A 56,382-nucleotide genomic window follows, 5' to 3' on the forward strand; every position below is an offset into this window, starting at 1 on the left:
GTCGCCGACGGCCATCTGTGCTGCGGCTCGGCCGGCACCTATTCGCTGACGCAGCCCGCACTCGCGACGACATTACGCGACAACAAGCTCGATGCGCTCGAAGCCGCGCAGCCGGACCTGATTGTCACCGCCAACGTCGGCTGCCAGACTCACCTGAACGGCGCGGGCCGCACGCCCGTGCGCCACTGGATCGAGCTCGTCGACAACCGGCTGGTCGACTGACCGCCTATTCCGGAGGAAAGCCATGCAAACGAAACCCGAACTCGAACTGGCCGATGCCGAGCGCATGCTCGCCGCGGCCCGCGCGGAAGCGGAACGCCACGGCTGGGCCGTGTCGATCGCCGTCGTCGACGATGGCGGCCACCTGCTCGCGTTCGCGCGGCTGAACGGCGCATCGCCGGCCAGCAGCGCCATCGCGCAGGACAAGGCGCGCGCGGCGGCGCTCGGCCGTCGCGAGACGAAGGCGTATGAGGATATGATCAACGGTGGCCGCACCGCGTTCCTGAGCGCGCCGCTGACGGGGTTGCTCGAAGGCGGCGTGCCGGTCACGGTCGACGGCCGGATTGCAGGCGCGATCGGTGTGTCTGGCGTAAAGTCCGAACAGGACGCGCAGATCGCCCGCGCCGGTACACAAAGCGTCGTGGCATAGGGCCTGTTCACGCTAATAACGGGCTTGCGAACGTGCCTTTCCGCCCGCAGGGCAAGGAGTAAGGAGCGCCGTTTGGCCGTGCCAAACAAGCGACGCACGACGCCGCCATGCGGGCGGAAAGGCACGTTCCCCATTTGGAAAAATGCATTCGTGGGGCCTGCGCAAGCCCGTTATTAGCGTGAACAGGCCCTACAGCCAACGCGCGCGCGTTTTTCAATTCCCCGGGAGGAATCACGATGATCGACCAAGCAGGACTGCAAGTCGCGCCAGCGCTGAGCCAGTTCATTGAAAACGAAGCGCTGCCGGGCACCGGCATCGACAAGGCCGCGTTCTGGAGCGGTTTCTCGGCGCTGGTGCACGACCTCGCGCCGCGCAACCGCGCACTGCTCGCCGAGCGCGACCGCCTGCAGCAGGAACTCGACGCGTGGCATCGCGCGCACCCGGGCCCGGTACGCGACCATGCCGCGTATCGCGCGTTCCTCGAACAGATCGGCTACCTCGTGCCGGTCCCGTCGAACGTCGCGGCAGCCACCGCGAACGTCGACAGCGAGATCGCCACGCAGGCCGGCCCGCAGCTCGTCGTGCCGCTGTCGAACGCGCGCTATGCGCTGAACGCCGCGAACGCCCGCTGGGGCAGCCTGTACGACGCGCTGTACGGCACCGACGCGCTGCCCGAAGACGGCGGCGCCGAACGCACCGCGGCCTACAACCCGACGCGCGGCCAACGCGTGATCGACTATGCGCGCAACGTGCTCGACAACGCGGCGCCGCTCGCGAGCGGCTCGCACCGCGACGTGCTGCGCTACCGCGTGCAGGACGGCCAGCTCGCGGTCGAAACCGCGAAGGGCAACGTCGCGCTCGCGCAGCCGGCGCAGTTCGTCGGCTACCAGGGCGCGGCCGATGCGCCGTCCGCGATCCTGCTGAAGCACAACGGCCTGCATCTCGAGATCCAGATCGACGCGTCGACGCCGATCGGCCGCGCCGATCTCGCGAACGTGAAGGATGTCGTGCTCGAAGCGGCGGTCAGCACGATCATCGACTGCGAGGATTCGGTCGCGGCGGTCGACGCCGACGACAAGGTCCAGCTCTACCGCAACTGGCTCGGCCTGATGCAGGGCACGCTCGTCGAGGAAGTCGCGAAGGGCGGCAAGACGTTTACGCGCCGCCTGAACGCCGATCGCGAGTACACGACGCCGGCCGGCGGCACGCTGTCGCTGCACGGCCGCTCGCTGCTGTTCGTGCGCAACGTCGGCCACCTGATGACCAACGGCGCGGTGCTCGATCGCGACGGCAACGAGATTCCGGAAGGGATCCTCGACGGCGTCGTCACGACGCTGTGCGCGCTGCACGACCTGAAGGCGAAGCGCAACTCGCGCACGGGCTCGATCTACATCGTGAAGCCGAAGATGCACGGCCCGGCCGAAGTCGCGTTCGCCGACACGCTGTTCGCGCGCATCGAGGATCTGTACGCGCTGCCGCGCAACACGCTGAAGATGGGCATCATGGACGAGGAGCGCCGCACCAGCGTGAACCTCGCCGCGTGCATCGCGGCAGCCGCCGCGCGCGTCGCGTTCATCAACACCGGCTTCCTCGACCGCACCGGCGACGAGATGCACACCGCGATGGAAGCGGGCCCGATGATCCGCAAGGGCGACATGAAATCGTCGGCGTGGATCCAGTCGTACGAGCGCAACAACGTGCTCGCGGGCCTGTCGGCCGGCCTGCGCGGCCGCGCGCAGATCGGCAAGGGCATGTGGGCGATGCCGGACCTGATGCATGCGATGCTCGAGCAGAAGATCGCGCATCCGCGCGCCGGCGCGAACACCGCCTGGGTGCCGTCGCCGACCGCCGCGACGCTGCACGCGCTGCACTACCACCTCGTCGACGTGCAGGCCGTCCAGCAGGAACTCGAAAAGACACCGTACGCGAGCGAGCGCGACGCGCTGCTCGAAGGGCTGCTGACCGTGCCGGTCGTCGAACGCGCCGCGTGGAGCGAGGCCGAGATCCTGAGCGAGGTCGAGAACAACGCGCAAGGCATCCTCGGTTACGTCGTGCGCTGGGTCGAACAGGGCGTCGGCTGCTCGAAGGTGCCGGACATTCACGACGTCGGCCTGATGGAAGATCGCGCGACGCTGCGCATTTCGAGCCAGCACATCGCGAACTGGCTGCGCCATGGCGTGATCACCGAGGCGCTCGTGCTCGACGTGTTCAAGCGCATGGCCCGCGTCGTCGACCAGCAGAACGCGGGCGACCCGAACTATCGCCCGATGGCGCCCGGCTACGACCAGTCGACCGCGTTCAAGGCCGCGTGCGCGCTCGCGCTGCAAGGCACGTCGCAGCCGAGCGGCTATACCGAGCCGCTGCTGCATCGGTTCCGGCTCGCGTTCAAGGCGCAACAGCAGGGCGCCTGAACCCGCGCATGCGGGCTCGCCCGCATGCCGGGCGCCGGTCGTACGCCGATCTTGCAAAACGGGCAGCCCGCGCGGCTGCCCGTTCTCATATTCGCGGGCACCCTGCCGTTGAAACCGATAATCGGTACATGTCGCACGCTTTCGCGTGCGGTGCTCGCCCGGCGTTAATCCCCGTGCGTCCGCGGCCGTACGCCGCGCGACGTTTTCCGCGCTGCCGCAAAGCCTTGCGCGGCAACGCTCCGCCCGATATTTGCAAGCCCGGGATTACGCTGAAATTTGATCCCGATCAATGGGTTGCAACATTTTCCGCGCGCGCAAACACGCGCGTTATACTCCGTTCAATTCACGTCGCGATTCGTCAGATGGTCGAATTGCAGCAGACGTTACCTGTGAATACCCGGTTTATCGGTTTCTCGGGCCGCGATTGTCGATAATCGGTGCCCGGTTTCTCCGCTGAACGGAAGGCTGGCACGGGAAGGGCGCGCACCGGATCGCCACCGGTAGTCATACGAACAATCGCATCGGCCCGCCGCCCGGCGACGATGCCCCCGATCCACGGACCATGGCAGAAACCGACTACGCAATGCCCAGCGAATCCGGCGTGACGAGCCGTGTCGCCGCTCATCTGCGCCGGTCCCTCCTGCCGCACCTGATCTTCTATACGGGGCTGCTGATCGCGCTGATCCTGCTGCTGCTGTGCGGGATCGTGCTGTACGAAGGCCGCATCGACGCGCGCGACCGCTCGCGCAGCATGCAGCAGAACCTCGCGCTGATGGCGTCGTGGGACATCGAGCGCAACATCGAGATCTATTCGCTGTCGCTGCAGGCGGTCGTCGAAGGCGCGAACGACCCGGCGGTGACCCGGCTGCCGATGGCGCTGCGCCGCCAGGTGCTGTTCGACCGCGCGACGACCGCCAAGTACCTCGGCGGCATCTACGTGCTCGACGCGAAAGGCGACATCGCGGTGGACGGCATGAGCGACGTGCCGCGCAAGGCCAACTTCGCCAACGAACCGTACTTCACCGTGCACCGCGACAACCCCGACGTCGGCCTGTACGTCAGCCCCCCGTATCACTCGCGGCTGCGCGGCGGCTCGCCGAGCATCGCGCTCAGCCGGCGGATCACGCGGCCCGACGGATCGTTCGGCGGCGTCGCGGTGATGTCGATCCGGCTCGAATATTTCCAGAACCTGTTCTCGCGCCTGTCGCTCGGCGATCGCGGCTCGGTCGCGCTGATCAACACGGATGGCAGGATGGTCGCGCGCGAGCCGTACGACCCCAAGATCGTCGGCCGCGACATCAGCCGCGCGAGCACGTTCCGGCACTTCATGACCGCCAACGAAGGCAGCTTCGCCGATACCGCGACGATCGACGGCGTGCGGCGCCTGTACGTGTTCCGGCACCTCGAGCACCTGCCGCTCATCGTCATGGTCGCGCGCTCGGAAGCGGACACCTACGCCGCGTGGTACGACCGTGCGATTCCGATCGGCTCCGCGATGGTCGCGCTCGCGATCGGCTTCGTCGGCCTGTCGCTGCTCCTCGACGTGCAACTGCGCAAACGCCATCGCGCGGAAACCGAGCTGCAGGCGCTCGCACGCACCGACGGCCTGACGGGTCTCGACAACCGCCGGATGCTCGACGTCACGCTCGCGCGCGAATGGCGCCGCGCCGCGCGCTCGCAACATGCGCTGTCGCTGCTGTTCATCGACGTCGACGACTTCAAGCGCTACAACGACACGCAGGGCCACCAGGCCGGCGACGACGCACTCGCCGCGGTCGGCCACTGCATCGCCGGCTGCCTGCGCCGCCCGGCCGACTATGCGGCGCGCTACGGCGGCGAGGAATTCGTCGTCGTGCTGCCGGACATCGATACGGACGGCGCGGTGACGATCGCCGAAACCATCCGCACGGGCATCCTCGATCTCGGCATCCGGCACGACGCAGGCACGGTCGGCCGCCTGACGGTGAGCATCGGCGTGACGACCAGCTATCCCGAACACGACGACAACATCCAGGCCGCGCTGAAGCGGGCCGACGATGCGCTGTATCGGGCGAAGGAAGGCGGGCGCAACCGCATCGCCGTGCAGGCGGCCACGTCGCCCGACACTCGCGAATCGCGGCGCGCCTGAGCGCACGGGCAGCGGCGGGACGGCCGCCGCCGCCCGCATGCAAAATCGCCGACAATACCGGCTCGATATGCCACCGCGCCGATGCGCCCGGCCTGCGCGCCTAGCCGGCCGCGCCTAGCCGCCCGCGCAGGCCGGCCGCTTCGCACCACCATGAGACTCAAGGCAAAGATCTTCCTTCTGGCCATCGTGCCGTTCCTGCTCGCGATCGCCGGCATCGGCTTCGGCGTGCGCCAGCAGGCGACGTCGCTCGCGCGCACGCAGCACGCGACGATCCAGGCCGCGTACCTGTCGAGCAAGGAAGTCGAGCTGAAGCACTACGTCGAGCTCGCGACGAGCGCGATCATGCCGCTCTACGACGCGAGCGGCCGCAATGCGCGCGACGACGCGCTGCTGCGCACGCAGGCCCTCGCGATGCTGCAGAAGATGGATTTCGGCCCCGACGGCTATTTCTTCGTCTACGACCTGCACGGCAATTCGCTGATGCATCCGCGCGAGCCCGAACGCGTCGGCCACAATTTCTGGTCGATGCGCGACCCGCAGGGCGCGCTCACGATCCAGAAGCTGATCGGCGCGGCGTCGCAGGGCGGCGGCTACGTACGTTACGCATGGCAGCGGCCGTCGACGGGCCGCGTCGCGCCGAAGCTCGGCTACGTCGTCGCGCTCGAGCGCTGGGGCTGGATGGTCGGCACCGGCATCTATCTCGACGACGTCGACACCGCGCTGCAGCGCATCGATGCGCGCGCGTCCGCGAACATCGAGCGCACGATGAGCTGGCTCACCGCGATCGCGCTCACCGGCGCGGCGGCGATCGCCGTGTGCGCGCTGGTACTGAACGTCAGCGAGTCGCGCAGCGCAGACGCGAAGCTCAAGCTGCTCGCGCAGCGCGTCGTCGAATCGCAGGAGCAGGAGCGCGCGCGGCTGTCGCGCGAACTGCACGACGGGATCAGCCAGATGATGGTGTCCGCGAAGCTGATGCTCGAATCCGCGCTTGCGCGCTTCGAGCGCGGCACGTCGCGCGTGCCCGAAGCCGAACAGGCGCTCGCGTCGGGCGTCGGGCGGCTCGGCGACACGCTGCGCGAAGTCCGACGCATCTCGCACGCGCTGCGCCCGTCGATGCTCGACGATCTCGGCCTCGCGGCCGCGCTCGAGCAACTCGTGCGCGAGCTGGGCGCGGAAAGCGGCATCGACATCGGTTACACGCAGGTCGCGCACGGCGGCACGCGGCCGCTGCCCGAAGCCGTCAACACCGCGCTGTTCCGGATCGCGCAGGAAGCGCTGAGCAACATCGTGCATCATGCACGGGCGTCGCGCGCGGCCGTCACGCTCGACGTCGGCGCACAATCCGTCACGCTGACCATCGCCGACAACGGCTGCGGCTTCGACGCCGAACGCTCGCAGGCCGACGCGCGCCGCGGCATCGGCCTGCGCAACATGCGCGAGCGCCTCGACGCGCTCGACGGCACGCTGACGATCACGTCGCAGGTCGGCCATACCGTCGTGGCCGCGCGCGTGCCGCTGCGGCGCGCCGCCGCCTGAGCACGCACACCCTACCCGGAGACCTTTGCCCATGAGCGCCCCCGATACCGCCCGGCCCGCCGCGCGACTGCTGCTCGTCGACGATCACCCGCTCGTGCGCGACGGCTTGCGGATGCGGCTCGAAGCGGCCGACCTGTCCGTGGTCGGCGAGGCCGGCAACGCGGACGAGGCGCTCGCGCTGGCCGCATCGCTCGAACCCGATCTCGCGCTGATGGACGTCGGCATGAACGGAATGAACGGCATCACGCTCGCGGGCGTGTTCCATGAGCGTTTTCCGGGCATTCGCGTGCTGATGCTGTCGATGCACGACAACATCGAGTACGTGACGCAGGCGGTGCGCGCCGGCGCGAGCGGCTACCTGCTGAAGGATTCGCCCGCGAGCGAGATCGTCCGCGCGATCGGCGTGGTGCTGGCCGGGCAGACCTTCTTCAGCGAAGGGCTGGCCGCGCGGATGATCCAGGCCAGCGCGACGGCATCGCCGCTGGACCGGCTGACGCCGCGCGAGCGCGACATCCTCGACGCGCTGGCCGAAGGGCTGTCGAGCAAGCAAATCGCGCAACAGACGGGGCTGTCGGTGCGCACGGTCGAGACGCACCGGCTCAACCTGAAACGCAAGCTGGAGATCGAAGGGCAGGCCGAGCTGATCAAGTTCGCGGTCGAGCATCGGCGGCGGTAGGCGCGAACTCGGATTGCTCGCGCGACGCGCAATTCACTTTCAAATTTCATACTTGTCCAATCGACCTCACCCTGGGGCGATGGAATTCTTTCGCTTGCCGAAACGAGCACCGTGCTCGTGATTCGCATGACACGCGTGAACTCGTCATGCGGCCCCCGGCATCACCGGCTGATATCGGTGACCTGGATCGAGGAGCGAAATCATGATGCGCCGTATCGCCGTTGTCGGTGACACGCTGGAAACCGGCGGACACATTTTCGCCTACGCAGGGCCGCCGTTCACGTTTGGCGACGCTGGCCATCAGGTTGCGCTGATCGGCGGCCTCGCGTTCTGCGAAGCGTGTGAAAGCACCGGCCGGATCGCCAAGATGGGCGGCCCCAAGCGCATTGAATTCATGGGTGAGACGGCGGCCGACGGCGACATCGTTCAATGTCGATGCTCGTCACCACCGCGCATCGTCGCGCTGCTCTCCGGCAATTCATGGTGCGACGACCAGGCGGAAGCGGCAGGCATCGTTACTTCCGGACTGAACCGGGCAGGCAATGCCACGAGCTTAGCCGCAGGTGCCTACGACGAATGCGTCCGCGCCGTCGGAAACGGCGCGTCACCAGACTATCCCTACATCATCGAAACATCGGACGGGCGCATTCATTCAGGCAGGCTCGACAGCACCGGGTGCCTGCCGCGCATCCATACGACCGACAGCGACGAGTACACGGTCTATTGGGGCGACGAAGCGCTCGCGAGATCGGACGGAGACGCTTAATGCCGAACGGAAAAACAGTCGTCAGGACGACCGCCGTGCAAAACTCGTACAAGGAAGTCGAGCTGAAGTCGGTGACGTTTTCCGAGCTGTGGAAGAACTACGCTCACGGCAACCCGTACGATGATCCGAACGGACAGTACAAGAACCAGTGTGCGATCCGGATGAGCATGACGCTGCACAAGGTCGGCATCGCAATGAAGTCGTTTTCGCAGAAGTGGGTTCGGCCGATGCCAGGCAAACCGGCGCTGGGCCGCCTTCTGATCGACGGCAAACCGACCGCGACTCGCGCATACGAGTTTGCGGAGTGGTTGAAGCTGCGGCCGATCGCGGGAGTACTGGCCCCCGAGAACATCACGGGCCCGAATTGGGCGAGTAGGGTATCCGGTCGGACCGGAATCATATTCTTCGACGGCTATTGGCTTCAGGATGGCGACTCACCGGACAACTTGAGCGGCGGTCACGTCGACCTCTGGAACGGGAGCAAACTCACCGGCTTCGGATCAGGCGTGCGGATCTCATGGAATATAGTCCTACCGGGCATCTGGTCGGATTTCCGAAATTCGAAAACCATCTTGTTTTTTCCCGTCAAATGAAACTCGTGACTGTGGTAGCAGGCGCACTTGTCGGTGGAGCGCTCGCGACAATGTTCTGCTGGGGAGCGCTCTACGTGTACGGGGCATTCGTCCTGCATGGCAAGGGAAGCCTCTTCGACACGGACCCGGAGATCGCGAATCTATTTTTCGTCACATGGGGCGGATTGATTTTAATTTTCGCAATGGCCGGCGCAATTGTCGTGACTCGCAGGAAATCCCGTTAGCCAACGGATTACCCCTACGATGCTGTTTTTTCTCGCTTCGTATGTGATTCGCTGAGTCAGCCTACTCGCCGTAGCCACCCTCGTTCGACCGACCTACGAATAGAAAAGGCGCCCGAAGGCGCCTTCCTTGCATCCGAACAACGCGCAACAGCCGTCAGTTCGTCCGCGAATTGTGCTTCTGCAGATACGCGATCAGCCCGTCGATCCCGCCCGCCGCGAGCTGGCTCTTGAACTGGCCCTGGTAGACCTGGATCAGCCACGCGCCCGACATGTCGATGTCGTAGATCTTCCAGTCGTTGCCGACCTTGCCGAGACGATAGCCGACCGACTGGCTGTCGCCCGGCGTCGTGACCGTCGACTGCACGAGCGCATCGGCGCCCGACGCGCCGCCGGCCTTGAACGAGAACTTCGCGTCCTGGTTGCCGAGCTGCGCGAGCGACGCGGCGTAGGTGCGCGTCATCAGCAACCGGAACTGCTTGTACAGCTCCTGCTGCTGTTGCGGCGTGGCCTGCTTCCACGCGTCGCCGACCGCGATGCGGGTCGTGCGCTCGAAGTTGGTCACGGGCAGGAAGCGCTGCTCGACGACCTGCGTGATCTTCGCCATGTCACCGCCGCGCGCGGCCGGATCGGCCTTCATCGCATTGACGGTGCCCTCGACCGCCGTGCGGACGATATCGACCGGCGCGCTCTGCGCGAAAGCGGAAACCGACACGGCGGCCGCCGCGACGAAAGCAAACAGATGACGTTTCATACGAATTTCGCACTCGATGGGAAAAAACGGCCGGCTCTTTGCATCGGCCGGTGGAGCAAAGTATACCGGGCCTGCCGCCGCGTTGCCGCGCGGTGACCGACTGTTACCTTTCAGCGTCGTTTGTCACAGGCGCTTGGCGGCGCGTCGACGCATCGCCGCGGCGATTATGTAAATATCTGCATACAAACAACCTGGCGGCGCGATCCGATTGCCACGCCGGGAGCAAATATCCTTCCCGCCCCGATTCTCCGCAACGTCACGACCGTCGCCGCGCTGCGCCGGTATACTTGGCTACTTTGCCCTAGCCAGCCGCTCCCCACCGCCACATGGTGACATCTCTCATCGTCCGACTCGTTGCGTGGTCGGTGCGCCGCCCCGTCTGGGTCGTCGTCCTGTCGCTCGTCATCGCCGCCTGCAGCGGCGTCTACGTCGCGCAGCATTTCAAGATCAACACCGACATCAGCAAGCTCGTCGATGCGGAACCGCAATGGGCCGCGCTCGGCCAGGCGGTCGACAAGGCGTTCCCGCAACGCAACGGCACGATCCTCGCGGTCGTCGAGGCGCCCGCGCCCGAATTCGCGACGGCCGCCGCGCATGCGCTGACCGAAGCGCTGCAGAAGGACGCCGACGCCGGCCGCATCGGCCCGGTCGCCGAACCGGGCGGCGGCCCGTTCTTCGAGCACAACGGGCTGCTGTTCCTGTCGCCGCAGGAGGTCTCGGATACGACCGCGCAGCTCGCGAGCGCGCGCCCGCTCGTCAACGAACTCGCGAAGAACCCGAGCCTCACCGGCCTCGCCACCACGCTGTCCACCACGCTCGGCCAGCCGCTCCTCACCGGCCAGGTGAAGCTGCCCGCGATGGCGAAGCTGCTCGCGCGCAGCGCGGCGACGGTCGACGACGTGCTGGCCGGCAAGCCGGCCGCGTTCTCGTGGCGCGCGCTGGTCGACAACGACGCCGCGCGGCAGCCCGCGCGCGCGTTCGTCACCGTGCAGCCGGTGGTCAACTACGGTGCGCTAAAGGCCGGCGCGGCAACGAGCCAGGTGATCCGCGACGCGGCCCGCTCGCTCGACCTCGAAAAGCGCTACGGCGCGGCCGTGCGCCTGACCGGCGAACAGCCGCTCGCCGACGACGAATTCGCGTCGGTCGAAGACGGCGCCGCGCTCAACGGCGTGCTCACGCTGCTCGCCGTGCTCGTCATCCTGTGGCTGGCGCTGCGCTCGAAGCGGATGATCGGCTCGGTGCTCGTCACGCTGTTCGTCGGCCTCGTCGTGACGGCCGCGCTCGGCCTTGCGATGGTCGGCTCGCTGAACATGATCTCGGTCGCGTTCATGGTGCTGTTCGTCGGCCTCGGCGTCGACTTCTCGATCCAGTACGGCGTGAAGTACCGCGAGGAACGCTTCCGCGACGAGCGCATCGACCACGCGCTGATCGGCGCCGCGCACTCGATGGGCATGCCGCTCGCGCTCGCCACCGCGGCCGTCGCCGCGAGCTTCTTCTCGTTCATCCCCACTGCGTATCGCGGCGTGTCCGAGCTCGGCCTGATCGCGGGCGTCGGCATGTTCGTCGCGCTGCTGACCACGCTCACGCTGCTGCCCGCGCTGCTGCGCCTGTTCGCGCCGCCGGGCGAATCGAGGACGCCGGGCTTCCCGTGGCTCGCGCCGGTCGACGATTACCTCGATCGCCATCGCAAGCCGATCCTGATCGGCACGCTGACGGTCGTGATCGGCGCGCTGCCGCTGCTCGCGTTCCTGCATTTCGACTTCAACCCGCTGCACCTGAAGGACCCGAACAGCGAATCGATGGCGACGCTGCTCGCGCTGAAGGATTCGCCGGAAGCCGCCGTCAACGACGTCACGCTGCTCGCGCCATCGCTCGCGCAAGCCGACGCGGCCGCGAAGCGCCTCGACGCGCTGCCCGAAGTCGGCCGCACGACCACGCTGTCGACCTTCATCCCCGCCGACCAGCCGGCCAAGCGCGCGGCGATCGCCGTGGCCGCGAGCGAACTGCTGCCCGCGCTGACGCAGCCGGCCGCGCCGCCCGCGACCGACGCGCAACGCGTGGCCGCGCTCAAGCGCGTGTCGGATCTGCTGAGCTATGCGGCCGAGGATCACCCCGGCCCGGGCGCCGCGGCCGCGCAGCACCTGTCCGCGTCGCTCGCGAAGCTCGCCGCCGCCGACAGCGCGACGCGCGACCGTGCCGAACGCGCGTTCTCCGATACGCTGCGCATCGCGCTCAACCAGCTCGCCGCGCTGCTGCAGCCGCAGGACATCACGCGCGAATCGCTGCCGCCGCAGATCGTGCGCGACTGGGTCGCGCCGGACGGCCACTCGCTCGTGCAGATCTCGCCGAAGGTGCCGAAGGGCGTCGACCCGGGCGACGACACGATGCTGCGCCGTTTCGCCAAGGCCGTGAAGGCGGCGGAACCGGGCGCGACCGGCGGGCCGATCTCGATCCTGCATTCGGCCGACACGATCATCAACGCGTTCCTGCACGCGGCGCTGTGGTCGATCATCTCGATCACGGTCCTGCTGTGGGTCACGCTGCGCCGCTTTGGCGACGTGCTGCGCACGCTGGTGCCGCTGCTCGTGTCGGGCATCGTGACGCTCGAGATGTGCGTCGTGCTCGGCATGTCGCTGAACTTCGCGAACATCATCGCGCTGCCGCTGATGCTCGGCGTCGGCGTCGCGTTCAAGGTGTATTTCGTGATGGCATGGCGCGCGGGGCAGACGGGGCTGCTGCATTCGAGCCTCACGCACGCCGTGCTGTTCAGCGCCGCGACGACGGCGACCGCCTTCGGCAGCCTGTGGCTGTCGCACCATCCGGGCACGTCGAGCATGGGCAAGCTGCTCGCGCTGGCCCTGACCTGTACGCTGATCGGCGCCGTGGTGTTCCAGCCCGTCCTGATGGGCAAACCGCGCGTCAAACGCGCCAAGAACCAATCGCAAGGAATCAATGAATAAGGTGCGAATCATTGCGGCGACCGTCGCCGCCAGCGCGATGCTGACCGGCTGCGCGACGGGACCGAACCGCAATCCCAACGACCCGCTCGAGCCGATGAACCGGGCGATGTACAAGTTCAACGACACGGTCGACACGAACATCGCCCAGCCGATCGCGAAGGGCTACCAGAAGGTCACGCCGACGCCGGTGCGCACTGCGATCAGCAACTTCTTCTCGAACCTCGGCGATCTCGGCAACATGGCGAACAACCTGCTGCAGTTGCGCATCACCGATGCGACGCAGGATCTGATGCGCGTGGCGATGAACTCGCTGTTCGGCGTCGCCGGCCTGATCGACATCGCGACGCCGGCCGGGCTGCCGAAGCATCACCAGGATTTCGGGCTGACGATGGCGCGCTGGGGCATGCCGTCCGGCCCGTACCTCGTGCTGCCCGTGTTCGGGCCGAGCACGATCCGCGACGGCGTCGGCCGCGCGGTGGACGTGCGCTTCAACCTGCTGAACTACATCGAGCCGGCCGCGCGCAATCCGATGTACATCGCGCAGTTCATCAGCGCGCGCTCGGACCTGCTCGGGGCGACCGACCTGTTGAAGCAGGCCGCGCTGGATCCGTATTCGTTCGTCCGCGATGCGTATCTGCAGCAGCGCAAGTCGCTGACGTATCGCGGCCAGTCGGCATCGGCCGCGGCACCGAACTACGCGGAGCCGGGTGAAGCGGGCGCGGTGCCGGCGGCCACGCCGACCACGCCGGGCGGCTTGCCGAACTATGAGGATCCGGGCGAGTCGGGCGGCGCATCGGGCGCGGCGCCGAACAACACGCCGGCCGCGCCGGGCCTGCCGCAGTACGACGATCCGGGTGCGGATAATGCGATGCCGGCGAGTGCGCCTGCTGCGGCACCGGTCCCGGCATCGTCGGGTGCCACGACGGCGCAGGCTGCTGATGGCGCGTCCATCGCGCCGGCCAAGCCGGCCAGCCAACCCGTCGCGCAATAACGTCACGCGACACGGAGCAGGACAAGTTGAGGAGCGCCGCAAAATACGCGGCGCTCTTTTTTTATGCGCCACCGTTGCGACGAGCGTCGCTCATTCATACGGTGCCGTAATCCAGGGGCCGACACCTCAGGGTGCCCACGCGGCCTCGTTATCTAGCATTCTCCAAAATCGCCAAGCCCATAAGTACAAGCAAACGGGTCGTGCCAGTTGTTATTTTTATAATAAAGCGTCACGGCATCGCCTCTCGTGAAGATAAATGTAGCAACGCCGCTTGAAGATAGATCCCACTTCCCCGAACTACCGTCATCGAATTTCAAAGTCCCAGATGCATAACACGAAGAATACCGTTCATGAGAAAACATATACCCCTCAACCGGATAAGCCCTTGAGAAGAAATTTCTCACCTGTTCAACAGTGGGTCGAAATTTTCTACAGACGTCCACTGCATCACCCTCTCTGCTCCTACCGGATTCGATTATCTCGATAGCTTTCACCCCTCTCGCCTGAGAGGAGGAACAGAACAAAAAAACACAACCAAGGAGGAACGATTTACACATCAATCCCATTTTGCAGTCCCCGCCTCAGTTTTCATCTTGTGCGACACCTCAGGATGTTTGTATATCTCGGAAAAAGACACTCCCAGAGTTTCGCAAAGCTCCTTCACAAGCCACCTCAATGAATCATTTTGCTCGGCATTTACTATTTCGTATACTTTCGTTTCCCTGTCCATGCGACCGACGATTTCTATACCAATAGAGTCCGTATTCCCCGGATATCTATCAGGAAAAGCCTTCCCGTACTCCACTCGTGATAATTTTGCATACTTCCCTGCCATATCAGACATCTTCTTAAATTCGGATGGACTACACTTCCTTTCCATAAGACACCGAGATTTAAGCAATCCAACATGGTTGGTTCTCTTGTACACTGAAGCAGTTTGATAAATGGCTCCGCTCTTGTCTATGAGGAAGTGCGCTCCGTTCGCCCCCGTTTCCGCATAGCTATTGAACGCACTATTCGCCGTGGTTCCGTCCGTTTGGTGAACAACGATTCCATTCACTTTAGCCATCTGACTGCGTTCAATTGTCGAAAAAATCTTGACCTTGACGCGCTCGGCATCAACGTGGCCTTGTTTTGAAATAAACAGCATCGCACCTCCGACCGTTAAATAGCCTTATTAGCCTTGATGTCATAACCCATGCTCACCGCTCCACCATTACCGCCCCGGGAATTCTGAATCACATATTCCTGCCTCACGCGAGAGAAGGACAGTCGAACTTCCTCGCGCGGAACCCTCATATTGGTTCGACTAACCGGCCTGACTTGGGTGACGAGTACATCCTCCATCGTGATCGTGAGGTATTCGAGCGATGTACCGCCAGCCTTGCGCATCACCAGTACGGCGCTCCCGATATGCGTTCCCGTCAGGCAGTACTGAACCAGATTCGGCGTAGCACGGTCGATATGGTGCTCGAAGGTCAGATCGTCAACGGCACATCTGCCTGCGCCGCCGCCACTTCCCATATGCATATTGGATTGCTGACTCACTGACCAATCCCACGTCAGCACCTCGATTTCGTTCGAGTGACTGGCATCCGTCGATTCGCCCGCTATGCCTGCGAGCCTCAAGAAAATGTCCTGCGCCATTTGCTCCTCTCGATCATTAAATAGGAAATCAAACCAACCAAACAATGAAAGATGAAGCTCGATGCGTCAATCAGACAGAATCGAAAAATGAAACCCGATGTGTGACGGCACCAAGAAATTTCGTGAATTTTTAAATAGTTAAAAATTGTTTCGAATTACTTATATTTATGTCGGAAGCAGGACGTGTAATGGTTCTTCGTACCGAAACAGGCCCGTACGGCACTCCGTCTTGCCGCAGGATGGTGTTGAAGTATCGAAGAAGCATTCGGGAGTTGACGAGCCCACATAGCCGACCGCATCCACACGCGATTTGTGGGAAACCCCGTCTGTCTCACCGTGCGTCTATGCGTGGTTCTGTTCCGTCGGAGGCGGATAGCTGGGGATGCTATCCAGATCAGGAGATGAATGAAGCTCGATCGGTTGCGAGCGCATCGCCGAACCATGGCGAGAGAAGGGCGGGAAATAGTGCCGAACAACGCGCCGGCTACGCGCGATCGAATGGGGAGGAAGAAGCGGACAAAGCGGCGTGTGCCCGCTCAAACTACGTGCATCGCCCCCGCACGCTCGAACGCATGCCGCGCCTGGATCAACGTCGTGCGCGCCGCGCGCGCATCGCCCGCGACCTGCAGCAACGGACCAAGCTGCGACGGCTGCTTCAGCAGTTCGCGCAGGATCGGCAGGATCGCCGTGCTGCCGTCGTCGCGCAGGCCGGCCGTCGCCGCGCGCGGCAGCGTGCGCCACGCCGGATCGACGATCGCGCGGCACACCGCGAACGGCACGCCGCGCGCGGCCGCGAAGGCCGCCGCGATGTGCGACTCCATGTCGACGGCCAGCGCGCCCTTCGCACGATGCAGCGACGTCTTTTCCTGTTCGCTGACCACCGGCGCGCCGACCGCCGCGATCGTGCCGCGCGTGACGCGCGCCCACACCGGCGTGTCATGCAACGCGGCGACGAGCCGCGCGCTCCAGCTTGCATCGGTCTGTACGCGGCCGAACGGCCCGTCGATCGCGTCCGCGATCACGAGCGCGCCCGGCGCGAGGTCGGGCGCGAGCCCGCCCGCGGTGCCGAAGCTGACGATGCCCGCGCAACCGCGCGCGGTCGCTTCGGCCAGTGCGCGCTCGAGCCGGTCGGCCCGCGCGGCGAACACGGCCTCGACGCCGTCGCCGCGCGCGATGCGCGCCTCGAATGCCATCCCTGTGACCGCGATGACGGGCAATGCGCCGTTGTGTTGCGTCGCCGGCACGCGTTACATCCCGACCGTCACGCGCGTCGCGTTCGCGCGCTTCAGGTTGCGGTAGCGCGCGAGCGCCCACAGCGGGAAGAACTTGCGATAGCCGTGGTAGCGCAGGTAGAACACGCGCGGGAAGCCCGTCGCCGTGAAGCGCGTCTCGTCCCACAAGCCTTCTTCGTTCTGCTGCGCGACCAGGTAGTCGACGCCGCGCGCCACGGCCGGGTTGTTCACCTCGCCCGCCGCCATCAGGCCGAGCAGCGCCCAGGCCGTCTGCGACGCCGTGCTCGGCGCCTGCTCGTAACCGCGGTAGTTCAGTTTGTAGCTGTCGCCGTCCTCGCCCCAGCCGCCGTCCTTGTTCTGGATCGACAGCAGCCATTGCGCCGCGCGCTTCATGCGCGGGTCGTCCGGCGTCAGGCCGGCCGCGTTCAGCGAGCACAGGGCCGTCCACGTGCCGTACACGTAGTTCATCCCCCAGCGGCCGTACCAGCTGCCATCCGGCTCCTGTTCCTTCAGCATGTAGTCGAGCGCGCGGCGGGCCGGCTCGCTGTTCAGCGGCGTCTCGCCGAGCTGCGACAGCATCGACAGGCAGCGGCCCGACACGTCGGCCGTCGGCGGATCGAGCAGCGCGCCGTGATCGGAGAACGGGATGTTGTTCAGGTAGTACTGCGTGTTTTCCGGTTCGAACGCGCCCCAGCCGCCGTCGCTGCTCTGCATGCCGACGACCCATTCGCGCGCACGCGCCATCGATTCGCGATACGTGTCCGACTGCGTGAGCTTCTGCGCACGATCCATCGCCATCACGACCACGGCCGTATCGTCGACATCCGGGTAGTGCGCGTTCGCGTACTGGAACGCCCAGCCGCCGGGCCGCACGTTCGGGCGGCGCGAGATCCAGTCGCCGCGCACGTCGAGGATCTGCAGCGGACGCAGCCATTCGAGACCGCGCAGCACGGCTTCCTGCGCACGCGCATCGCCAGTCTCGAGCAGCGCATGCGCAACGAGCGACGTGTCCCACACGGGCGACAGGCACGGCTGGCAATACGCTTCGTCGTCGTGCACGACGAGCAGCTTGTCGAGCGCCTTGCGCGCGATCGCGCGGTTCGGATGATCTTCCGCGTAGCCGAGCACGTCGTACATCATTACCGCGTTGGCCATCGCCGGATAAATCGCGCCGAGGCCGTCCTCGCCGTTCAGGCGCTCGTCGACGAACGACACGGCCTGGCGGATCGCGCGTTCGCGCGTGTAGCTCGGGAACAGGCCGTCGACCGCGCGCAGCGCATGGTCGACCACGCGGAAGAACGCGAACCAGCCGGCGCTCTGGTGCCCCTGGCGCGGCAGCAGCCCGGCGTTGACGGGCGGGTCGATGAACAGCTCGTCGATGCGCACGCCGCGCGGGTTCTTCGCGAGCGGACGCTTCGCGTTCAGCACCAGCAGCGGCACGATCACCGTGCGCGCCCAGTACGACACCTTCGACAAGTGGAACGGGAACCACTGCGGCAGCAGCATGATCTCGACCGGCATCATCGGCACCGCGCGCCACGGAATCGCACCGTACAGCGCGAGCTGGATACGCGTGAACACGTTCGACATCTCGGCGCCGCCCATCGCGTGGATGGCGCGGCGCGCGCGCTGCATGTGCTCGGCGTTCTCGTCGTCGCCGATCACCTTCAGCGCGAAATACGCCTTCACGCTCGCGCTGATGTTCGGTGCGCCGTCGGTGAACAGCGGCCAGCCGCCGTCGGCCTGCTGGATGCGGCGCAGATACTTGCCGATCTTCTGTTCGAGCTCGAGGTTCGGCGTCTCGCCCAGATAGTGGACGAGCAGCACGTATTCGGCGGGAATCGTCGAATCGGCTTCGAGTTCGTAGACCCAGTGTCCGTCCGCTTGCTGCGCGGCCAGCAGCGCATCGGTCGCGCGCGCGACAGCCGCGTCGACGTCGGCCGGCACGGCGCCGGCGGACAAGGTAGCCATTTCGGTGAGATCGTTCATCGGTCCCTCTCTTTATTGCGTCTGGAGCACGTCCGCGGCCAACTGGCCGGAACGGATCGCGCCCTCGATCGTGGCGGGCAGGCCGGTGGCAATCCAGTCGCCCGCGAGTACAAGATTGGTCCAGCGCGTACGCACGGCCGGACGTTTCATTTCCTGCGACGGCACCGCCGCAAAGCCCGCGCGCGGCTCGACGACGAGCTGCCACGCGGGGATGGTTTCCGGGTTCGCGCCGGTCACGCGCGCGACGTCTTCCCAGATGCGCCGCGCGAGCGTGTCGCGCGGCATGTCGAGCCAGCGGCCCGCATCGCGGATCGCCGCCGCGAGCAGGCCATCGCCGGTCCGCACCGCATCGACGACGCCGTTGACGACGGTCGTCTGCAGCGGAGGGCCGGCCGGCGATTCGACCGCGAAATACGCGGTCACGACCGCGCTGAACGTGTCGGGCGCGGTGAGTTCGGGCACGAGCGGCTGCGCGACCTCGGGCGGCACGGCCAGCACGACCGCGTCGCCCGGCGCGAGATCGATGCGTTCGCCGCCGACCGACACCGCATCGACCGCATTGCCGTGCGCGCCGAATTCGAACGCGTCGAGCCGCGAATTCAGGCGGATCTGCGCGCCGCCGTATTGCAGCATCCGCAGCGCGGGTTCGACGAACGCGCTACCGAGCCCGCGGCGCGCGACGAGCGGACGGCAGCCGGGGCCGCCCGCGGCAAACGTGCCGCACAGTGCGGCGCGCGCGAGTTCGGCGCTCGCGTGGCGCGGCTCGATATTCAGCACCCCGAGGAAATACGGTCGCAGCCAGCGATCCCACAGCACGCCGTCGCATCGCATCGTCTGCGCGAGCGAGCGGCCCGTGCGGGCGAACGCGAGCGGGGCCAGCGCGAGGTAGTCGAGCGGCGTCGTGCCCGGCGCGCGCGACGCGGCATCGAACAGCCACGACGGCCAGCGGCCGTTGCCGAAACGCAGCGTCCAGCGCTGCTGCGACGCGAGGTCCATGACCGGAAATTCAGCCAGCGCGGGCCCCGCGAGCTGATCGGCCGCGCCGATCGCGCGCAGGTAGCGCTGCGTCGCGGGCTGTCCCGCGAAAACCGTGTGCAGCCCGCTGTCGAGCGTCGTGTTCAGCGTCCCGTCGAACCAGGAGCGGCAGCGACCGCCCGCGTGCGCATGCGCGTCGTGCAGCACGATGCGCCGCCCGCGACGTTGCAGCTCGACCGCGGCCGACAGGCCCGCGAGTCCTGCGCCGATCACGTGGACGGTTCTGGGCATCGCGTCGGCCGACTCAGAACAGCGCGTAGCGCGCGGCGATCATCAGCATGCGCGCCTTCGGCTTGCGCAGCGGCGCGCGCGGCGCAGCAAAGCCGCGTGCGATCGCGGCCTCGAGAATGCAGCGATACGCGCCCGACATGATGCGCGGCGCCTTCACCTGCGCACGCGGGCAGGTATCCATCACCGCGTCGGCCTGGCGAAAGTGCTCGAGCGCGCGCTCGACGAGCGTCGCGCACACGCGCGGCAGCGCCGGATCGCGCACGATCGTCGCCGGATCGGCGATCGCGATGCCTTCGCGCGCGAGCAGCTCACGCGGCAGGTAGCACCGGTTGATCGCCGCGTCGTCGTCGATGTCGCGCAGGATGTTCGTCAGTTGCAGCGCGCGGCCGAGGTGGTGCGACAGCGTGATCCCTTCGGCTTCCGGCATCCCGAAAATCCTCACCGACAGCCGGCCGGCCGCGCTCGCCACGCGATCGCAGAAGAGGTCGAGCGTCGGCTCGTCGGGCGCGCAGATGTCTTCCACCGCGTCCATCGCCATCCCGTCGATCATCGCGTGGAAATCGTCGCGCTGCAGGTCGAACGCGCGGATCTCGCGATCGAGCGCGGCGAGGTGGCGCGGCGGGCGGCCGGCGAAGCACGCGTCGATGTCCGCGCGCCAGCGATTCAGGCCCGCGGTGCGCTCGGCGCGCGGCAGGTCGCTGTCGGCGATGTCGTCGACCGCGCGGCAAAACGCGTAGACCTGGAACATCGCATCGCGCTGCACGGCCGGTAGGATGCGCATCGCCAGATAGAAGGAGCTGCCCGATGTGACGGCAGCGGCGTCGGTTTCTTGTTCGTCCACGACGGAATGGGAAACGGCCAAGACGAAGCTCCACGGAGACACCCACGCGGGGCGATTGAAGAAGCCATGCCCGGCTGGGATGGTCGGGGCGTCGAATGCGTGCGAGATATGCGAACGATCGACGCAGACAGGCACAAATTACCGGCCGGAAGCCGGAATTGGGCGAAAGTATAGCAATCTTTGAAGTTCGATGGCGGACGCGCGCCATGTCCGGCGAGGTGGCGAGCGCCACCGGCGGGCCGGTGCGGCCGGCCTTTGCGACCGGCCGCCCGAAAGCACGTCAGCCGTAGACGATGTCGCGCTGCAGATCGAGCGCGATGAGCCCCATTTCGCGCGTGAGCTGCAGCATCGAGCGGCGCTCGAGGCGCGAGCCCATGAAGCTCGTCACGCGGCCGTCGGGCTCCGCGGTGAACTGGAAAACCGCGCCGCCCGTACCGAACCACGCGCCCGGCACGTCGGGCGATTCCTGCCAGTCGATCTGCTCGAACACGCGCGCGATCCCCTCACGCACCAAGGCCCCCGGGCCGATCGGCGGCGCGATGTCGCCCAGGTCGTCGAGCGAATAGGGGCCGGGCTTGTTCGGCTTCCGGTAGAAGAGATAGTCGACGTTCATGGGGCGCAATCGCAGGCAAAGCAACAAATTAGCGCGCTTCGGCACAAATTCAAATCGGATCCGAACGAAATGTGGCCTGCGCGACACAAAGGGACGGATCGTTGCCGGTCAAGAAACGCGCCGCGCGAGCGCATCTCGATGCCGGCCGGTTCGTCTAAGATGACACCTTTCTCGAAAAAATACGGACACCATGGAGACGAACGACCCCGCCACCCCGCAGTCCGATCATCCCGTCTTCGTGCTCGTGCACGGCGCGTGGCATGGCGCGTGGTGCTATGCCCACGTGGCGGCCGCGCTGGCCGCGCGCGGCTATCTGTCGATCGCCCGCGACCTGCCCGCGCACGGCATCCATGCACGCTTTCCCGCGTCGTATCTCGCCCGGCCGCTCGACAAGGACGCGTTCGGCGCCGAGCCGTCGCCGGTCGCGAACACGACGCTCGACGACTACGCGACGCAGGTGACGCAGGCCGTCGACGACGCGTACGCGCTCGGCCGCGGCAAGGTCGTGCTGGTCGGGCACAGCATGGGCGGCCTCGCGATCACGGCGGCCGCCGAACGCGCGCCCGACAAGATCGCGAAGATCGTCTATCTCGCGGCTTTCATGCCCGCCTCGGGCGTGCCGGGCCTCGACTACGTGCGCGCGCCGGAAAACAACGGGGAGCAGCTCGGCCCGCTGATGCTCGCGAGCCCGCGCGTGGCCGGCGCGCTGCGCGTCGATCCGCACAGCGGCGACGCCGCGTATCGCGAATCGATGAAGCGCGCGCTGTACGAAGACGTGCCGCAGGCCGATTTCGACGCGGTCGCGAACCTGATGAGCTGCGACGTGCCGGCCGCGCCGTTCGCGACCGCGATCCCGACGACCGCCGCACGCTGGGGCGCGATCGACCGTCACTACATCAAGTGCCTGGCCGATCGCGTGATCCTGCCCGCGCTGCAGCAGCGCTTCATCGACGAAGCCGACGCTTTCGCGCCCGGCAACCCGACCCACGTGCACCAGCTCGACAGCAGCCACTCGCCGTTCGTGTCGCAGCCGGCCGTGCTGGCCGGCGTGCTCGCCGACATCGCGAAAAGCTGAGCCGAGCGGGCGCGGTCAGTCGGCGTACGCGACCGACCGATCGCGCCCGAGCCGCTTCGCCCGATAGAGCGCGGCATCGGCCTCGTTGACGAGCACGTCGCAGCTCGGCGCGCCGGCTTTCGCGCACGCGCCGCCGACGCTCGCCGTGACCGGCACGCTGACGCCCTCGGCATCGACCGGCATGCTGCCGATCGCCTCGCGCACCTTGTCCGCCACCCGCATCGCCTCGTCGAGATTCGTGCACGGCAGCAGCAGCGCGAATTCCTCGCCGCCGAAACGGCCGAACGTGTCCTGCGCGCGCACGATCGACGCGACGCGGCGCGCCGTCTCGCGCAGCACCGCATCGCCCGCCGCATGCCCGAAGCGGTCGTTGATCGTCTTGAAGTGGTCGAGGTCGAACAGCAGCACCGACAGGTCGCCGCCGTAGCGCTGCCAGCGCGCGAATTCGTCGCCGAGCCGCGCCTCGAAGAAGCGCCGGTTCGCGATGCCGGTCAGCCCGTCGAGATTCGCGTGCTCGCGCAGCTTCGCGACCGCTTCCTCGCGCTCTCGCTGCATCACGCTCACATGCGTGACGTCCGAGATCGTCACGCACACGGCCTCGACGTCGCGGCCGCGCGTGAGCGGCATGAACGTGCAGTCCTGCTGCATGTAGTCGACGCCGCCCGTGATCGGCCGATCGTGCTCGAAGCGGAACAGGTAGGGCCGCTGCTCCCACGAGCTGAATGCGAAGCTGCCGAGCTGGAACACGCTCTCGAGCTTGCGCGACAGCCACGCGCGCGGCAGGTCGGGAAAGCGGTCGAAGATGTTGCGGCCGATCACGTCGGCGGCCGGGATCCCGCTGTGGTCCTGCATGAAGCGATTCCACATCAGGACCGTCATCGAACGGTCGAGCACGAACAGGCCGAAGCCGACCCGCTCGATCACGAGGTCGCTCAGCGACGGGGCGGCGGCCGTCATAGCGCGGACAGCAACGCGTCGAGCGCGTCGCCCATCAGCCGGATCGAATCCTCGGCCATCAACATCACGAAATGCGCGCGGAACATGTGGTTCTCGAGCCCGAAGTTCACCTCGAGCAGCAGCGCGACGCTCCATCCCAGTTCGTTCGGCTGGAAGACGTCGTCGAACGACACGTTCGCGCCGAGCAGCCCCGGCGGAAAGAACACCGGCTTGCGGCCGAGTTCGTCGAGGATCGACGCGACGCAGGCGCCCATCAGCACGTTCGCGACGTCGAACACGAGTTCGTCCGGCGTCGCCATCCCGCCGTACACGCCGTCGCCGAACGTGCGGTCGACGACCGACATCAGCCGCGCGACGCCCGCCGTGCGGCACAGCACGATCGCCTCGCCCTTGATGTCGGAACGGAAGCCCTGGCGCACGGCGGTCACGTTGTCGTGGATACCCGTCATCTCGCGCAGCGCGTCACTCGCGTCGGCCGCCTTCACGACGCGCACGCGCGGCACCGACAGCTCGATGAAGTGCCCGAGCAGCAACGCAAGCCGCGCGGCGGCGCGGCCCATTGCAAGGTTGGCGATTTCCTGCAACGCGTCGCGTTGCTCCGCCGTGAACACCGATTCAGGCATACAACCCATACTCCTTGAGAATGGGCAGCAATGCCTCCGACGTCACGGGCTTGGCAACGAATGCGATCGCGCCCAATTCGCGCACGCGTGCTTGCGCCTGCGGCTGAATATCGGCGGATACCACGATCACGAACGTGTTCAGATCTTCGTGGCGCAGTGTTTCCAGGACTTGATATCCGCTCATGTCGGGCATCGTCAGATCCAGAAACATCACGGAAGCTTTGCCGTCACGATAGAGCGCCAAGGCCTCACGACCATTCGCTGCATATGCGATGTCGACGTCCCAATCTCCCGGCAGCGCCTTTGTCAGCAGTTTGCGAGCGAGCAGCGAATCGTCGGCAATTACAATCGGCAAAGGCATGGGGCGATGCGGTATACGGAATGGTCTCTCTCGCGTTAACGACCGCGCGGCGCATTTCTTTAGTGCCATGCGTTTCGGCGCGGGCAACCGCCTTGCGGCCGCGCACGGGCGCCGCGACGCAGGTGCGCGCGACGCACCGCGCGGCAATCGCCGGCGGGCGCATGTATCTGTCATAGGGAAAGCAAGGCGCGATTCTCGGAGTAAACCGGAGGCGATGCAACTCGCCATTTTCGCCATTTCGAACGGAATTGGTCCGATCGCGCATCATTCCGAAAATAGCTACGACCATTTTCGAGATAAGTACGCAAAATTTTTCCTTGTGTACGTTTGCGCTGCCGGATTCGTCGCGTTTTCAATCTGACGGTTTACCGCTGTCATATACGGCAGGATTGCGCCCGGACGGCGCCGCGGCGGGCCGTCGCAACTCGTTTATGATGGCAGGCACCTCTGCCTCACCCGCTTTTTTCGATGACGTCCGAACGGCCTGCCGACTCCCACACCCCCGCGCCCCCTCCAGCCGACGACTGGCAGGACGACGGCAGCTACGTGGCCGGCGCACCCGAGCACGATTTCGCGGTGCGCCGCGTGACGCTGATCGTGCTGCTCGTCGCGGCGATCGTGCTGCCGTGCATCTACGTGGTGGTAATGGCGTACAGCGACCTGAAGGCGCGCGAGGCCGCCGCGAGCGACGTGACGATGCGCACGGTGCGCGTGGCCGAGGAGCACGCGCTCAAGGTGTTCGACCTGAGCGAAACGCTCGATGCGCGCATCGTCGACCTCGTGCAGGACATGGACGACGCGACCGTGCGCGGCAGGGAATCCGACATCCACGAGGCGCTGAACACGATCGGCGGCGGCTATCCGCAAGTGGCCGCCGTGTCGATCTTCGGCGCGAGCGGGATGCTGCTCGCCAACAGCCTCTACTATCCGGCGCCGTATGCGTCGATCGCGAACCGCGACGACTTCGCCGGCATCCGCGACGGCAAGGTCATCGAACACATCTCGCGACTGATGATGGGGCCGCTCAAGCTCGAGAACATTCCCGTGTTCAACACCGGCGTCGCGCGACGCCATAGCGACGGTTCGTTCGCCGGCATGGTGTCGATCGCGCTGAAGTCGTCGTATTTCAACGCGTTCTACCGCGACCTGCTCGGCGGCGCGAGCACGCCGATGACGATGGCGCTCGCGCGCTCGGACGGCGCGGTGATCGCATCGTATCCGCCGCCGCCGTCGCTGGCGCACACCGATCGCTCGGTCACGTTCGGCAACACGCACAACGATCCACGCGCGGGCGTCGTGCGCGTGGGCCACGACAGCGCAAGCAGCGAGATCGTCGCGTATCGCCAGGTCGGCAGCTACCCCGTTTATGTGACGTGCGCCTACCGCACGTCGGCGATCTGGCATGAATGGTACGAACACCTGAGCGTGCTGTTCATCTCGATGTTCGCGCCGTCGGTCGCGCTGTGGTCCGTGATCTGGCTGTCGCTGAAGCGGCTGAAGGCGGAAGAGGAGGCATGGGACCGCTGGCAGGCCGAAGCGTCGATGCGGCGCTCGATCGAATCGGCGTACCGGCAGTCGCGCAAGATGCAGGCGCTCGGCAATCTCGTCGGCAGCGTCGCGCACGACTTCAACAACCTGCTGATGATCATCTCGAGCAACGTGCAGATCGCGCGGCGGCGCGGCGTCCAGCATCTCGACAAGGAGCTCGACGCGATCGAACGCGCGCTGAAGAACGGGCAGTCGCTCACGCGCCAGTTGCTCGGCGTCGCGCGCAAGCAGCCGCTGCACAACGAGACGATCGACATCGGGCAATGGGTCGGCACGTGCCGCGAGCTGCTGAAGACGTCGCTCGGGTCGAAGTCGTCGCTGGTCGTCGCGATCGAGCCGGGCGTCTGGCCGATCCGCGTCGACGTTGCGGAACTCGAGCTCGCGGTGATCAATCTCGCGGTCAACGCGCGCGACGCGATGGCGACCGGCGGACGCTTCACGGTCGGCGCGCGCAACGTCACGCTGCGCCGCGAGGACGGCTTCCCGCTGACCGGCGATTTCGTGCAGATCTCGCTCGACGACACGGGTTCGGGCATGGCGCCCGACGTGCTCGCACGCGCCTTCGAACCGCTGTTCACGACGAAGGCGCAGGGGATGGGCACGGGGCTCGGCCTGCCGCAGGTATTCGCGTTCTGCGAACGCTCGGGCGGCCTCGCGACGATCGACAGCGCGGTCGGCGCGGGTACGTCGGTGCGTCTGTACCTGCCGCGCGCGCGTGCCGAGGATGTCGTCGCGCGGCCCGCGGCCGCCGCACACGATGCGGGTAACGGCGCGCTCGCCGGCCTGCACGTGCTGCTCGTCGAGGACAACGGCGAAGTCGCGGCCGGCACGGAAGCGCTGCTGTCGCTGCTCGGTCATCGCGTCACCTATGCGCCCACCGCCGACGATGCATTGCGCCTGATCGAAGGCGCCGCCGCGAACGACGCGTTCGACCTCGTGATCTCGGACATCCACATGCCGGGCCGCCTGAACGGCATCGACCTCGCCGAAGCGGTCGAAAAGCGGCCGGGGAAGCTGCCCGTGATTCTCGTCACGGGTTATGCGGAGGAGCTCGACCGCACGCGCACCGTCAACGTCCGCGTGCTGTCGAAGCCGTTCGACATCGCGCTGCTCGACGAGATCCTGCTGGGCATCCGCGAAGCGCGGGACGCGCGACACGCCGGCGCGTGACCCGCGGTGTGCGGGCGGCGCCGACGCGACCGCGTGAACGGGCGCGGCGATCAGGCCGACGACGTCACGCCGATTTCAGCAGGCGCACCCAGCTCGCGTAGCGATCGACGAAGCCCTGCAGGAACTTGCGGGTGTCCTCGCTGACGATCTGCCCCTGTTCGTCGATGCGCGCCGGGTCGTGCTTGATGAACATCTCGGGCTGACCGAGAGTCTTCACGTCGAGGTACGCGAGCACGTTGCGCAGGTGCTGCTGCGCGAGCGCGGTACCCACCGCGCCCGGCGACGTGCCGAGCACCGCGCCCGGCTTGCCCGACCACGAGTTCGAACCCCACGGGCGCGAGCCCCAGTCGAGCGCATTCTTCAGCACGCCCGGAATCGACCGGTTGTACTCGGGCGTGACGAACAGCAGCGCATCGGCGGCTTCGATCGACTGCTTGAAGCGCTTCGCGACTTCCGGGAAATCCGCGTCGTAGTCCTGGCTGTACAGCGGCAGCTCGCCGATCTCGACGAACTCGAACGAAAAATCGGCGGGGGCGAGCGAGATCACGGCGTGCGCGAGCGCGCGATTCGTCGAAGCGCGACGCAGGCTGCCGACGACGACCGCAATACGATAGGACATGGCATTCTCCTTCCGGTGAGTGAGGAATCGGATCGATTGCTTCCGAATGGGCGACAAAGGTCTGTTTATAGGCAAGCCAGCCCGCGAGCCGTCCCACGGGGCCGTCCGGCCGACTTTCCACAAGGTTTTCCACAGAAATTGTGGATAACTCGACCGTTATGCTCTGACGTTACAGATTGCCCGCCGCGCGGCGTGGTCGACGCGCGACACGGGGTTCGGCAAGCATAGCGCAGCGCGGCGGCCGGTTCCGTGAATTCGTGACGGAACATTGCGTTGCAGGCGCGGACCGCGCCCAGTAAGCTGCTCGCACCGCGACGCCCGCTCCCGTGGCGCTCGCGCGATTGCCATTGCTTCGAGACACTGCAACCAGACATGCCGTCCGCACACGACGATCCCGCCTATCTCGCGCAACTGCGGCGCGACCTGCTGCGCTTCGCACGACTCCAGCTCCGCGATGCCGACGCGGCCGAAGACGCCGTGCAGGAAGCGCTGGCCGCCGCGTGGTCGCATGCCGGCGAGTTCGCGGGGCTGTCGGCCCACAAGACCTGGGTGTTCGGGATCCTGCGCAACAAGCTGATCGACGTGCTGCGCGCGCGGCAGCGGATGGTGAGCCTGACCGCGCTCGATGCGGAGCTCGACGGCGAATCCGTACTCGATCGCGAACTGTTCAAGGACAACGGGCATTGGGCCGCGCATGCGAAACCGCGACCGTGGCCGAAGCCCGAAACGCTGTTGCAGCAACAGCAATTCTGGACGCTGTTCCAGGTCTGCCTCGACCATCTGCCGGAGCAGATCGGACGCGTATTCATGATGCGCGAATTCCTCGATGTCGAGATTGTGGATATCTGCAGCGAATTGACGCTGACGACGAATCATTGCAGCGTGCTGCTGTACCGTGCGCGCACGCGCCTGCGAACCTGCCTGAGCGAAAAAGGACTGACGACCGAAGATGCTGCCGGGGAAATGTACTGACGTGACACGACTGCTGTCGGATGCGCTCGATCGGCATCTGACGCTGCACGAGCGTCTGCAGGTGCGCGTGCATCTGCCGACCTGCAGCGGATGCCGCGCCTATCGCGGACAGATCGCGCTGTTGCGGACGGCCGCGAAAGCGGCGGCGGGGCGGGAGTCGGACGATGATGAGGGACCGTCGTCGGGCGGCGACTAGGCGCCGGGATGTCGACGTATCGTTCCGCCGGCCACTAGCGCGTGCGGCCTGGCGGTCGCGTCGGCCTGGATTGCCGTTGCGTGTGCCGGGCCGGACTCGGTGGCGCTGATGCAATAAGAAAAATACGCCCGCCAAGAATTATTCGAACAGCGCGTTCACCGATTCAGGCGGGCGACCGATCGCCGCCTTGCCGCGATATACGACGATAGGGCGTTGCAGCAGGATCGGATGAGCGGCGATTGCCGCGTAGGCTTCGGCGTCGCTCAGATCCGCGCGAGCCAGATTCAACGTCTTGTACGGCTCCTCGCCGTCGCGCAGCATGTCGCGAACCGGGCGGCCGAGCTGCCGATGCAGCGTTTCCACTTCCTCGACCGTTGGCGGCGTCTTCAGGTACTCGACGACGTTCAGCGGCGCGCCGGTGGTATTCAGCGACTCGACCAACGCGAGCGTCTCGCGGGACTTCGAGCATCGGGGATTGTGGTAGATCGTGATCATCATTCAAGCCTGGATAGTGGAGCCCTGTATTGTAGCTAGTCTGCATTGACGGGCTCGGTGGGGCAGTTCAACCGAGATCGAGTGGTTTTCCTTTCGACAGGTCGCTGAGGCGGTTCGGTTTAGCGATGTGCTGTGATCGGAGGACGGAGCGTCTGGTGTCTGGGAGACGCTTCAAAGATGCGGTTATGTTTATGCGCATAAAGTCCCGGCAACGGCTTCGCGGGACCGGCAACTGTGATCAGCCTGACCAATGCCCTGTGAGGGGCGGTCTCGGTGGCGAAAGGGCGTGATTGCGGGACACGTCGGGTGCGTTTATGCGCATAAAGCCTGCGATTGTGAGGCGCGGTGCAAGACGCACGCTGACGTAGATGGATGTCGAGACGAAACGGCGCCGGGCGATGACTGTATCGATAATCCATCGACCCGGCACGACATCATTGCGCGTCTGACGCGGGCGAGGCTCGTGCCTTCGGCCCTTCACCGCGGGCCATCCTTGCGTCTGGTTTATGCGCATAAACGCCGCGCGCCGAGACGGCGTTGCCTCGATGCACATCGGTTCCGCGATGGATATCGACGGCGCACATCCAGCTCAGCCTCGCAGACCGCTCATCCCGCTCGCGAATGCGCGGCGGGTTCCCCAACGAAGTTGATCGCCGCGACCTCTGCAGAGTTTATGCGCACAAACTCCGCGGCTCGCAGGCAACGCTGCCCATCCAGCGAAAGGGCAGTGTACCGAGACATATCTCTGCGACGAACAGCCCCGGCGATGTAGCCCATGAAGACGCACCCATCGAGCACCGCGACGACCGCTCGGCATCGGTCTCGTCGTATCCATCACACCGCCAACACGCGCCGCCCATCTCCGCCATCTCGTTTATGCGCATAAACCGATAGTCCGAATGGCCAACGCGTAGTTGTCGAACGACAATTTCATTGAAATTCAAATATCGTCCTGTAGAATTCCAACGACCAAAACAGGAGTGAAAATTGGCCGCGGAAATCATTGCAGTCACTCAACAAAAAGGTGGCGTCGGCAAAAGCACGATTGCCATGCATCTCGGCGCCGCGTTCCATGAAAAAGGGAAACGCGTCCTCGTCATCGACGCAGACCGTCAAAACACGCTGGTTCACTGGTCGAGTGCATCCGGCGACAGCGACAACGGCATCCCGTTTCCGGTCGTCAATCTGGCCGAAGCCGACGGCCAGATCCATCGCGAGATCAAGAAGTTCATCAACGACTACGACATCATCGTCGTGGACTGCCCGCCGTCGATCACCGAGAAAGTCTCCGGCGTCGTCCTGCTGGCCGCATCGATTGCCGTGATCCCGACATCGTCGTCGCCGGCCGATTACTGGTCGAGCGTCGGACTGGTCAAACTGATTCAGCAGGCGCAGGTGATGAACGAAGACCTCCGCGCGGTGTTCCTGCTGAACAAGACCGAAGAGAAGCGCATGCTGACCCGCGAGCTCAAGCGTGCGCTCGAGGAACTCGGCTTCCCGCTGCTGAAGACACAGATTCCGACTCGGGAAGCGTACAAGCAAGCGATGGCGCTCGGTCAGACCGTGCTGCAGATGAACGACCGCGGCGGCAAGCTGGCGGCCGCCGAAATTCGCGCATGTGCCGACGAAATCGTCGCCATGCTGCCCTGACTTTATGCGCATAAAGGAGTCACATGAAACCTTCCCAATTTGCCAAAGGATTCCAAGCGCGCCCGGATATCACGACGAGCGAGAAGCGCACGGCGCTTGATCGGCTCAATGCGATCGACGGCATCGTCAAGTCCGAGACGCCGCCCCCGGCATCGACCAAATCCGCGAAGAAGGACATCGCCCCGCCGCCTGCTCCGGAATTCACGATCGACCCGTCGATCGACGAATCGCCGCAATATCGCGCGTGGCGCCTCGAGAATCGCTATGCGCCGGGGCAAGTGATCGAGCTGCCGCTGAAGACGATCAAGCACAGCCCGTTCAACCCGCGGCACTTCTATCTGAAATCGTCGATTGCCGAACTCGCGGTCAACCTCGCGAAGCAGGGTCAGCAGCAGGCCATCCACGTGATTCCGGATTACGACAATCCGGGCACGTATTTCGTCAGCGACGGCGGCCGCCGCGTGCGGGCGCTGAAGGAAGCAAACAAGGAGTCGGTCAAGGCGATCGTGATCGACGTGCCGATCGGCATCCAGAGCTACAAGCTCGGCTACGACCTCAACGTTCAGCGCGATTCGCAAACGGTGTTCGACAACGCCGTCGTGTGGCGCCGCTTCCTCGACGACAAGCATTTCCAGAGCCAGAAAGAACTCTCCGAGCACCTCGGCCTCGACGAGTCGACGGTGGCCGTCGCGTTGTCGATCGGCAAGTTGCCGGAAGCGATCATGCAGGAAATGGTCGCGCGCCCCGATCGCTTCGGATCGAACATGGCGTATCAGGTCGGCCGTTATCACAATGCGCGCGGCACCGAGGCGACGCTGCGGCTGATCAACAAGATCGTGTCGGACGATCTCAGCACGCGCCAGGTGTCGGACATCGTCAAGGGCCGCGTCGCGGCGCAGGAAACGCCAAAGGCGGCCGGCCGTCAACGCTATGCGCAGCGTCTCGAGATCAAGCTCGGCGGCAAGTCGGTGGGCGATCTGAAGTCGTATGGCGAAGACCGCATCGAACTGCGCCTGCGCGGCCTCCCGAAGGACAAGCGCGACGCGATCCTCGAGCAGCTCGAACGGATGCTGTTGTCGGAGTGAGGGAGGCGGCCGGCAGGGCCTGGTGAGGACGCCGGCCCCACCCGACCAAGGGGTGGAGACCGGCGGCGGCCCGTCAGCGGGCCTGAGCGGGCGTCAAGCGGCCCGCGACTGGTTCAGCGTGAACGACAGCAGGTCGCCGTCCGTCGGCTCGCCCCAGGTCTTCTGGGCCAGCCAGTCGAAAAAGGCCGTCTCGGCCAGCTTGGAATCGAGGCCGCGCTTGCGCCAGTCGTCGCGCAGATGCGAGCCCATCGTCGGCAATGCCTCCGACTCGAACGACTCGCGCGCCACTTCGCGCTCCGCGTCGCCCTGCTCTTCGTACAGCACCTTCGCTTCCTTGCGGCGGAACGCCGCGAACTCGCTCAGTAGGCGTGCCTTCAGATCGTCCGGCTGGGCAGCCGCGACCTTCGCGGACGGCGTGCCCGCCGGCAGTGCGTCGACCGACTCGACCGGCGGCGCATAACCCTTCTTCAGCGCATCCTTGAACAGCGCCGGCGCGCTGCGCACCGGCGGCAGCGTCGTGCTGCGCATCCGCTGCTCGGTCATCTGCAGCGCAGCGCGAATCCGGTTTTCCTCGCTGTCCGCATAGAGCGTCTGCGCTTCCTTCAACGGGATCCCGAGCTTCACCATCCGGTCGACCAGCGTGCTGTCGAACACATTCGGGTGTTCGTCGAGCGCGAGCATCGGCTGCTTGCGCTCGGTCACGCGGAACTGGATCTCGGCCACCCGACGCCCTTCACGGTGCTCGATCAGCTCGACGAAGATGTTGGTGACCGCGTTGACTTCCGCTATCGCCGGGCGCAGGTAGTCGCGCTTGAAGTACTTGTACTCGCGCTTCGCTTCGTCGCCGGCTTCCGTGTCGGGCGTACCCGACAGGATCGGCCGCCACCATTCCCACGGCTCGCGCATCGTCAGGTGGCTCGGGTTCGTCAGGTAGCGCACGCAGATTTCGTACAGCGCGAGACCGGCGCTGCTGCGCAGCTGGCTCTGGAACTGCAGGCTCAGGCGCGCATACTGGACGGGGTCGAGCAGCTTCTTCTTGATCTTCGGTGCGAACGAGAATTCGACCCACACGCGGCGGGTGGCCGGATCCTCGAGAATTTCCGCATCGGCGATCAGCGTGGAGATCCCCCACTTGCGGCCGGGCTTCTGGCTCGACGTCCCCGTGCTCCATTCGACCTGCACCGACACCATGCGGCGCAGGTGCTCCTTCACCAACGCGGTGTCGTTCGAATCGAAAGCGGAGTTGGCGACGATGTCCGACAGCAGCGCGCGATACGTGTCGCCCGAGTCGTCGGCCTGCTGCGCGACGGCCAGCAGGACATTGAACAGCTTGCGAGTGAGGAGCGTGATCTTGCCGCTCTTCGGCTGAATGGCGATCGCCTCGACGGCCTTTCGCAATTCGGCTGAACTGGCACTCACCACATCCACATCGGTTTTCTTGGCGCGCTTCGTCGTGGCCATACGTCGGGTCGGAGGAGAAGTTTCCCGGAAGGATAGCGCCTGCGGTGATGTGCGTCCAGAACGACATGCTCACCATAGCCGGTGAAGCGCGCCGGCAAAACGGCACTCACCCGAACCGCTCCCGAAAACGCTCACCGGTCCGCCCGTACGGCGTTCCGGACTCGTCCAGACGTGCCGCGGCATGCGCCGATTCACAGAATTTCACCTGTGCAGGACACGTGCGAAATTGGTTCCCGTATCGGCTCACCTTTCGATTTGTCGTAATTTTGCGACTGCGCAACCGTGAGTTCGACACAGGGTCGCGATTGCACCTCACCGTTCGTCCCGGACCCCCGCCCATCGGCCTGTATGCATGTACAGGCGCGGCCCGCCGGAACATCGGTTCGGCTTTGACACGTGGAAAATCGCGATCGATACCGGCACGCGCGGCCCGATTGGCGGCGGCTTGACCCGCCCGGGCGCGCATTGTACAGCGCGCGAATCGTATCCGGTCCCGAAAATTCTCACCTTAAGCACAGCATGTGGATTCGTCCGAATGTCGACGAACGTCCGACACACGCGGGACTGGCAGCCAATGACTCCCGAAAACGCTCACCTTACAGAAGAAGTGCGGCACCGCAGCGGGTCCGGAAACGACTCCCGAAAAACCTCACCGTAACCGGCACGGTATCAAAAATCTCAATCTCTTCCGATACTTATACACAGAAGGCATTTGGCTGTGCATCGCGCAGACCTCCCGAAAAACCTCACCTTTCGACGGGAATCCGTCATATGACAACCGGATGTCGGCCCCTGAAAAGTCTCACCTGTGCCAAAAAGTGGCACAGCAAAAATGAGATATCCGCCAGTCCTGGCGGGCTTTTCGACGAATCAGGCCCGTCAAGAGTCCCGAAAAGCCTCACCTTTGACCATTTTTTAAGCAAATACGGCTCCCGGAAAGCCTCACCTGTGGCGGAGATCGCGGCCTGTGATCGATGCCCCGAAAAAGCTCACCTTAAGGGGATTGGAGCAGGAAAACCCGGATTTCCCTCCCGAAAAGCCTCACCTTTGGGGCATCACAGGTGCCCCAAAGCACTTTTGCTGTGCAAAATGGCGTTCGCTTCCCGGAAATCCTCACAGCAAATTCCCGTCGAGTCCCGTGAAACCTCACCTTTCGCCCAATCTGCCCAAAAGATGGGGAGAATCAGGGCGCGAAGCACGTCCTGCAAATTCTCACCTATGTCTGCACAGGCAGAAAACTGTGCAGTCAGGCACAGTGCGGGTTCCGCGGCTGTGCAGCCCCGAAAACCCTCACCTGTGGGAAAACGCTTGTTTTACTGTGATCCCGAATCCGCTCACGACCCTTCCTGCATCGGCTCACGCAGCTCCCTGAACCCCATCACGTCAGCTCCCGCAGAAGATCACCTTGGCTCCCGTAAAACTTCACCTTGTCGGCCGGAAAGCCTTGCACCATAAGGCTGTGCCGTGGCGTTAACGTTTTTAACTAAGGGTTCAAGGGTGTTTACTTCTAATACTCTCAAACCATCGGCTGACGAGTTTTCCACAGACACCCCAACCCCTGAACACCCACAGGCAATCGGATCTGCCGTCATGTGAAACAAATGCTCGAATTCGGGGTTGGCGGAAAATCACTTGCAGCACAAGGACTTGGCGGACTTTCTTCGCTTTGTTTCACGGAATTCCAGGCCACCTTCAGCGGGATGGGCCCACAGATCCTGTTTCTGTGCAAAACGACGTAAATTCACAACGGACCCTCGAAAGAAGTATCAAAAAACACGTATTTCGTTATGATTGCCACACTTCATTGTCTACGAGTATGGCCATGACCCTGGACGAAATGCGTCAAGTCATTCGGGAAGAACTGGAATCGCTGCGCGCGAGCGGTGCACGACGTCAGGAATTGTCGCTGCATGCGTGCAAGCGCCTGTTCTTCGATCTCGGCATCCGGCCGTCGGCCGCCAACGTCCGTGATCTCACCCAGACCGGCAGCGCCAGCGACATCCCGAAAGACATCGACCATTTCTGGGAGCGCATCCGTTCAGCCTCGAAGATCCGGCTCGACGGCGCGGCGATCCCGAAGGCTGTCGAGGAAAAGGCCGGCGCGTTGCTCGGCGCACTCTATGAAGAGGCATTGAAAATCGCGCGCGACAGCCTCGATGCGGATCGCGAGCAAGTGCGTGCCGACATGGCCGACGCGGAACAACGGTTGCGCGACGCCGCCGTCCGTCAGGAAACGCTTGAGAGCGCGCTCGCGCGCGGTGAAGCGAGAAACGAGCAATTACAGGCGCGGGTAACGGAACTCGAGGTTCAGCTTGCGTCGCAGACCACCCACGGCTCGGCAAGCGAAGCGACGCTGCTCACCACAGTCGCTCGGCTGGAAAAGGAACTGGCCACGGCTGCCGGCCGGATCGATGCCGAACAGGCTCAGAACGCCGCACTACGCGACCGCATCGATGCGCTGCAAGCCGAATTGCAGCAGCGCACCGAGCATTACGCGCAGCAAATCAAGGATGCGGTGGCTGAAGCCGAACGCCGCGTCAAGCCGATGCTGGTCGAACTGGATTCGTTGCGCAGCATGGCGTCGACCTACCAGAGCGGGTTGCGCGACGTCCAGCGCAAGGAATTCGATTTCCTGCAGCAGTTGAGTTCGGCCAAGGCGCGTGCCGACCGGCTCGAAGAACAGTTGCGTGCCCAGAGCGACGAACTGGAGCGCGCCACGCGCGACATGAATTCGTTGCGCGCGAACCGCGGAATGAGTCCGGAAATCGCCGCACTGATCCGGCGCCTGGCCGACGCGGGACGACTCGATGCGGACGCGTATGCCGCGATCGGCACCTCCCTGGATCACGAGATTCCGGCGCCGACCCGGTGCCCGCATTGCGACGGCGAACCGGAACTGTCACACGGGAACGAGGGTTTTGAAGTCGCATGCCCCGAGTGCGAGCACGCGTCGGGCGCATGGCCGTCCCGCTTCGAAGCCGTCGCGCGTTTTGCGCAGACCTGACCCGGACGCCGGCGCCGCCGCACAGGTGAGAGGATCCGGGAAGCTTGAGGTGAGGTTTTTCGGGAGCCATGAAACGGTGAGCCTGTGCCACGCAAGGCTGCTCACGGATCGTTTCGTGTGAGCAGCCGTTTCCCGATCAGTGAGTTTCGTCGCCGTCGGACGCGTCACCGTCACCGTTGTTGTCGGCCAGCCCGTCACGCCAGTTTTTCCATGCACGATGCAGGCGATTCGACGAGATCGGCCGCATGAAGCCCAGCCATTTGCCGACGCGCTCTGGCGGCACGTCGTGCTCGAACAGTTCGGCCGCGTAGGTATTGCGCAATGTTTGCGGGCTGGCGCGCGCCGTGCGTGACGACGTGAGCCCGGCCGATTCGACGATCGCGTCGATCGCGCGCAGCATCGTCGCCTTGTGCATCGGCCGCCCGGCATGCGATGCGGGGAAGAGGAGCTCTCCCGGAATCTCCTGGCGTTTGCGTTCGGTGAGCCAGGCTTCGAGCAACGCAATGGCGAACGAGGCCAGATGGGTGTCGCGCGAGTAGTCCGGATGCGTCGACTCGATCCGCAGCGACGTGCCGCTCGTATTGATGCAACTAATCGTAAGTGCGCGCGCTTCGCCGGTTTTGATGCCGGCACCGAGAAACGCGGCGACGAGCGCGCGGTCGCGGCGCTCCTTCCAGTACGCGGAACCCGATACGCCGATCGGCGAAAACAGATACGCGAGCAACGTCGCACGTTCCGCAGGCGTGAGGAAACCGGTCGGTTCGTTGTCGCGCGCCTTGCGCCAATTCGCTTCGCCATCCTGAGCAATGAAGCGGGCCGGATTGGTCGACGCGTACTCGGTGCGGCGGACATGATCGAGCACACGCTCGATGAGCCGGAGATAGCGCATTCGCTGCGTTTTCTTGATCGGCAGTTCGCCGACGAAATTCGCGATGGTCGGCGTATCGACCGTCGCCAGATTCTTTTGATGTGCACGCATCCACGCGAGAAACGCGCCCCATTGTGCGCGATAGACGTCGGCCGACGAGCGGCGATAGTCCTGCATCGCCAGCCACGCGTCGAACGCGGCTTCGGGCGAGGCGACCCAGTCGGACGCATCGCGGTCGAACAGATCCTTTTCTTCCGGCGAGGTCGTGTGGGGAGAGGCGGGAAGAGACATGGTAGTAATTCCGTTAGTTGCGTATATGGTAGCCCTTTTCCGCAACGTATCGGGCAGCAAGCGGGTGAACCGGCCGCCATGCGCGGCGGCCGGGCTGGGCCGTCAGTCGCCCCACGCCTTGGACTGGCGGTGCGGACGCGCGGGACGCGCGGTGTCCTGCGCGTTTGCCGCGGCTTCGTACGCGAGAACGGCGAACGAAAAGACCGCGGGCAGCGCATTCGAGCGCCCGAAGTCGATCGGATCGTCCGTTTCGGGAAACGTCATGTCCGACGGCCGTTCGAACAGTTGACGCATGCCCGCGTCGTGCCGGCTGGCAAAGCCGAGATCGGCGAGCGCTTCGGCTTCGATCGCATGCAGCAGGCGCCACGTCAGCGGCACGCGCTGACGGATGTAGCGCCCGGCGATATGGCGAACGATCAATTCGAGGTCATGCGCGGCAGCCTTGAAGCTGAGCGCGGCCAAATCTTGTTCTTCTGTCATTGCAGGCTCCTGTCGACCGGGACGGGCGCCTCGGTGCGCCGGCTCCGGCCCATGCATGGCGGAATGTCCGTATACTGTACAAACATACAGTATTTTCCGCAACAGGCCTGCGACTGACCTTTTGGCCAGCTATACGCGCCGTCAGCGATGGATCACGATCAGCAGTGCCCGCGCTTCGGCCTTGCCGGGATTGCGGATCGCATGCGGCTCGTCGGCGGGGTAGCGCGCGGTGTCGCCCGCCTTCAATCGGCGGCTGGCCGCGGCGGCCTCGATTTCCATCGCGCCCTGCAGCACGGTGAGGTGCTCGCGCGTGCCCGGTTCGTGCGCGTTCGATATCAGGGCGCCGCCGCCCGGTAGCGTCAACTCGTACCACTCGAACTTGCCGGCGAGTTCGATCGGGCCCCATACGCGCAACTGGTACCGGCCGTCGTGGCCGGCGAGCGTCGGAATGTCGTGCGGGCCGTCCACGCGGATCGTCTCGGGCGCCTTCGGCTGCGAGAACAGTTCGTCGAGCGTGATGCCGAGCGCGTTCGTCAGCCGCCATGCGACGGCGATCGTCGGGTTGGCCTTGTCGCGCTCGATCTCGGAGAGCATGGATTTCGATACGCCGGCTGCGCGCGACAGGTCGTCGAGCGTCAGCTTGCGCTCGTTGCGCAGCCGCTGGATCTGCTCGCCGACGCGCGGCGGGGTCGCGGCCGGCGGCTGCGGGGCGGCGTCGGCAGGCATGCGCCGCGATCCGGAGGAACTTGCCATTTGGATTCCGTTCGCTTAGAGTTGTTCGATATTTCGAATTCTAGTTCGGAATATCGGATAAATGCGGTCAACCGAACGACCGACTATAACAGTAGCAGGCCGTTGCGCCGCCACGAGCCGTGCGCCGCGGAATGCGAAACCCTGTCAGGAGCTTTGCGATGCGTGATGCCTTTCTCGCCCAGGTGCGCGGGACGCTCGACCAGATCCGCGCGGACGGTTTTTACAAGACCGAGCGCGAGATCGCGAGTCCCCAGGCGGCAGCCGTGCGGCTCGCCGGCGGCGCCGGCGTGCTCAATTTCTGCGCGAACAACTATCTGGGTCTGGCGAACGATCCTCGCCTGATCGACGCGGCGAAGGCCGGCCTCGACCAGGACGGCTTCGGCATGGCATCGGTGCGCTTCATCTGCGGCACGCAAACCGTCCACAAGCAACTGGAAAGCGCGCTGGCCGCGTTTCTCGGCACCGAGGACAGCATCCTCTATTCGAGCTGCTTCGACGCGAACGGCGGGCTGTTCGAGACACTGCTCGACGAGAACGACGCGGTGATCAGCGACGAGCTGAATCACGCGAGCATCATCGACGGCATTCGCCTGTGCAAGGCGAAGCGTTTGCGCTACAAGAACAACGATCTGTCCGACCTCGAGGCGAAGCTCAAGGAAGCCGACGCCGCGGGCGCGCGCCACAAGCTGATCGCAACCGACGGCGTGTTCTCGATGGACGGCATCATCGCCGATCTGAAAGGCATCTGCGATCTCGCCGATCGCTACGGCGCGCTCGTGATGGTCGACGATTCGCATGCAGTCGGCTTCATCGGCACGCATGGCCGCGGCACGCCCGAGCACTGCGGCGTCGAAGGCCGCGTCGACATCATCACCGGCACGCTCGGTAAGGCGCTCGGCGGCGCGTCGGGCGGCTATGTCGCCGCGCGTCGCGAGGTGATCGAGCTGCTGCGCCAGCGCTCGCGTCCGTATCTGTTCTCGAATACGCTCACGCCGAGCATCGCCGCGGCATCGCTGAAGGTGCTCGAGCTGCTCGGCAGCGACGAAGGCGCGAAGCTGCGCGAGCGCGTGCGCGAGAACGGCGCGCGGTTCCGCAAGCAGATGACCGAGGCCGGCTTCACGCTCGTGCCCGGCGCGCATCCGATCATCCCGGTGATGCTCGGCGACGCGCAGCTCGCGACGAACATGGCCGACAAGCTGCTCGGCGAAGGCGTCTATGTGATCGGCTTCTCGTTCCCCGTGGTGCCGCGCGGCCGTGCGCGCATCCGCACGCAGATGAGCGCCGCGCATACGCCCGAACAGATCGACCAGACGGTCGCCGCGTTCGTGCGCGTCGGCAAGTCGCTCGGCATCATCTGACGGAGGCGCGACCATGAAAGCACTGGCAAAGCTCGAACGTGGCCCCGGCCTCACGCTCACGCGCGTGAAGCGCCCCGAAGTCGGCCACAACGACGTGCTGATCAAGATCCGCCGCACGGCGATCTGCGGCACCGACATCCATATCTGGAAGTGGGACGACTGGGCGCAGAAGACGATTCCGGTGCCGATGCACGTCGGTCACGAATATGTCGGCGAGATCGTCGAGATGGGGCAGGAAGTGCGCGGCTTCGCGATCGGCGATCGCGTGTCCGGCGAAGGCCACATCACCTGTGGTTTCTGCCGCAACTGTCGCGCCGGGCGCCGGCATCTGTGCCGCAACACGGTGGGCGTCGGCGTGAACCGCGAAGGCGCGTTCGCCGAATACCTGGCGATTCCGGCGTTCAACGCGTTCAAGATTCCGCCGGAGATCTCCGACGATCTCGCGTCGATCTTCGATCCGTTCGGCAACGCGACGCACACGGCGCTGTCGTTCAACCTCGTCGGCGAAGACGTGCTGATCACCGGCGCGGGCCCGATCGGCATCATGGCCGTCGCGATCGCGAAGCATGTCGGCGCGCGCAACGTCGTCATCACCGACATCAACGACTATCGGCTGGAGCTCGCGCGCAAGATGGGCGCGACGCGCGCGGTCAACGTCGCACGCGAGTCGCTGCGTGACGTGATGGCCGACCTGCACATGACCGAAGGCTTCGACGTCGGTCTGGAGATGTCGGGCGTGCCGAGCGCGTTCACGAGCCTGCTGGAGGCGATGAACCACGGCGGCAAGGTTGCGCTGCTCGGCATCCCGCCCGCGCAGACGGCCATCGACTGGAACCAGGTGATCTTCAAGGGGCTCGAGATCAAGGGCATCTACGGTCGCGAGATGTTCGAGACCTGGTACAAGATGGTCGCGATGCTGCAAAGCGGCCTCGACCTGTCGCCGATCATCACGCATCGCTTCGCGGCCGACGATTACGAGCAAGGCTTCGCCGCGATGCTGTCCGGCGAAAGCGGCAAGGTGATTCTCGACTGGACGGCCTGAGCCGGGTGTCGACAGAGACGGGGCGGCGCGGCACGTTGGCCGGCCGCCCCGTTTTCATTTGCGCGTGCACCGTCGCGCGTCGACACACGTGATTCAGCGCTTGAGGTGAGATTATTCGGGAGGTGTGTTCGCGCGCCGAATCGCAGCGCGATTTCGCATCGGTGAAGGGCAATCGCACGTTTGCTTCACCCGTCTGCCTCTGCTTCGCTTTGTCCCTTCCGCACCCTTCCACATGCCGGGCGATCGTTCGCGACGCACCGCACGCGACGCCGAATGGAATCGGAACCTCAACCGTGAGCCCGCGAATATCGTTGCGACTCACTCATGCACTCGGCGCACGGCACCCAATGGTGCGCCGATCGTTACTTGCTCCGTTCACCCTTCGTCCATCGCGGTTCGAGCTGAAGATACAACACGACGAGCCAGCGCTTCGGGCATTGCGGCGCAATGTCGACCGGATCGCCATGCGTGCCGGGAATCGTGATGAACCCGTGCTGCGCCGCGTACTGATACGCATGCAATGCATCGGCCTGCAGCCAGAAGCTGACGAGCGCATACGTCACGAAGCGAAACAGCAGCACCGTCGCGGCGTCCGGCGCGAATCCGGCCGCGGCCAGCAGGCTTTCGAACGCGAACGTCAGCGCCTGCGCAACCGCGATCGTGACGATCGTCAGCTTCATCACGCCGCGCAGTCGCAGCGCGGCACGCACACGTGCCTGCCTGGCGTTGAGCCGGGCGTGATCGTCGCCGTGGTCGCGCTTCGGCGCCTCGCGTCTCATGACACCGCACCGGCTTGCCGCGCCACCTCGATCTGCGTCGTGCCGACCGCACACATGCGGGCGTTCGCGATACTGACCGCCTTGCACAGGATCGCGCTGTCGTAGTTGTGTCCTGGAAAACGCATCACGTCGACCAGTTGAAATCCTTCGCGGCGATAGAAGTCGACGAGCCGGACCGCCGCATGCGGCGCGTCGAGTGCGAGGTGTGTCGCGCCGCGCGCGGCGGCCCGATGTTGCGCAAACGCGAGCAGTGAACGGCCGATACCGCGGCCGTGCCAGACGGGATCGACGGCCAGCTGGCCGAGCGTCGCGACGCGCCGGCTGCGAAACGAATCGCAGCGGGAATCGGGATCGTACGATTGCATCGTCATCGTCGCGACCAGATGCGCGTTGCCGAGCGCGACGAAGCACTCGCCGGCGAGCATGCGTTCGCGCGTCGCCGACGCCGGCTGATCGACGCCTGGGCAATTGAAGCCCAGTGTGCCGAGCGGCGCGAACGCGCGATGTAGCAGCGCGGTCAGTACGTCGTACGAATCGCTGCGCGGATCGAAGCGCCGCACGACGACGCGGCCATCGAGTCGCTTCGCATAAGCCGCATAGGCGCGCGCGGGGCGCGCGGATTCCGGTCGCTGCATGATGTCCTTGTGCGTAGACAGGGTGACCGAAGTGTAGTGAGCGTCCCCTATCGGCCTCAAGAAAAAATGTCGTAAACGCGCGCCGTCCGATCGCGCTTCAGCCCTTCCACCGACAGGGCCTTTTCATCCGGGTATTGACGACGGAGAACGATCGTTCTACCGTAAACCCATGAATACACCTCTCGACTCCTCCGGCGAACCGGGCGTTCGCGACCGGCTGCTCGACGCGGCCGAAGCGCTGATCTATTCGGGCGGCATCCATGCGACCGGCGTCGATGCGATCGTCAAGCGATCCGGCGCGGCACGAAAGAGCTTTTATTCGCATTTCGAATCGAAGGAGGCGCTGGTCGTCGCCGCGCTTGAACGCCGCGACGAGCGCTGGATGCGCTGGTTCGTCGATGCCACGCTGGCGCGCGGCCACGCGCCGCGCGCGCAACTGCTCGGCATGTTCGACGTGCTGCGCGACTGGTTCGGGCAGCCCGACTTTCACGGCTGCGCGTTCCTGAATGCGTCGGGCGAGATACCCGACGCCGACGATCCCGTGCGCGTCGTCGCCCGCATGCACAAGGCACGCCTGCTGGCGTTCGTGCGCGAACGCTTCGACGCCTATGCCGACGAAACCGGCGTCGCGCGCCGCGGGCTCGCGCGCATCGCGCGTCAGTGGCTCGTGTTGATCGACGGCGCGATCGGCGTGGCGCTCGTCAGTGGCGATGCAAACGCCGCGCGCGATGCGCGCGCGACGGCTGAACTGCTGCTCGATACCGTATCGCGGTAGCCGACGCAGCGAATCCGAACCGGCTGCGTGCGTTCGCAGCCAGAACCCTGAACAGGAGCAATCCATGTCCGCTTCCCCCGAAGTTCGTCCGCCCGTTCCGCCCTTCACGCTTGAAACGGCGCGCCAGAAAGTGCGTGCCGCCGAGGACGGATGGAACACGCGCGACCCGCAACGCGTGTCGCTCGCCTATACGCCGCAAAGCCGCTGGCGCAACCGCGCGGAATTCGTGACGGGCCGCGACGAGATCGTCGCGCTGCTGCAGCGGAAGTGGGCGCGCGAACTCGACTACCGGCTGATCAAGGAGCTGTGGGCGTTCGACGGCAATCGCATCGCGGTGCGCTTTGCGTACGAGTGGCATGACGATGCCGGCAACTGGTTCCGTTCGTACGGCAACGAGAACTGGGAGTTCGACGAAAACGGCCTGATGGCGCATCGTCACGCGAGCATCAACGATCTGCCGATTCGCGAGGCGGACCGTCTTTATCACTGGCCGCTCGGCCGTCGTCCGGACGATCATCCAGGGCTGTCCGACCTCGGGCTGTGAAGCTCGCGCCCGTTCAAAGGATTGGCGAACGCATCATCGGAGGTTCAACGGTGAGGAAATTCGGGAGCCTGCCGCTGAAGGTGAGATTTTTCGGGACGAGGTGAAATGTCGCGTCGGACTGTGTGCGTTGAACAGGTCGACGCGACATCGCACGGTAAAGCGGTGCATACGTCGAAGTGCAGCGGTGCGCGTCACCGCGCGATGCATTTCACCGACCGTGTCGAAGCGATCGTGCATTGACGATCGGTGTGCGCGAGCGACACGTGCAACTCACCGATCGGATCATCCTTCGGCTTGCGATGAAAAACCGCGCAAGCAGTGCGCGTTGCGATGTGTCGTCGCTCACCGCTCGACTTCACGCCGGCGCATCGGCGGCGTTCGCACACGTGGGCAACCGCATCGTGCGTCGCTCGGCGCAGACCGATTGACGAAGCGCCGCCCGGCATGCGCGCCGGGCATGACCCTCGACCTCAGCCCGCGATCCGCGCGGCGATCGCCTCGCCCACTTCCTGCGTGCCCGCGTTGCCGCCGAGATCGCGCGTCCGCGGTCCCGTGCGCAGCACGTCCTCGATCGCGGCGACGATCGCATCGTGCGCGTCGCGTTCACGGCCCGTGCCGTTCCCGAGGAAGTCGAGCATCATCGCCGCCGACCAGATCATCGCGACCGGATTCGCGATGTATTGCCCCGCGATGTCGGGCGCCGAACCGTGCACGGGTTCGAACAGCGACGGGAACGTGCGGTCGGGGTTCAGGTTCGCCGACGGCGCGATGCCGATCGTGCCCGTGCAGGCCGGCCCGAGATCCGACAGGATGTCGCCGAACAGGTTCGACGCGACGACGACGTCGAAGCGGTCTGGCTGCAGCACGAAGCGCGCGCACAGGATGTCGATGTGCTGCTTGTCGACCGCGATCTCCGGATAGCGTTCGGCCATCTCGGCCGCGCGTGCATCCCACCACGGCATGCTGATTGCGATGCCGTTGCTTTTGGTCGCGACGGTGACGCGCTTCGCGCGCCGCTGCGCGAGCTCGAACGCGAATTTCAGCACGCGTTCGGTGCCGTGCCGCGTGAAGATCGACTGCTGCATCACGACTTCGCGCTCGGTGCCTTCGAACATCGTGCCGCCGACCGACGAATATTCGCCCTCGGTGTTCTCGCGCACGATCATGAAATCGATGTCGCCCGGCCGGCGGCCGGCGAGCGGCGACGGCACGCCGTCGAACAGGCGCGCGGGCCGCAGGTTGATGTACTGGTCGAATTCACGGCGGAATTTCAGCAGCGAGCCCCACAGCGAAATGTGATCGGGCACCGTCGCCGGCCAGCCGACCGCGCCGAACAGGATCGCGTCCATGCCCGACAGCTGCGCTTTCCAGTCGTCCGGCATCATCGTGCCGTGCTGCGCGTAGTAGTCGCAGCTCGCCCAGTCGATCTCGACGAAGTCGAAGCGGATGCCGAAGCGCGCGGTCACGGCGTCGAGCGCGCGCAGGCCCTCGGGCATCACTTCGCGGCCGATGCCGTCGCCGGGGATCACGGCAATCCTGTAAGTCCTGTCGGTCATGCAAATCTCCTTGGCTGGTTGGCCGGCTGCCGGGAAGGCAACGGCCCGTCACGTCATTCTATTTATTTCCATCTGGATTAAAATCGCTTAAAAGTTAATCGACTTTCCACGAATCGTGAATAAATCGCCGAACCTCGACGACTTGCGCGTGTTCAGCCTGGTCGTCCGCCTCGCGAGCTTCAGCGCGGCTGCCGAGCAGCTCGCGGTGTCGCCCGCGTATGTCAGCAAGCGCGTCGCGATGCTCGAGGCGCAGCTCGGCACGCGCCTGCTGCATCGCTCGACGCGCCGGATGACGGTCACCGAAGCCGGCGAACGCGTGTTCGCGCGCGCCGAAAAGATTCTGGACGACGTCGATCATCTCGTCGAGGACGTGTCGACCACGCGCACGGTGCCGCGCGGCACGCTGCGCATGTCGAGCAGCTTCGGCTTCGGCCGGCACGTCGTCGCGCCGGCGCTGCTCGACTTCAGCGCGCGTTATCCGCAACTGAACGTGCGGCTTGATCTGTTCGACCGGCTCGTCGATGTGGCCGGCGAAGGCTACGACCTCGACGTTCGCATCGGCGACGACATCGCCGATCACCTGATCGCGCGCCGCCTTGCCGCGAACCATCGCGTGCTGTGCGCATCGCCCGACTATCTCGCCCGCCGCGGGACGCCGCGCTCGCTCGCGGATCTGGCGTCGCACGACTGTCTCGCGATCAAGGAGCGCGATCATCCGTTCGGCGTATGGCGGCTGACCGTGCGCGGCGAAACGACGACGGTGAAGGTCGGCGGCGCGCTGTCCACGAACCACGGCGAGGTGGCCGTGCAATGGGCGCTGGCCGGGCGCGGGATCGTGCTGCGCTCGATCTGGGAGGCCGGGCCGCTGATCGAGAGCGGCGCGTTGTGCCGCGTGCTGCCGGAAGCGGTCCAGCCCGCGAACATCTGGGCCGTGTATCCGGAGCGCGTCGCAGCGTCGGCGAAGGTGCGCGTGTGCGTGGATTTTCTGGTGGAGACGCTGGCCGGCCTGAATGCCGCCGCGGGTGACGATACGGCCTGAAACCGCCTAAAGGTGAGCTTTTACGGGGGCATGCGCAGGCACCGTCGACGATGCCTGCGGGCGCGTCATGCCGCGTGTCGCGCACCGAGCATCAAGTCGAGATTCTGCACGGCGGCGCCGGATGCCCCTTTGCCGAGATTGTCGAACACGGCGGACAGCAGCACCTGACCGCCGTCTGCGTTGACGAACACACCGAGCCGCAGGTCGTTGGTGCCGTTCAGCGCTTGCGGATCGAGATGCGTTGCCGCGCGTGTGTCCGCGAGCGGCGTCACGTCGACGTGACGCGCGTTCGCGTAATGGTGCGCGAGACACGCATGCAGCCGCTCACCGGTCACCCCGGCCGGCAGCAGGCGCAGCTCGATCGGGATGGTGAGCACGATGCCTTGCCGATACGCACCGTAGGCCGGCACGAAGAACGGGCGGTGCGCGAGCCCCGCATGCTGCCGGATCTCGGGCACGTGCTTGTGCTCGAGCGCGAGGCCGTAGACCTGCAGCGGCAACGCGTGTGCGGCGGCGTCGCCCGATTCGAACGCGTCGACGGCGGCCCTTCCGCCGCCCGAGTAACCGGACACCGCGTGGATGCTCACCGGGTAGTCGCGCGGCAGCAGCCCGGCCTGCAGCAGTGGGCGCAGCAGGCCGATCGCGCCCGTCGGGTAGCAGCCCGGATTGGTCACGCGCTTCGCATGCGCGATGTGTTGCGCCTGTCCGTCGGCCATCTCGGGAAAGCCGTAGACCCAGTCGGGCTGCGTGCGATGGGCCGAACTTGCGTCGATCACGCGAACGGCCGGGTTCCGGATGAAGCCGACCGCTTCGCGCGCGGCCGCGTCGGGCAGGCACAGGATCGCGATATCGCACGCGTTGAGTGCGTCGGTGCGCCGCGCAGGGTCCTTGCGTTCCGCGGCGGGAAGCGTGAGCAACTGCACGTCGGGGCGGTCGCGCAGACGCGCGTGAATCTGCAACCCGGTCGTGCCCTGGTCGCCGTCGATGAAGACAGTGGGGAAGCTCATGATGGTCGTGTGCGTCGCGTTCGGTCGTCGGGGAAGCCGTATCGTCCACCGAACGCCTAGAATAGGAAAAGTTGAATTTGCTGACCGTCCGATTCAGCTTTTCTGAACGAGAGGTGTGTGATGCGCGAGATCAGTCTGGACCGCCTGCGTACGCTGGTCGCGATCGCGGACCACGGATCCTTCGTGGCGGCGGCGCAATGGCTTCATCTCGCCCCGCCGACCGTCAGTCTGCACGTCGCCGAGCTGGAAAGCCGCATCGGCGCGCCGTTGCTGTCCCGCACGCGCGGCAACGTGCGCCCTTCGGCGATCGGCGAAGTGCTGGTGGAGCGGGCGCGGCGTCTGCTGGCGGAAGTCGAATCCACGCTGGACGACGTGCAGCGACAGGTGCAGGGGTTGACCGGGCGCGTCCGCCTCGGCGCATCGACCGGCGCGATCGCACACCTGTTGCCGCAGGCGGTGGCCGGATTGCGTGCGCAGCATCCGGATATCGACGTGCAGATCGCGGTGCTCACGTCGCAGGACACGCTGGCGCGCATTGCGCAAGGCACGCTCGATGTCGGGCTGGTCGCGCTGCCGCAAGCGCCGGTCGCGGGGCTGTCGATCCGGCCGTGGCGCCGCGATCCGGTGATGGCCTTCCTGCCGGCGGACTGGCCGCTTCCGGCCCGTGTGACGCCCGCGTATCTGGCCGCGCGGCCGCTGATTCTCAACGATGCGACGACGCGCCTGTCGCGGCTCACGACCGAATGGTTCGCGCTCGGCGGCCACCGGCCCGAGCCGCGAATCGAACTCAACTACAACGACGCGATCAAGAGCCTGGTCGCCGCAGGGTACGGCGCGACGTTGCTGCCGCATGAGGCGGGCGCCCCGCTGCCGGATGCGCGCATCGTCATGCGGCCGCTACGCCCGGCGTTGTGGCGCGAGCTGGGGATTGCGCATCGAGCCGGCCCGATCGAACGGGCGACGCAGCACGTGCTCGATGCGCTGCGGGCGCTCCGTGCGCGATAGCGGGCCGTCGTGCGGCTGACGCGCGCAAGCCGTGCGGCCCGGACGCGCGTTCAGAGCCGGTTGTCCTTCGCGAGCGTGAGCACGCGCGCCCAGCGCTGCGCATCGCGCTTGTCCATCATCGGCAGCTTCCATTCGCCGCGCACGGCGTCGCGCACGCGCACGACGAGATGCCAGCGGCCGTCGATCGGCGCGGCCTCGCAGCCGTCGAGCTGCGACAGCGTATAGCGGCCGTCCGCGCCGTCGTGCGACAGCCACAGCAGCCCTTGCGTCGCGGACACGCGCAACTCGCCCCACGCGCGATGCACGATGTGGGTCCAGCCTTCTTCCTTCGTGTTCGGTGCGATGTCGCGACGGCGCTTCAGCCACCACGCGATCAGCGCGATCAGGAGCGCGGCGGCCAGCACGGCGGTCACGATCGCGACCGGCTGGCCGAACTGTGCGGCGATGACGTGAAACAGATGAACGGCGCCCCAGCCCAGGGCGATGAGCGCGAATAGCGCAATGAAAATCGGCATGTCGGATCGGAAAGAAGGACGGGCCGGCGCATGCGGCGCGGCGGCCCGTTGCACACGGCATTACCGGCGGCGGTGAATGTCGTGCGTGACGAAGCCCGCGTCGTTGACGGGCAGCGCGAGGCCGTCCTTCACCGCGAGCGTCTTGCGGATGTCGTCGAGACCCGCGGACCAGTGGTCGCGCATCGTCGACAGACCGAACTGATAGTCCTTGTAGTGATGCTCGTACGCTTTCTGCTGATAGATCAGGTGCTGGATGTTGTACTTCTTGCCGCTCGACATCGCTTCGGCCTCGACGCACCACGGGTCGTTCTTGCGCTGTTCTTCCGGCACCTGTTCGAGCACGTGGCGCAGCACGTTGCGGTAGCGCTGTTCGCGCTGCAGCGTGTCGGTGACGAACCGCGTGCGGCTCGAATACTGCACGTCCTTCGTGCGCTCGGCGACGTCGGCCATCGTGCGCGGCAACGGCCCGCGCGCGCTCCACAGATCGACCTGGAACGCGAGCGTGTCGCTGCGCGGCCGGGCGCGCAGCACTTCCATCAGCGGCGTGTTCGACACGACGCCGCCGTCCCAGTAGTACTCGCCGTCGATCTCGACGGGCGGGAACGCGGGCGGCAATGCGCCGGACGCCATGAAATGCTCGGGCTCGAGACGGATGCGCGAGTTGTCGAAGTACACGAAGTTGCCGGTGCCGACGTTGACCGCGCCGACCGACACGCGCGTCTCGCCCGAATTGATCCGGTCGAAATCGCACAGGTTCAGCAGCGTCGTGCGCAGCGCCGACGTGTCGTACCAGCTGATTTTTTCCGGATGGTCGGACACGCCCGGCAGCGGCGGCGGAAAGCGCGGCACGAAGAAGCCCTGCTGGCCCTGCATCATCGCGCTGGCGGCCTGCGACGCGGTGAAGAACGTGCGGATCTGATCGATGCTGTTGAACAGCGCGAATTCGAACGCGGCCGGAATCGTCGGGAAGAACGCAGGCTGGCAGATCGTTTCCCAGAATTCGCGCAGGCGCTCGACGCGATGCTCCGGCGCATTGCCGGCGATCAGCGCGGTGTTGAGCGCGCCGATCGAGATGCCCGCGATCCAGTCGAGCGGAATGCCTGCTTCATGCAGCCCTTCGAATACGCCGGCCTGATATGCGCCGAGCGCGCCGCCGCCTTGCAGGACGAGCGCGATCGTTTCGTACGGCAGCGACCGCGCAGCGGCCGGCGCACCGGCTTCGTGGCGCAGGTCCGCCGCATCGACGGCCTGCTTTTCTGTACGCGCGTGCGGTTTCATCAGTTGCTCCGAGAAATCCCGCCGTGGACGGCGGTGATGGATGGCGTGACGTCGATCGACGGCACGCCATCTCGAGAAGGGCGGTGGCGCGGAAGTCGCCTACCGTCGGGGAAACGCCGGCGTTACTGCATGAACCAGCCGTGGCTGACGACGAACGATTGGCCGGTGAGCGCGGCGCTCGGGAATGCCGACAGGAACAGCACCGTCTGCGCGACGTCCTGCACCGTCGTGAACACGCCGTCGACCGTGTTGCCGAGCATCACCTTCTTGATCACGTCCTCTTCGCTGATGCCGAGCTCCTTCGCCTGCTCCGGAATCTGCTTGTCGACCAGCGGCGTGCGCACGAAGCCCGGACACACGACGTGCGAGCGCACGTTGTGCTTCGCGCCTTCCTTCGCCAGCACGCGCGCGAGACCCAGCAACCCGTGCTTGGCCGTCACATACGCGGACTTCAGCGGCGACGCCTCGTGCGAGTGCACCGAGCCCATGTAGATCACGACGCCGCCGCGATCGTCCTTGTACATGTGCTTGAGCGCGGCCTTCGTCGTCAGGAACGCGCCGTCCACATGGATCGCCTGCATCTTCTTCCAGTCGGAGAACGAATAGTTCTCGATCGGGTTGACGATCTGGATGCCCGCGTTCGACACGAGGATGTCGACCGAGCCGAACGCCTCGGCCACCTTGTCGATGCCGCTGTTCACGGCGTCCTCGTTGGTCACGTCCATCGCGACGCCGATCGCCTTGCCGCCTGCCTTGTTGATCTCGTCGGCGACCGCGTTCGCGCCGTCCTGGTTCAGGTCGGCGATCGCGACGGCCGCGCCTGCCTTGGCCAGCTCCAGCGCGATTTCCTTGCCGATGCCGCTCGCGGCGCCCGTGACGACTGCGGTCTTGCCATTCAGGTTGCTCATGTTCGAATTCCCGTGGTGAAAGGATTGACAGGGAGAAAGGACTGCGGACGTATTACTGGGCCAGGTAATCGTAGACGACTTCGCCGAGGCCCAATGTCAAATCTGCGACGATGTGCCGGGCTTCGACGATCTCGAGCACGGGCAGGTCGGCCACCGGCGCGAGCGCGTGCGGCGCCAGCTCGAGCGATGCGGGGCCCGTCCATGCGCCCTTCATCTTGATGTCCTGCATGTAATAGCGCACCAGTTCGCACACGCGCGCGGTGCCGTCGACGTGCGGGATGATCTTCAGCAGGAAATTGGGGCCGGCGAGCCGTTTCGTCTGCTCGTCGATGTCGAGTTCCTTGTGCTTGTAGCCCATCGTGCCGGTCGCGACGCGCACCTTGCCGTAGTCGAGCGTGCCGAGGAGGTGATCGGTGTTCACGTGCAGGGTGGGCGACGCGAGCTTCTTCGGGAAGCCCCACAGCTCGCGGCCGCCGGCGATCGGCGGGTGATCGTCGAGATACATCGCGAGCGTATAGCCGCCCGGCTGCCCGTCGTACTCGACGGGGATCACCTGGCCGCTTTCGGTGTAATCGCCGAAGCCGGTCGAATCGGCCATGCGGATGAATTCGTAATGCACGAGCGGCTCGGTGATTTGCAGCGGCTCGGGGACAATTTCACGAAGGCGGTCCGGATCGGTGCGGTACGTGATGATCAGAAACTCACGATCGACGAAACGGTACGGGCCCATCGGGAACGCAGGGCTGGTCAACGGCATCGCAAACGCTTTCGATCGGACATCGCTGGGTTTCATGCGGACTCCTTGTTGTTGATCGCTTCGTGGATGAGTGGTCGTAATCGTATGCCTGTGCGTTGCCGTTGTGCGATGCCGCATATGGAATTAATTGTTGCCGATTTCGAATTATTTGACGCGTAAATATTGAGACGAACGGTGTAAAACGGCGCTGTCGGCCCCCGGCAGCACCAGCGTCGCACGTGTCGATGACGCCATCATGTGAAAAAGGTGAGTCTTTACGGGAGGCATGGTGAGCTTTTGCGGGAGGCGCGGGCGCGGGAATATGACAATTGCGTGAACTTGTGTTGCAGTGCAGGTTCTAAGTGCGTTCGCCGCGCGGGCCTTGTCCGGTCGGCTGTCGTCTTTAAAGCACCGCCTAAGCGGTCACGTCCTAGCATCGTTCGTCTCCGGCCGGGCAACCGGCCGATCGTTTATGCCTCACGCAACCGGATTCATGCAGAACCTCAATCTCGCCCTCTTTTCCACCATCAACGCCGGGGTTGCGCCGCACCCGGGCGTTGCCCGCCTCGCGATCTTCGCCGCCGACTGGCTCGTCTATGCGCTGCCCGCGATGTTGCTGCTGACCTGGGCCTTCGGTGCACGCTCCGCGCGGCGCCAGGCGATCGAAGCCGGCGTCGGCGTCTGTGTGGCGCTCGGGGTCGCGCAAGCGCTCGGGCATGTCTGGTTCTCGCCGCGCCCGTTCATGGCCGGCGTCGGTACGCAGTTGATTCCGCACGCGCCGGACAGCTCGTTTCCAAGCGATCACATGACGTTCGCATGGAGCATGGCGGTCGGCCTGCTGCTCGGCGGCACGACGCGGGTCACCGGCTTCGTGATGGCTGCAATGGCCGTGGCGATCGCATGGGGACGCGTCTATGCGGGTGTGCACTGGCCGTTCGACATGGCGGGCGGCGTGCTGGTCGGCACGGTCGGCGCGCTGGCCGCGCACCTGTACGGGCAACGCGTGACCGCGCTGCTCGAACGGCTCGGCGATTCGGTGCACGCGGTCGTGATGGGGCGCCGGCAGGCGCCGTAAGCGGAAGGAAGCGGCAGGCCGCCGTCAGCCGGACGAGCCGGGTGTGCGGGCCGATTCGGCCGACGCGGACGGGCCGCCGGCCGCGTCGCGCAGTTCGGGTGTATCGGCCGGATGCCGCGCGGTATCGCGGTCGAGGGCGCTTTCCGTCAGGATCGCGCACATCGCGACGAACAGCGCGACGACTACCGCGGCGAGGCCGCAATAGCCGGCGATCTTCAGGTGGCGAAGGAAAGGCGAAGCGTGGCTTTCTTTTGTCATGACCGGGCGCTCCTGGGCGGGCTGCGGCGGCTGTCGCCCGACAGCGGCGCGCAGACACAGATATATACCAGCCGCGATGCCGGTGCCAAGCCTGCTGCTGCGTGGGCGCCACGATTGTGTCATTCGCCCGGCAACCGGGCGCCTCCGCTCAGTCTTCCAGCGTTTCGTGCACGGCCGCCGCGCCGCGCTTCCAGTAGGCCGCCGCGCGGATGCGCGACTTGTCGATGCCGCGTTCGCCGGTCAGGTGCTGGCGCACCGCGCGCATCGACAGCGCTTCGCCGGCCGCCCACACGTAACCGTCGCCGGACGACGGCAGCGGCAGATCGCGGACGGCATTCACCAGCGCGTCGCCGTTCGCCGTGTCGGCTTCGGCGCGGAAGCGCCAGATTTCATGCACGTCGGCGCGCGTCTCGAACGAGATCTGCGCGGTGCGATCCGCGACTTCCAGCACGACCGCCGCGCGCGCACCGGCCGGCAGTTCCTCGAGGCGTCGCGCGATGGCCGGCAGTGCCGTATCGTCGCCGATCAGCAGATGCCAGTCGAAATCGGTCGGGACCACGAATGATCCGCGCGGGCCGCCGATGCCGAGCCATTGGCCGACACGCGCTTGCGCGGCCCATTGCGATGCGGGGCCAGGGTGGTTCAGCACGAATTCCAGATCGAGCTCGCAGGCGGCGCGATCGAAGCGGCGCGGCGTGAAGTCGCGCGCGGCCGGCTTCGCTTCGCCTTCCGGAAACTCGGGGCCGTTCGCGCCGAGCGTCGGCAGTGCGGGCCGCTCCGCGCCCGGCGGCGGGAAAAAGACCTTCACGTGATCGTCGAACGACGCGGATTCGAAATCCGCGAGATCGGCGCCGCCGAGCGTGACGCGCAGCAGATGCGGCGTCACGGTATGCACGCGCAGCACCTGCAGCAGCCGGAACTTGAGGGTGTGGCGCACGCGGGTGACGGTGCGTTCGGACGTGTTCTGCATCGATCCGTTCTCCTTGGGTTGTGACGGGGCGGCGCGGATCACGCGCCGGCGCCGCCTTCGATTTCAGCCGTCGCGCGGCGCATGATGGCCGCGATGCGGCGCTGTTCGTCGGCATCGGCGGCGCTCTTGTGCAGCAGCGCGCGCTTGAGCGCGAGACGCGCCTCGACGAATTCCGGCAGCCAGCCGGCCTGCGATTCGTCCTGCGCGTCGGCGCCCGCCGATTCCCCGGCGAACGCGCGGCGCATGAATTCCATCTTGCGAGCGAGGTGCGTGAGGCGTGCGAACAGCGTGTCGACGCGTTCGCGCTGGGCATCGAGATGCACGCGGCCGGCGTCGGTCAGCGCATAGCGCTTGCGGTTGCCTTCCGCCTGCGACGCGACGAAGCCGACTTCGTCGAGATACGTGAGCGCCGGATACACCATGCCGGGGCTCGGGCTGTAGAAACCGTTCGAGCGCGTGTCGAGCGCCTTGATCAGTTCGTAGCCGTGGCTCGGTTGCTCGGCCACCAGCGCGAGCAGGAGCAACTGAAGATCGTCGGAGCTGAACTGGCGGCCGCGCGGCATCGCGTCGTCGCCGAAATCGCCAAAGCCGCCGCGCCCGCCCCGGCCGCCGAACGGGCCGCCACCGAATGCATCGTGGCCGCCGCGACGGTGGCGGCCGATCGCGTGCCAGAGACCGGCGAACCAGTCCGGGCGGGCATGCGCACCATGACCGTCGCATCGGGCATGGCCGCGGAAGTGGTTGTGTCGCATGATCGTATCCTGTGTGTCGTAAAACATATCTAAAGATATATTTCGGAAGATAGGGCGTCAAGGGGATTATTTGGGGGCGGGATGGGGAGGCGTTGTGACCGACGGCTTGCGACTGTAGGGTCTCAATGATTGTGAGCTTTTTCTCACATATTGATTCATCGAATCATTAGTCAACAGCTATTAAAGCGTCGACATCGCGTGCTATCCCGATTCGTTCGGTTTTCGACAACGAGACGGTCCATGGCCACGGCTGTATTAGATTCGCGGCTGGTTCATAACGCGGTAAGAGTGATGCAGCGGGGAGGTATGGCTTTGGGGACCCTTGTTCCGTAGGACTGGGTCCCCTAGACCATGCTGCTGATGTGCCTGTCCCATGAGGGAATTCAAGCCACTGTTTGGATCTGCCAGCCCTTTTTAGCAAGGGCATCGCATACCTTGTGCGGGACACGACTCTCGTTTGCCGCAAGACATAGCAGGCTCGTTGGACGTGACATTGCCACGTAGAGGTTCCGCATCTGCGCCTGCTGCGTCTCGGGAAGCTTTGCTAGCGCCTTGGATGGAATGCTGAACCGCACCGGGAATCGTGGAGGCCGGTTGGTTTAAGTTAATGCAGGCACGTCGGCAGCATTTCTGAGTTGCCTGTAGTAGTTTGCCTCAGCTCCAGCGAGCGGTTCGACACCGTCGAAGTCGAGGGGCGTTCGGTCGTGTCGGACGAACGCGAGGGGCATGGTTCACGCATGGTGGCAGTTGCTCGGGATGAGGGGAATTGGAGAGTGTCGGAATACTTCGCCTGAACGGGGGCCGTCCGTGATCGGCCGGCTAGTCATTGGCGTCGGCCGCGAGCCACACGACCTGATCGCTCCAGGTCTGGTCGCGCGTAAAGCGGAACAGTGTGTCCTTGAGCAAACGGATCCACGCGTCGACGAGGCGCGACGGACGATTTTCGCGCAACGTGCTGATCGATACCGTCGAGCGAATCGCCGGGCGCTCGATCGCGATTGCTTTCAGTTCGCCGCGCGCCAGTTCTTCCTGGATCGCGACATACGTGAGCAGCGAATAGCCGACGCCCGCGCGAACGAGCTGCTTGGTCAGCGCGACGCTGTCGATTTCGAATTCGACGCGCAGCCGGACCCCGTGCTGAACGGCGGCCTGATCGATCAGCCGCCGGTTGCTGTGCGGCAGCCCGGGCAGGATCAGCGGCACGTTCGCGAGATCGCGAATCTGCATATTTCGGGTCGCCAGCACCGAATCGGGCGGCGCGACGAGGAT

Annotated in this window: 54 protein-coding genes (2 of these 54 only partly in view); 25 read left to right on the top strand and 29 right to left on the bottom strand. The window is 65.5% G+C overall.

The annotated features are described in order from the left end of the window. The 8 genes from glcF to CFB81_RS28200 all read left to right on the top strand — a co-directional run. On the top strand, positions 1-222 hold the 3' portion of the coding sequence (gene glcF / locus CFB81_RS28165) for a glycolate oxidase subunit GlcF (protein ID WP_089437330.1). 999 nt of this gene lie to the left of the window's left edge; only the last 222 of its 1,221 coding nucleotides appear in the window; its start codon lies off the left edge, out of view; the stop codon is at positions 220-222. A 22-nt stretch (positions 223-244) separates the two neighbouring features. After that, positions 245-649 (top strand): heme-binding protein, encoded by a 405-nt coding sequence (locus tag CFB81_RS28170; RefSeq protein ID WP_089437331.1) that lies wholly within the window; start codon positions 245-247, stop codon positions 647-649. A gap of 236 nt (positions 650-885) precedes the next feature. Next, entirely contained in the window at positions 886-3,060 is a 2,175-nt protein-coding gene (locus tag CFB81_RS28175; protein ID WP_089437332.1) for a malate synthase G, read from the top strand. A gap of 562 nt (positions 3,061-3,622) precedes the next feature. Then, on the top strand, positions 3,623-5,188 hold the full coding sequence (locus CFB81_RS28180; protein ID WP_069621732.1) for a sensor domain-containing diguanylate cyclase: 1,566 nt from the start codon (positions 3,623-3,625) through the stop codon (positions 5,186-5,188). A 150-nt stretch (positions 5,189-5,338) separates the two neighbouring features. Then, entirely contained in the window at positions 5,339-6,724 is a 1,386-nt protein-coding gene (locus CFB81_RS28185) for a cache domain-containing protein (protein WP_069621733.1), read from the top strand. Between the two features lie 31 nt (positions 6,725-6,755). Next, on the top strand, positions 6,756-7,400 hold the full coding sequence (locus tag CFB81_RS28190) for a response regulator transcription factor (protein ID WP_069621734.1): 645 nt from the start codon (positions 6,756-6,758) through the stop codon (positions 7,398-7,400). Positions 7,401-7,602: 202 nt separating this feature from the next. Continuing rightward, entirely contained in the window at positions 7,603-8,166 is a 564-nt protein-coding gene (locus CFB81_RS28195; RefSeq protein ID WP_089437333.1) for a PAAR domain-containing protein, read from the top strand. Continuing rightward, positions 8,166-8,759: a type VI secretion system amidase effector protein Tae4 gene (locus CFB81_RS28200; RefSeq protein WP_089437334.1), complete on the top strand. Its 594-nt coding sequence runs from the start codon at positions 8,166-8,168 to the stop codon at positions 8,757-8,759. The genes CFB81_RS28195 and CFB81_RS28200 overlap by 1 nt, the downstream gene beginning before the upstream one ends. A 378-nt stretch (positions 8,760-9,137) precedes the next feature. On the opposite strand, the gene CFB81_RS28210 is transcribed toward CFB81_RS28200, so the two are convergent. Then, positions 9,138-9,734: a phospholipid-binding protein MlaC gene (locus CFB81_RS28210; protein ID WP_069619683.1), complete on the bottom strand. Its 597-nt coding sequence runs from the start codon at positions 9,732-9,734 to the stop codon at positions 9,138-9,140. A 326-nt stretch (positions 9,735-10,060) separates the two neighbouring features. On the opposite strand from CFB81_RS28210, the gene CFB81_RS28215 reads away from it, so the two are divergent. Beyond that, complete coding sequence (locus tag CFB81_RS28215) at positions 10,061-12,694, top strand: MMPL family transporter (RefSeq protein WP_089437335.1); 2,634 nt, start codon at positions 10,061-10,063, stop codon at positions 12,692-12,694. Beyond that, positions 12,687-13,685, top strand: a complete 999-nt coding sequence (locus CFB81_RS28220) for a VacJ family lipoprotein (protein ID WP_069619681.1) — start codon at positions 12,687-12,689, stop codon at positions 13,683-13,685. Before CFB81_RS28215 ends, CFB81_RS28220 begins: the two co-directional genes overlap by 8 nt. Before the next feature lie 556 nt (positions 13,686-14,241). Here the strand turns inward: CFB81_RS28220 and CFB81_RS28225 are convergent. From CFB81_RS28225 to CFB81_RS28260, 7 genes are all read right to left on the bottom strand, one after another. After that, positions 14,242-14,835, bottom strand: coding sequence for a peptidoglycan recognition family protein (locus tag CFB81_RS28225; RefSeq protein ID WP_084044361.1), 594 nt, complete (start codon positions 14,833-14,835; stop codon positions 14,242-14,244). Between the two features lie 14 nt (positions 14,836-14,849). Further along, positions 14,850-15,332: a type VI secretion system tube protein Hcp gene (locus CFB81_RS28230; RefSeq protein ID WP_089437336.1), complete on the bottom strand. Its 483-nt coding sequence runs from the start codon at positions 15,330-15,332 to the stop codon at positions 14,850-14,852. A gap of 536 nt (positions 15,333-15,868) precedes the next feature. Further along, on the bottom strand, positions 15,869-16,576 hold the full coding sequence (locus CFB81_RS28235) for a phosphorylase (protein ID WP_089437337.1): 708 nt from the start codon (positions 16,574-16,576) through the stop codon (positions 15,869-15,871). A gap of 3 nt (positions 16,577-16,579) precedes the next feature. Beyond that, positions 16,580-18,553: a squalene--hopene cyclase gene (gene shc / locus CFB81_RS28240; RefSeq protein WP_069619678.1), complete on the bottom strand. Its 1,974-nt coding sequence runs from the start codon at positions 18,551-18,553 to the stop codon at positions 16,580-16,582. Between the two features lie 12 nt (positions 18,554-18,565). After that, positions 18,566-19,819 carry a hydroxysqualene dehydroxylase HpnE gene (hpnE, locus tag CFB81_RS28245; protein WP_089437338.1) on the bottom strand — a complete coding sequence of 418 codons (1,254 nt, stop codon included), beginning with the start codon at positions 19,817-19,819 and terminating at the stop codon, positions 18,566-18,568. A gap of 13 nt (positions 19,820-19,832) precedes the next feature. Continuing rightward, on the bottom strand, positions 19,833-20,681 hold the full coding sequence (gene hpnD, locus CFB81_RS28250; RefSeq protein ID WP_069619676.1) for a presqualene diphosphate synthase HpnD: 849 nt from the start codon (positions 20,679-20,681) through the stop codon (positions 19,833-19,835). Between the two features lie 259 nt (positions 20,682-20,940). Further along, complete coding sequence (locus CFB81_RS28260; RefSeq protein ID WP_069619675.1) at positions 20,941-21,273, bottom strand: hypothetical protein; 333 nt, start codon at positions 21,271-21,273, stop codon at positions 20,941-20,943. A gap of 190 nt (positions 21,274-21,463) precedes the next feature. Between CFB81_RS28260 and CFB81_RS28265 the strand changes: the two genes are divergently transcribed. Continuing rightward, the gene (locus CFB81_RS28265) at positions 21,464-22,348 is read left to right on the top strand and encodes an alpha/beta fold hydrolase (protein ID WP_089437339.1); all 885 of its coding nucleotides are present in this window, start codon (positions 21,464-21,466) and stop codon (positions 22,346-22,348) included. A gap of 15 nt (positions 22,349-22,363) precedes the next feature. Here CFB81_RS28265 and CFB81_RS28270 read toward each other — a convergent pair whose 3' ends face one another. From CFB81_RS28270 to CFB81_RS28280, 3 genes are read right to left on the bottom strand one after another with little or no spacing between them, the layout of a single operon-like run. After that, entirely contained in the window at positions 22,364-23,305 is a 942-nt protein-coding gene (locus CFB81_RS28270; protein ID WP_069619673.1) for a GGDEF domain-containing protein, read from the bottom strand. After that, positions 23,302-23,928 (bottom strand): chemotaxis protein CheC, encoded by a 627-nt coding sequence (locus CFB81_RS28275; protein ID WP_050013469.1) that lies wholly within the window; start codon positions 23,926-23,928, stop codon positions 23,302-23,304. The genes CFB81_RS28270 and CFB81_RS28275 overlap by 4 nt, the downstream gene beginning before the upstream one ends. After that, on the bottom strand, positions 23,921-24,289 hold the full coding sequence (locus tag CFB81_RS28280) for a response regulator (RefSeq protein ID WP_050013470.1): 369 nt from the start codon (positions 24,287-24,289) through the stop codon (positions 23,921-23,923). The genes CFB81_RS28275 and CFB81_RS28280 overlap by 8 nt, the downstream gene beginning before the upstream one ends. 468 nt (positions 24,290-24,757) lie before the next feature. Here CFB81_RS28280 and CFB81_RS28285 point away from each other — a divergent pair, with 468 nt between their 5' ends. After that, positions 24,758-27,007 (top strand): hybrid sensor histidine kinase/response regulator, encoded by a 2,250-nt coding sequence (locus CFB81_RS28285; RefSeq protein ID WP_089437340.1) that lies wholly within the window; start codon positions 24,758-24,760, stop codon positions 27,005-27,007. 64 nt (positions 27,008-27,071) lie between these two features. Here the strand turns inward: CFB81_RS28285 and CFB81_RS28290 are convergent, their stop codons facing one another. Further along, a complete protein-coding gene (locus tag CFB81_RS28290; RefSeq protein WP_069619671.1) occupies positions 27,072-27,626 on the bottom strand; it encodes an NADPH-dependent FMN reductase in 555 nt (184 codons plus the stop codon). A 372-nt stretch (positions 27,627-27,998) separates the two neighbouring features. On the opposite strand from CFB81_RS28290, the gene CFB81_RS28295 reads away from it, so the two are divergent. Together CFB81_RS28295 and CFB81_RS28300 are read left to right on the top strand one after the other, a co-directional pair. Next, positions 27,999-28,598, top strand: a complete 600-nt coding sequence (locus CFB81_RS28295; protein ID WP_050013473.1) for an RNA polymerase factor sigma-70 — start codon at positions 27,999-28,001, stop codon at positions 28,596-28,598. After that, positions 28,576-28,794 carry a zf-HC2 domain-containing protein gene (locus tag CFB81_RS28300; RefSeq protein WP_069619670.1) on the top strand — a complete coding sequence of 73 codons (219 nt, stop codon included), beginning with the start codon at positions 28,576-28,578 and terminating at the stop codon, positions 28,792-28,794. Before CFB81_RS28295 ends, CFB81_RS28300 begins: the two co-directional genes overlap by 23 nt. A 138-nt stretch (positions 28,795-28,932) precedes the next feature. Here the strand turns inward: CFB81_RS28300 and arsC are convergent, their stop codons facing one another. Next, entirely contained in the window at positions 28,933-29,289 is a 357-nt protein-coding gene (gene arsC, locus CFB81_RS28305; protein ID WP_089437526.1) for an arsenate reductase (glutaredoxin), read from the bottom strand. A gap of 987 nt (positions 29,290-30,276) precedes the next feature. On the opposite strand from arsC, the gene parA reads away from it, so the two are divergent. Further along, positions 30,277-30,939 carry a ParA family partition ATPase gene (gene parA / locus CFB81_RS28310; RefSeq protein WP_006480195.1) on the top strand — a complete coding sequence of 221 codons (663 nt, stop codon included), beginning with the start codon at positions 30,277-30,279 and terminating at the stop codon, positions 30,937-30,939. Positions 30,940-30,962: 23 nt separating this feature from the next. Continuing rightward, positions 30,963-32,024, top strand: a complete 1,062-nt coding sequence (locus CFB81_RS28315) for a ParB/RepB/Spo0J family partition protein (RefSeq protein ID WP_069619668.1) — start codon at positions 30,963-30,965, stop codon at positions 32,022-32,024. 93 nt (positions 32,025-32,117) lie between these two features. Here CFB81_RS28315 and CFB81_RS28320 read toward each other — a convergent pair whose 3' ends face one another. Then, positions 32,118-33,485, bottom strand: coding sequence for a replication initiation protein (locus CFB81_RS28320; RefSeq protein WP_069619667.1), 1,368 nt, complete (start codon positions 33,483-33,485; stop codon positions 32,118-32,120). A gap of 1,822 nt (positions 33,486-35,307) precedes the next feature. Here CFB81_RS28320 and CFB81_RS28330 point away from each other — a divergent pair. After that, positions 35,308-36,489 carry a DNA-binding protein gene (locus CFB81_RS28330; protein ID WP_089437341.1) on the top strand — a complete coding sequence of 394 codons (1,182 nt, stop codon included), beginning with the start codon at positions 35,308-35,310 and terminating at the stop codon, positions 36,487-36,489. Between the two features lie 136 nt (positions 36,490-36,625). Here CFB81_RS28330 and CFB81_RS28335 read toward each other — a convergent pair whose 3' ends face one another. The 3 genes from CFB81_RS28335 to CFB81_RS28345 all read right to left on the bottom strand — a co-directional run bounded on the left by CFB81_RS28335 (position 36,626) and on the right by CFB81_RS28345 (position 38,881). Then, positions 36,626-37,648, bottom strand: a complete 1,023-nt coding sequence (locus tag CFB81_RS28335; RefSeq protein WP_089437342.1) for a tyrosine-type recombinase/integrase — start codon at positions 37,646-37,648, stop codon at positions 36,626-36,628. Positions 37,649-37,750: 102 nt separating this feature from the next. Beyond that, complete coding sequence (locus CFB81_RS28340; protein ID WP_069619664.1) at positions 37,751-38,128, bottom strand: DUF2471 family protein; 378 nt, start codon at positions 38,126-38,128, stop codon at positions 37,751-37,753. A 141-nt stretch (positions 38,129-38,269) separates the two neighbouring features. Beyond that, on the bottom strand, positions 38,270-38,881 hold the full coding sequence (locus CFB81_RS28345) for a helix-turn-helix domain-containing protein (RefSeq protein ID WP_069619663.1): 612 nt from the start codon (positions 38,879-38,881) through the stop codon (positions 38,270-38,272). A 158-nt stretch (positions 38,882-39,039) separates the two neighbouring features. Here CFB81_RS28345 and CFB81_RS28350 point away from each other — a divergent pair, with 158 nt between their 5' ends. Continuing rightward, complete coding sequence (locus CFB81_RS28350) at positions 39,040-40,239, top strand: glycine C-acetyltransferase (RefSeq protein WP_089437343.1); 1,200 nt, start codon at positions 39,040-39,042, stop codon at positions 40,237-40,239. A 13-nt stretch (positions 40,240-40,252) separates the two neighbouring features. Further along, positions 40,253-41,281 (top strand): L-threonine 3-dehydrogenase, encoded by a 1,029-nt coding sequence (gene tdh, locus CFB81_RS28355; RefSeq protein ID WP_011548747.1) that lies wholly within the window; start codon positions 40,253-40,255, stop codon positions 41,279-41,281. 362 nt (positions 41,282-41,643) lie between these two features. Here the strand turns inward: tdh and CFB81_RS28360 are convergent, their stop codons facing one another. Both CFB81_RS28360 and CFB81_RS28365 read right to left on the bottom strand, forming a co-directional pair. Next, entirely contained in the window at positions 41,644-42,060 is a 417-nt protein-coding gene (locus CFB81_RS28360; protein ID WP_089437344.1) for a hypothetical protein, read from the bottom strand. Continuing rightward, complete coding sequence (locus CFB81_RS28365) at positions 42,057-42,695, bottom strand: GNAT family N-acetyltransferase (RefSeq protein WP_089437345.1); 639 nt, start codon at positions 42,693-42,695, stop codon at positions 42,057-42,059. The genes CFB81_RS28360 and CFB81_RS28365 overlap by 4 nt, the downstream gene beginning before the upstream one ends. A gap of 169 nt (positions 42,696-42,864) precedes the next feature. Between CFB81_RS28365 and CFB81_RS28370 the strand changes: the two genes are divergently transcribed. From CFB81_RS28370 to CFB81_RS36305, 3 genes are all read left to right on the top strand, one after another. Continuing rightward, positions 42,865-43,470: a TetR/AcrR family transcriptional regulator gene (locus CFB81_RS28370; RefSeq protein ID WP_069619658.1), complete on the top strand. Its 606-nt coding sequence runs from the start codon at positions 42,865-42,867 to the stop codon at positions 43,468-43,470. Between the two features lie 64 nt (positions 43,471-43,534). After that, entirely contained in the window at positions 43,535-44,014 is a 480-nt protein-coding gene (locus CFB81_RS28375; protein ID WP_050013484.1) for a nuclear transport factor 2 family protein, read from the top strand. 236 nt (positions 44,015-44,250) lie between these two features. Then, positions 44,251-44,442, top strand: a complete 192-nt coding sequence (locus CFB81_RS36305) for a hypothetical protein (RefSeq protein WP_069619657.1) — start codon at positions 44,251-44,253, stop codon at positions 44,440-44,442. Between the two features lie 42 nt (positions 44,443-44,484). Here the strand turns inward: CFB81_RS36305 and CFB81_RS28385 are convergent, their stop codons facing one another. Further along, entirely contained in the window at positions 44,485-45,570 is a 1,086-nt protein-coding gene (locus tag CFB81_RS28385) for a tartrate dehydrogenase (RefSeq protein ID WP_069619656.1), read from the bottom strand. A gap of 115 nt (positions 45,571-45,685) precedes the next feature. On the opposite strand from CFB81_RS28385, the gene CFB81_RS28390 reads away from it, so the two are divergent. Continuing rightward, on the top strand, positions 45,686-46,609 hold the full coding sequence (locus CFB81_RS28390; RefSeq protein ID WP_069619655.1) for a LysR substrate-binding domain-containing protein: 924 nt from the start codon (positions 45,686-45,688) through the stop codon (positions 46,607-46,609). A 65-nt stretch (positions 46,610-46,674) separates the two neighbouring features. On the opposite strand, the gene argC is transcribed toward CFB81_RS28390, so the two are convergent. Next, on the bottom strand, positions 46,675-47,616 hold the full coding sequence (argC, locus tag CFB81_RS28395) for an N-acetyl-gamma-glutamyl-phosphate reductase (RefSeq protein WP_069619654.1): 942 nt from the start codon (positions 47,614-47,616) through the stop codon (positions 46,675-46,677). Between the two features lie 120 nt (positions 47,617-47,736). On the opposite strand from argC, the gene CFB81_RS28400 reads away from it, so the two are divergent. Beyond that, entirely contained in the window at positions 47,737-48,621 is an 885-nt protein-coding gene (locus CFB81_RS28400) for a LysR family transcriptional regulator (RefSeq protein WP_069619653.1), read from the top strand. A 50-nt stretch (positions 48,622-48,671) separates the two neighbouring features. Here the strand turns inward: CFB81_RS28400 and CFB81_RS28405 are convergent, their stop codons facing one another. The 4 genes from CFB81_RS28405 to CFB81_RS28420 all read right to left on the bottom strand — a co-directional run bounded on the left by CFB81_RS28405 (position 48,672) and on the right by CFB81_RS28420 (position 52,115). Further along, positions 48,672-49,136 carry a hypothetical protein gene (locus CFB81_RS28405; RefSeq protein ID WP_089437346.1) on the bottom strand — a complete coding sequence of 155 codons (465 nt, stop codon included), beginning with the start codon at positions 49,134-49,136 and terminating at the stop codon, positions 48,672-48,674. 60 nt (positions 49,137-49,196) lie between these two features. Continuing rightward, positions 49,197-50,414: a patatin-like phospholipase family protein gene (locus tag CFB81_RS28410; protein ID WP_069619651.1), complete on the bottom strand. Its 1,218-nt coding sequence runs from the start codon at positions 50,412-50,414 to the stop codon at positions 49,197-49,199. 122 nt (positions 50,415-50,536) lie between these two features. Further along, complete coding sequence (locus CFB81_RS28415) at positions 50,537-51,322, bottom strand: 3-hydroxybutyrate dehydrogenase (protein WP_069619650.1); 786 nt, start codon at positions 51,320-51,322, stop codon at positions 50,537-50,539. 52 nt (positions 51,323-51,374) lie between these two features. After that, a complete protein-coding gene (locus tag CFB81_RS28420) occupies positions 51,375-52,115 on the bottom strand; it encodes an acetoacetate decarboxylase (RefSeq protein ID WP_050017224.1) in 741 nt (246 codons plus the stop codon). A 436-nt stretch (positions 52,116-52,551) separates the two neighbouring features. Here CFB81_RS28420 and CFB81_RS28430 point away from each other — a divergent pair, with 436 nt between their 5' ends. Then, on the top strand, positions 52,552-53,133 hold the full coding sequence (locus CFB81_RS28430; protein WP_089437348.1) for an undecaprenyl-diphosphatase: 582 nt from the start codon (positions 52,552-52,554) through the stop codon (positions 53,131-53,133). Between the two features lie 24 nt (positions 53,134-53,157). On the opposite strand, the gene CFB81_RS28435 is transcribed toward CFB81_RS28430, so the two are convergent. The 4 genes from CFB81_RS28435 to CFB81_RS28450 all read right to left on the bottom strand — a co-directional run. Continuing rightward, positions 53,158-53,391 (bottom strand): hypothetical protein, encoded by a 234-nt coding sequence (locus tag CFB81_RS28435; protein WP_089437349.1) that lies wholly within the window; start codon positions 53,389-53,391, stop codon positions 53,158-53,160. Positions 53,392-53,539: 148 nt separating this feature from the next. Beyond that, entirely contained in the window at positions 53,540-54,361 is an 822-nt protein-coding gene (locus CFB81_RS28440; protein WP_089437350.1) for a siderophore-interacting protein, read from the bottom strand. A gap of 38 nt (positions 54,362-54,399) precedes the next feature. Further along, positions 54,400-55,113, bottom strand: a complete 714-nt coding sequence (locus CFB81_RS28445) for a PadR family transcriptional regulator (RefSeq protein ID WP_069619684.1) — start codon at positions 55,111-55,113, stop codon at positions 54,400-54,402. 819 nt (positions 55,114-55,932) lie between these two features. After that, positions 55,933-56,382, bottom strand: partial view of a LysR family transcriptional regulator gene (locus CFB81_RS28450; protein WP_089437351.1) — the final stretch only. The gene runs 495 nt beyond the window's last position; only the last 450 of its 945 coding nucleotides appear in the window; its start codon lies beyond the right edge, outside the window; the stop codon is at positions 55,933-55,935.

The sequence above is a fragment of the Burkholderia sp. AU28863 genome (assembly GCF_002223195.1).
GTDB lineage: Bacteria > Pseudomonadota > Gammaproteobacteria > Burkholderiales > Burkholderiaceae > Burkholderia > Burkholderia sola.

Excerpts from the sequence above, each read along its gene's own strand:
- CFB81_RS28170 (WP_089437331.1), top strand. The coding sequence starts at position 245 with ATGCAAACGAAACCCGAACTCGAACTGGCCGATGCCGAGCGCATGCTC.
- CFB81_RS28175 (WP_089437332.1), top strand. The coding sequence starts at position 886 with ATGATCGACCAAGCAGGACTGCAAGTCGCGCCAGCGCTGAGCCAGTTC.
- CFB81_RS28180 (WP_069621732.1), top strand. The coding sequence starts at position 3,623 with ATGGCAGAAACCGACTACGCAATGCCCAGCGAATCCGGCGTGACGAGC.
- CFB81_RS28185 (WP_069621733.1), top strand. The coding sequence starts at position 5,339 with ATGAGACTCAAGGCAAAGATCTTCCTTCTGGCCATCGTGCCGTTCCTG.
- CFB81_RS28190 (WP_069621734.1), top strand. The coding sequence starts at position 6,756 with ATGAGCGCCCCCGATACCGCCCGGCCCGCCGCGCGACTGCTGCTCGTC.
- CFB81_RS28195 (WP_089437333.1), top strand. The coding sequence starts at position 7,603 with ATGATGCGCCGTATCGCCGTTGTCGGTGACACGCTGGAAACCGGCGGA.
- CFB81_RS28200 (WP_089437334.1), top strand. The coding sequence starts at position 8,166 with ATGCCGAACGGAAAAACAGTCGTCAGGACGACCGCCGTGCAAAACTCG.
- CFB81_RS28210 (WP_069619683.1), bottom strand. The coding sequence starts at position 9,734 with ATGAAACGTCATCTGTTTGCTTTCGTCGCGGCGGCCGCCGTGTCGGTT.
- CFB81_RS28215 (WP_089437335.1), top strand. The coding sequence starts at position 10,061 with ATGGTGACATCTCTCATCGTCCGACTCGTTGCGTGGTCGGTGCGCCGC.
- CFB81_RS28220 (WP_069619681.1), top strand. The coding sequence starts at position 12,687 with ATGAATAAGGTGCGAATCATTGCGGCGACCGTCGCCGCCAGCGCGATG.
- CFB81_RS28225 (WP_084044361.1), bottom strand. The coding sequence starts at position 14,835 with ATGCTGTTTATTTCAAAACAAGGCCACGTTGATGCCGAGCGCGTCAAG.
- CFB81_RS28230 (WP_089437336.1), bottom strand. The coding sequence starts at position 15,332 with ATGGCGCAGGACATTTTCTTGAGGCTCGCAGGCATAGCGGGCGAATCG.
- shc (WP_069619678.1), bottom strand. The coding sequence starts at position 18,553 with ATGAACGATCTCACCGAAATGGCTACCTTGTCCGCCGGCGCCGTGCCG.
- hpnE (WP_089437338.1), bottom strand. The coding sequence starts at position 19,819 with ATGCCCAGAACCGTCCACGTGATCGGCGCAGGACTCGCGGGCCTGTCG.
- CFB81_RS28260 (WP_069619675.1), bottom strand. The coding sequence starts at position 21,273 with ATGAACGTCGACTATCTCTTCTACCGGAAGCCGAACAAGCCCGGCCCC.
- CFB81_RS28265 (WP_089437339.1), top strand. The coding sequence starts at position 21,464 with ATGGAGACGAACGACCCCGCCACCCCGCAGTCCGATCATCCCGTCTTC.
- CFB81_RS28270 (WP_069619673.1), bottom strand. The coding sequence starts at position 23,305 with ATGACGGCCGCCGCCCCGTCGCTGAGCGACCTCGTGATCGAGCGGGTC.
- CFB81_RS28275 (WP_050013469.1), bottom strand. The coding sequence starts at position 23,928 with ATGCCTGAATCGGTGTTCACGGCGGAGCAACGCGACGCGTTGCAGGAA.
- CFB81_RS28280 (WP_050013470.1), bottom strand. The coding sequence starts at position 24,289 with ATGCCTTTGCCGATTGTAATTGCCGACGATTCGCTGCTCGCTCGCAAA.
- CFB81_RS28285 (WP_089437340.1), top strand. The coding sequence starts at position 24,758 with ATGACGTCCGAACGGCCTGCCGACTCCCACACCCCCGCGCCCCCTCCA.
- CFB81_RS28290 (WP_069619671.1), bottom strand. The coding sequence starts at position 27,626 with ATGTCCTATCGTATTGCGGTCGTCGTCGGCAGCCTGCGTCGCGCTTCG.
- CFB81_RS28295 (WP_050013473.1), top strand. The coding sequence starts at position 27,999 with ATGCCGTCCGCACACGACGATCCCGCCTATCTCGCGCAACTGCGGCGC.
- CFB81_RS28300 (WP_069619670.1), top strand. The coding sequence starts at position 28,576 with ATGCTGCCGGGGAAATGTACTGACGTGACACGACTGCTGTCGGATGCG.
- arsC (WP_089437526.1), bottom strand. The coding sequence starts at position 29,289 with ATGATCACGATCTACCACAATCCCCGATGCTCGAAGTCCCGCGAGACG.
- CFB81_RS28315 (WP_069619668.1), top strand. The coding sequence starts at position 30,963 with ATGAAACCTTCCCAATTTGCCAAAGGATTCCAAGCGCGCCCGGATATC.
- CFB81_RS28320 (WP_069619667.1), bottom strand. The coding sequence starts at position 33,485 with ATGGCCACGACGAAGCGCGCCAAGAAAACCGATGTGGATGTGGTGAGT.
- CFB81_RS28330 (WP_089437341.1), top strand. The coding sequence starts at position 35,308 with ATGACCCTGGACGAAATGCGTCAAGTCATTCGGGAAGAACTGGAATCG.
- CFB81_RS28335 (WP_089437342.1), bottom strand. The coding sequence starts at position 37,648 with ATGTCTCTTCCCGCCTCTCCCCACACGACCTCGCCGGAAGAAAAGGAT.
- CFB81_RS28340 (WP_069619664.1), bottom strand. The coding sequence starts at position 38,128 with ATGACAGAAGAACAAGATTTGGCCGCGCTCAGCTTCAAGGCTGCCGCG.
- CFB81_RS28345 (WP_069619663.1), bottom strand. The coding sequence starts at position 38,881 with ATGGCAAGTTCCTCCGGATCGCGGCGCATGCCTGCCGACGCCGCCCCG.
- CFB81_RS28350 (WP_089437343.1), top strand. The coding sequence starts at position 39,040 with ATGCGTGATGCCTTTCTCGCCCAGGTGCGCGGGACGCTCGACCAGATC.
- tdh (WP_011548747.1), top strand. The coding sequence starts at position 40,253 with ATGAAAGCACTGGCAAAGCTCGAACGTGGCCCCGGCCTCACGCTCACG.
- CFB81_RS28360 (WP_089437344.1), bottom strand. The coding sequence starts at position 42,060 with ATGAGACGCGAGGCGCCGAAGCGCGACCACGGCGACGATCACGCCCGG.
- CFB81_RS28365 (WP_089437345.1), bottom strand. The coding sequence starts at position 42,695 with ATGCAGCGACCGGAATCCGCGCGCCCCGCGCGCGCCTATGCGGCTTAT.
- CFB81_RS28370 (WP_069619658.1), top strand. The coding sequence starts at position 42,865 with ATGAATACACCTCTCGACTCCTCCGGCGAACCGGGCGTTCGCGACCGG.
- CFB81_RS28375 (WP_050013484.1), top strand. The coding sequence starts at position 43,535 with ATGTCCGCTTCCCCCGAAGTTCGTCCGCCCGTTCCGCCCTTCACGCTT.
- CFB81_RS28385 (WP_069619656.1), bottom strand. The coding sequence starts at position 45,570 with ATGACCGACAGGACTTACAGGATTGCCGTGATCCCCGGCGACGGCATC.
- argC (WP_069619654.1), bottom strand. The coding sequence starts at position 47,616 with ATGAGCTTCCCCACTGTCTTCATCGACGGCGACCAGGGCACGACCGGG.
- CFB81_RS28400 (WP_069619653.1), top strand. The coding sequence starts at position 47,737 with ATGCGCGAGATCAGTCTGGACCGCCTGCGTACGCTGGTCGCGATCGCG.
- CFB81_RS28405 (WP_089437346.1), bottom strand. The coding sequence starts at position 49,136 with ATGCCGATTTTCATTGCGCTATTCGCGCTCATCGCCCTGGGCTGGGGC.
- CFB81_RS28410 (WP_069619651.1), bottom strand. The coding sequence starts at position 50,414 with ATGAAACCGCACGCGCGTACAGAAAAGCAGGCCGTCGATGCGGCGGAC.
- CFB81_RS28415 (WP_069619650.1), bottom strand. The coding sequence starts at position 51,322 with ATGAGCAACCTGAATGGCAAGACCGCAGTCGTCACGGGCGCCGCGAGC.
- CFB81_RS28420 (WP_050017224.1), bottom strand. The coding sequence starts at position 52,115 with ATGAAACCCAGCGATGTCCGATCGAAAGCGTTTGCGATGCCGTTGACC.
- CFB81_RS28430 (WP_089437348.1), top strand. The coding sequence starts at position 52,552 with ATGCAGAACCTCAATCTCGCCCTCTTTTCCACCATCAACGCCGGGGTT.
- CFB81_RS28435 (WP_089437349.1), bottom strand. The coding sequence starts at position 53,391 with ATGACAAAAGAAAGCCACGCTTCGCCTTTCCTTCGCCACCTGAAGATC.
- CFB81_RS28440 (WP_089437350.1), bottom strand. The coding sequence starts at position 54,361 with ATGCAGAACACGTCCGAACGCACCGTCACCCGCGTGCGCCACACCCTC.
- CFB81_RS28445 (WP_069619684.1), bottom strand. The coding sequence starts at position 55,113 with ATGCGACACAACCACTTCCGCGGCCATGCCCGATGCGACGGTCATGGT.